Origin of the sequence: Paraburkholderia sp. SIMBA_054 (genome assembly GCF_046534875.1) — a bacterium.
GTDB lineage: Bacteria > Pseudomonadota > Gammaproteobacteria > Burkholderiales > Burkholderiaceae > Paraburkholderia > Paraburkholderia hospita.
In genome coordinates this window covers 226,750-284,420 of the sequence record NZ_JAWRXV010000008.1, presented here as the reverse complement: position 1 = coordinate 284,420, position 57,671 = coordinate 226,750, and the positions used below count along the sequence as shown (strand labels likewise).

The 57,671-nt window shown below is 62.8% G+C and carries 52 protein-coding genes and 2 pseudogenes (1 of these 54 running past the window's edge); 16 read left to right on the top strand and 38 right to left on the bottom strand.

Translation table 11 applies throughout. From position 1 onward, the window contains the following. The 3 genes in view from cbbX to SB822_RS12860 are tightly spaced (at most 50 nt apart) and all read right to left on the bottom strand, a layout consistent with a single transcriptional unit that may run on beyond the window. A protein-coding gene (gene cbbX, locus SB822_RS12870) for a CbbX protein (protein WP_410854844.1) crosses the window boundary here: on the bottom strand, positions 1 to 705 show its 5' portion. Its footprint begins 267 nt before the window's first position; only the first 705 of its 972 coding nucleotides appear in the window; its start codon is at positions 703 to 705; its stop codon lies beyond the left edge, outside the window. Between the two features lie 50 nt (positions 706 to 755). Then, a complete protein-coding gene (locus SB822_RS12865) occupies positions 756 to 1,157 on the bottom strand; it encodes a ribulose bisphosphate carboxylase small subunit (protein WP_410854843.1) in 402 nt (133 codons plus the stop codon). Between the two features lie 44 nt (positions 1,158 to 1,201). After that, complete coding sequence (locus tag SB822_RS12860) at positions 1,202 to 2,695, bottom strand: form I ribulose bisphosphate carboxylase large subunit (protein WP_091775838.1); 1,494 nt, start codon at positions 2,693 to 2,695, stop codon at positions 1,202 to 1,204. Positions 2,696 to 3,111: 416 nt separating this feature from the next. Here SB822_RS12860 and pqqA point away from each other — a divergent pair, with 416 nt between their 5' ends. The 3 genes from pqqA to SB822_RS12845 all read left to right on the top strand — a co-directional run bounded on the left by pqqA (position 3,112) and on the right by SB822_RS12845 (position 5,403). After that, a complete protein-coding gene (gene pqqA, locus SB822_RS12855) occupies positions 3,112 to 3,186 on the top strand; it encodes a pyrroloquinoline quinone precursor peptide PqqA (RefSeq protein WP_007576927.1) in 75 nt (24 codons plus the stop codon). A gap of 895 nt (positions 3,187 to 4,081) precedes the next feature. After that, complete coding sequence (locus tag SB822_RS12850) at positions 4,082 to 4,684, top strand: DUF447 domain-containing protein (protein WP_410854849.1); 603 nt, start codon at positions 4,082 to 4,084, stop codon at positions 4,682 to 4,684. Positions 4,685 to 4,695: 11 nt separating this feature from the next. Beyond that, positions 4,696 to 5,403 carry a (5-formylfuran-3-yl)methyl phosphate synthase gene (locus tag SB822_RS12845; RefSeq protein ID WP_079502990.1) on the top strand — a complete coding sequence of 236 codons (708 nt, stop codon included), beginning with the start codon at positions 4,696 to 4,698 and terminating at the stop codon, positions 5,401 to 5,403. A 19-nt stretch (positions 5,404 to 5,422) separates the two neighbouring features. On the opposite strand, the gene SB822_RS12840 is transcribed toward SB822_RS12845, so the two are convergent. From SB822_RS12840 to SB822_RS12830, 3 genes are all read right to left on the bottom strand, one after another. Further along, complete coding sequence (locus SB822_RS12840) at positions 5,423 to 6,013, bottom strand: aspartate/glutamate/uridylate kinase (RefSeq protein WP_007576919.1); 591 nt, start codon at positions 6,011 to 6,013, stop codon at positions 5,423 to 5,425. A gap of 177 nt (positions 6,014 to 6,190) precedes the next feature. Further along, complete coding sequence (locus SB822_RS12835) at positions 6,191 to 7,297, bottom strand: hydantoinase/oxoprolinase family protein (protein WP_410854842.1); 1,107 nt, start codon at positions 7,295 to 7,297, stop codon at positions 6,191 to 6,193. Beyond that, positions 7,294 to 8,352, bottom strand: coding sequence for an ATP-grasp domain-containing protein (locus SB822_RS12830; protein WP_410854841.1), 1,059 nt, complete (start codon positions 8,350 to 8,352; stop codon positions 7,294 to 7,296). The genes SB822_RS12835 and SB822_RS12830 overlap by 4 nt, the downstream gene beginning before the upstream one ends. Positions 8,353 to 8,368: 16 nt before the next feature. Here SB822_RS12830 and SB822_RS12825 point away from each other — a divergent pair, with 16 nt between their 5' ends. The 11 genes from SB822_RS12825 to SB822_RS12775 all read left to right on the top strand — a co-directional run bounded on the left by SB822_RS12825 (position 8,369) and on the right by SB822_RS12775 (position 18,915). Continuing rightward, entirely contained in the window at positions 8,369 to 9,145 is a 777-nt protein-coding gene (locus SB822_RS12825) for a HisA/HisF-related TIM barrel protein (RefSeq protein WP_114223219.1), read from the top strand. A gap of 304 nt (positions 9,146 to 9,449) precedes the next feature. Next, positions 9,450 to 10,838, top strand: coding sequence for a formylmethanofuran dehydrogenase (locus SB822_RS12820; RefSeq protein ID WP_410854840.1), 1,389 nt, complete (start codon positions 9,450 to 9,452; stop codon positions 10,836 to 10,838). Then, entirely contained in the window at positions 10,835 to 12,535 is a 1,701-nt protein-coding gene (locus tag SB822_RS12815; RefSeq protein ID WP_410854839.1) for a formylmethanofuran dehydrogenase subunit A, read from the top strand. The genes SB822_RS12820 and SB822_RS12815 overlap by 4 nt, the downstream gene beginning before the upstream one ends. Positions 12,536 to 12,548: 13 nt before the next feature. Further along, on the top strand, positions 12,549 to 13,508 hold the full coding sequence (gene fhcD, locus SB822_RS12810) for a formylmethanofuran--tetrahydromethanopterin N-formyltransferase (protein WP_410854838.1): 960 nt from the start codon (positions 12,549 to 12,551) through the stop codon (positions 13,506 to 13,508). Continuing rightward, complete coding sequence (locus tag SB822_RS12805) at positions 13,505 to 14,368, top strand: formylmethanofuran dehydrogenase subunit C (RefSeq protein ID WP_410854837.1); 864 nt, start codon at positions 13,505 to 13,507, stop codon at positions 14,366 to 14,368. Before fhcD ends, SB822_RS12805 begins: the two co-directional genes overlap by 4 nt. A 14-nt stretch (positions 14,369 to 14,382) precedes the next feature. After that, positions 14,383 to 14,949 (top strand): cytochrome b, encoded by a 567-nt coding sequence (locus SB822_RS12800; protein ID WP_039899716.1) that lies wholly within the window; start codon positions 14,383 to 14,385, stop codon positions 14,947 to 14,949. 70 nt (positions 14,950 to 15,019) lie between these two features. Continuing rightward, complete coding sequence (gene pqqB / locus SB822_RS12795) at positions 15,020 to 15,940, top strand: pyrroloquinoline quinone biosynthesis protein PqqB (protein WP_410854836.1); 921 nt, start codon at positions 15,020 to 15,022, stop codon at positions 15,938 to 15,940. Between the two features lie 51 nt (positions 15,941 to 15,991). Next, positions 15,992 to 16,699, top strand: coding sequence for a pyrroloquinoline-quinone synthase PqqC (gene pqqC, locus SB822_RS12790; protein WP_042311841.1), 708 nt, complete (start codon positions 15,992 to 15,994; stop codon positions 16,697 to 16,699). After that, the gene (pqqD, locus tag SB822_RS12785) at positions 16,696 to 16,980 is read left to right on the top strand and encodes a pyrroloquinoline quinone biosynthesis peptide chaperone PqqD (RefSeq protein WP_007576895.1); all 285 of its coding nucleotides are present in this window, start codon (positions 16,696 to 16,698) and stop codon (positions 16,978 to 16,980) included. Before pqqC ends, pqqD begins: the two co-directional genes overlap by 4 nt. Before the next feature lie 4 nt (positions 16,981 to 16,984). Then, positions 16,985 to 18,202, top strand: coding sequence for a pyrroloquinoline quinone biosynthesis protein PqqE (gene pqqE, locus SB822_RS12780; protein WP_410854835.1), 1,218 nt, complete (start codon positions 16,985 to 16,987; stop codon positions 18,200 to 18,202). Beyond that, positions 18,199 to 18,915 carry a response regulator transcription factor gene (locus tag SB822_RS12775; RefSeq protein WP_007576893.1) on the top strand — a complete coding sequence of 239 codons (717 nt, stop codon included), beginning with the start codon at positions 18,199 to 18,201 and terminating at the stop codon, positions 18,913 to 18,915. The genes pqqE and SB822_RS12775 overlap by 4 nt, the downstream gene beginning before the upstream one ends. Here SB822_RS12775 and SB822_RS12770 read toward each other — a convergent pair. Beyond that, positions 18,855 to 19,802 (bottom strand): ATP-binding protein, encoded by a 948-nt coding sequence (locus SB822_RS12770; protein ID WP_079502996.1) that lies wholly within the window; start codon positions 19,800 to 19,802, stop codon positions 18,855 to 18,857. The two genes, SB822_RS12775 and SB822_RS12770, sit on opposite strands and share 61 nt — an antisense overlap. A 415-nt stretch (positions 19,803 to 20,217) precedes the next feature. Here SB822_RS12770 and SB822_RS12765 point away from each other — a divergent pair. Next, positions 20,218 to 22,560 (top strand): annotated as a pseudogene (locus SB822_RS12765) (TonB-dependent receptor). 64 nt (positions 22,561 to 22,624) lie between these two features. Here SB822_RS12765 and SB822_RS12760 read toward each other — a convergent pair. The 8 genes from SB822_RS12760 to SB822_RS12725 all read right to left on the bottom strand — a co-directional run bounded on the left by SB822_RS12760 (position 22,625) and on the right by SB822_RS12725 (position 33,160). After that, entirely contained in the window at positions 22,625 to 23,773 is a 1,149-nt protein-coding gene (locus SB822_RS12760; RefSeq protein ID WP_410854834.1) for a cytochrome D1 domain-containing protein, read from the bottom strand. 167 nt (positions 23,774 to 23,940) lie between these two features. Then, positions 23,941 to 24,447, bottom strand: a complete 507-nt coding sequence (locus SB822_RS12755; RefSeq protein WP_410854833.1) for a DUF3280 domain-containing protein — start codon at positions 24,445 to 24,447, stop codon at positions 23,941 to 23,943. Positions 24,448 to 24,626: 179 nt separating this feature from the next. After that, positions 24,627 to 24,812 carry a hypothetical protein gene (locus SB822_RS12750; RefSeq protein ID WP_410854832.1) on the bottom strand — a complete coding sequence of 62 codons (186 nt, stop codon included), beginning with the start codon at positions 24,810 to 24,812 and terminating at the stop codon, positions 24,627 to 24,629. A gap of 133 nt (positions 24,813 to 24,945) precedes the next feature. Continuing rightward, a complete protein-coding gene (locus SB822_RS12745; protein WP_410854831.1) occupies positions 24,946 to 26,409 on the bottom strand; it encodes a heavy metal sensor histidine kinase in 1,464 nt (487 codons plus the stop codon). Continuing rightward, positions 26,406 to 27,092: a heavy metal response regulator transcription factor gene (locus SB822_RS12740; RefSeq protein WP_007576885.1), complete on the bottom strand. Its 687-nt coding sequence runs from the start codon at positions 27,090 to 27,092 to the stop codon at positions 26,406 to 26,408. Before SB822_RS12740 ends, SB822_RS12745 begins: the two co-directional genes overlap by 4 nt. A 77-nt stretch (positions 27,093 to 27,169) precedes the next feature. Then, positions 27,170 to 28,681: an efflux transporter outer membrane subunit gene (locus tag SB822_RS12735; RefSeq protein ID WP_410854830.1), complete on the bottom strand. Its 1,512-nt coding sequence runs from the start codon at positions 28,679 to 28,681 to the stop codon at positions 27,170 to 27,172. After that, on the bottom strand, positions 28,678 to 29,916 hold the full coding sequence (locus SB822_RS12730) for an efflux RND transporter periplasmic adaptor subunit (protein ID WP_079492789.1): 1,239 nt from the start codon (positions 29,914 to 29,916) through the stop codon (positions 28,678 to 28,680). The genes SB822_RS12735 and SB822_RS12730 overlap by 4 nt, the downstream gene beginning before the upstream one ends. Before the next feature lies 1 nt (position 29,917). Then, entirely contained in the window at positions 29,918 to 33,160 is a 3,243-nt protein-coding gene (locus SB822_RS12725; protein WP_410854829.1) for an efflux RND transporter permease subunit, read from the bottom strand. 286 nt (positions 33,161 to 33,446) lie between these two features. Here SB822_RS12725 and SB822_RS12720 point away from each other — a divergent pair, with 286 nt between their 5' ends. After that, a complete protein-coding gene (locus SB822_RS12720) occupies positions 33,447 to 34,055 on the top strand; it encodes a CDP-alcohol phosphatidyltransferase family protein (RefSeq protein ID WP_007576876.1) in 609 nt (202 codons plus the stop codon). Between the two features lie 23 nt (positions 34,056 to 34,078). On the opposite strand, the gene SB822_RS12715 is transcribed toward SB822_RS12720, so the two are convergent. From SB822_RS12715 to SB822_RS12605, 23 genes and pseudogenes are all read right to left on the bottom strand, one after another. Beyond that, a complete protein-coding gene (locus SB822_RS12715; protein WP_007576874.1) occupies positions 34,079 to 34,357 on the bottom strand; it encodes a hypothetical protein in 279 nt (92 codons plus the stop codon). Between the two features lie 148 nt (positions 34,358 to 34,505). After that, complete coding sequence (locus SB822_RS12710; RefSeq protein WP_410854828.1) at positions 34,506 to 35,537, bottom strand: histone deacetylase family protein; 1,032 nt, start codon at positions 35,535 to 35,537, stop codon at positions 34,506 to 34,508. Between the two features lie 63 nt (positions 35,538 to 35,600). Next, a pseudogene (locus SB822_RS12705) lies at positions 35,601 to 36,922 on the bottom strand (TIGR00366 family protein). A 203-nt stretch (positions 36,923 to 37,125) separates the two neighbouring features. Beyond that, positions 37,126 to 37,854 (bottom strand): ABC transporter ATP-binding protein, encoded by a 729-nt coding sequence (locus tag SB822_RS12700; protein ID WP_079503487.1) that lies wholly within the window; start codon positions 37,852 to 37,854, stop codon positions 37,126 to 37,128. 46 nt (positions 37,855 to 37,900) lie between these two features. After that, a complete protein-coding gene (locus tag SB822_RS12695; protein WP_410854827.1) occupies positions 37,901 to 39,829 on the bottom strand; it encodes an ABC transporter permease subunit in 1,929 nt (642 codons plus the stop codon). Positions 39,830 to 39,837: 8 nt separating this feature from the next. After that, a complete protein-coding gene (locus tag SB822_RS12690; RefSeq protein ID WP_007576864.1) occupies positions 39,838 to 40,713 on the bottom strand; it encodes a branched-chain amino acid ABC transporter permease in 876 nt (291 codons plus the stop codon). Between the two features lie 107 nt (positions 40,714 to 40,820). Next, positions 40,821 to 42,035, bottom strand: a complete 1,215-nt coding sequence (locus tag SB822_RS12685; protein ID WP_007576862.1) for an ABC transporter substrate-binding protein — start codon at positions 42,033 to 42,035, stop codon at positions 40,821 to 40,823. 318 nt (positions 42,036 to 42,353) lie between these two features. Then, complete coding sequence (locus SB822_RS12680) at positions 42,354 to 42,833, bottom strand: DUF1348 family protein (RefSeq protein WP_007733750.1); 480 nt, start codon at positions 42,831 to 42,833, stop codon at positions 42,354 to 42,356. Positions 42,834 to 42,983: 150 nt separating this feature from the next. Then, the gene (locus tag SB822_RS12675; protein WP_042311764.1) at positions 42,984 to 43,679 is read right to left on the bottom strand and encodes a GntR family transcriptional regulator; all 696 of its coding nucleotides are present in this window, start codon (positions 43,677 to 43,679) and stop codon (positions 42,984 to 42,986) included. An 8-nt stretch (positions 43,680 to 43,687) separates the two neighbouring features. Beyond that, positions 43,688 to 44,776 carry an ABC transporter ATP-binding protein gene (locus SB822_RS12670; RefSeq protein WP_079492772.1) on the bottom strand — a complete coding sequence of 363 codons (1,089 nt, stop codon included), beginning with the start codon at positions 44,774 to 44,776 and terminating at the stop codon, positions 43,688 to 43,690. 14 nt (positions 44,777 to 44,790) lie between these two features. Further along, complete coding sequence (locus SB822_RS12665; protein WP_007576855.1) at positions 44,791 to 45,585, bottom strand: ABC transporter permease; 795 nt, start codon at positions 45,583 to 45,585, stop codon at positions 44,791 to 44,793. Further along, positions 45,585 to 46,469, bottom strand: coding sequence for an ABC transporter permease (locus tag SB822_RS12660; protein WP_410854826.1), 885 nt, complete (start codon positions 46,467 to 46,469; stop codon positions 45,585 to 45,587). Before SB822_RS12660 ends, SB822_RS12665 begins: the two co-directional genes overlap by 1 nt. A gap of 51 nt (positions 46,470 to 46,520) precedes the next feature. Further along, positions 46,521 to 47,552, bottom strand: coding sequence for an ABC transporter substrate-binding protein (locus tag SB822_RS12655; RefSeq protein ID WP_007576850.1), 1,032 nt, complete (start codon positions 47,550 to 47,552; stop codon positions 46,521 to 46,523). Positions 47,553 to 47,622: 70 nt separating this feature from the next. Next, a complete protein-coding gene (locus SB822_RS12650; protein WP_079503006.1) occupies positions 47,623 to 47,937 on the bottom strand; it encodes an NIPSNAP family protein in 315 nt (104 codons plus the stop codon). 38 nt (positions 47,938 to 47,975) lie between these two features. After that, the gene (locus SB822_RS12645; protein ID WP_410854825.1) at positions 47,976 to 49,448 is read right to left on the bottom strand and encodes an aldehyde dehydrogenase; all 1,473 of its coding nucleotides are present in this window, start codon (positions 49,446 to 49,448) and stop codon (positions 47,976 to 47,978) included. A gap of 33 nt (positions 49,449 to 49,481) precedes the next feature. Continuing rightward, positions 49,482 to 50,525, bottom strand: a complete 1,044-nt coding sequence (locus SB822_RS12640; protein ID WP_410854824.1) for an LLM class flavin-dependent oxidoreductase — start codon at positions 50,523 to 50,525, stop codon at positions 49,482 to 49,484. Positions 50,526 to 50,544: 19 nt separating this feature from the next. Next, positions 50,545 to 51,501, bottom strand: a complete 957-nt coding sequence (locus SB822_RS12635) for a flavin reductase (RefSeq protein ID WP_079492757.1) — start codon at positions 51,499 to 51,501, stop codon at positions 50,545 to 50,547. Then, the gene (locus tag SB822_RS12630) at positions 51,494 to 52,402 is read right to left on the bottom strand and encodes an alpha/beta fold hydrolase (RefSeq protein ID WP_410854823.1); all 909 of its coding nucleotides are present in this window, start codon (positions 52,400 to 52,402) and stop codon (positions 51,494 to 51,496) included. Before SB822_RS12630 ends, SB822_RS12635 begins: the two co-directional genes overlap by 8 nt. Continuing rightward, entirely contained in the window at positions 52,392 to 52,979 is a 588-nt protein-coding gene (locus tag SB822_RS12625) for an amino acid synthesis family protein (RefSeq protein WP_007576843.1), read from the bottom strand. Before SB822_RS12625 ends, SB822_RS12630 begins: the two co-directional genes overlap by 11 nt. 242 nt (positions 52,980 to 53,221) lie before the next feature. Beyond that, positions 53,222 to 53,908, bottom strand: a complete 687-nt coding sequence (locus SB822_RS12620; RefSeq protein WP_410854822.1) for a GntR family transcriptional regulator — start codon at positions 53,906 to 53,908, stop codon at positions 53,222 to 53,224. 143 nt (positions 53,909 to 54,051) lie between these two features. Beyond that, a complete protein-coding gene (locus tag SB822_RS12615) occupies positions 54,052 to 55,215 on the bottom strand; it encodes a sensor domain-containing diguanylate cyclase (protein WP_007733771.1) in 1,164 nt (387 codons plus the stop codon). 91 nt (positions 55,216 to 55,306) lie between these two features. Beyond that, positions 55,307 to 56,125 carry a flagellin domain-containing protein gene (locus tag SB822_RS12610; protein ID WP_410854821.1) on the bottom strand — a complete coding sequence of 273 codons (819 nt, stop codon included), beginning with the start codon at positions 56,123 to 56,125 and terminating at the stop codon, positions 55,307 to 55,309. A 240-nt stretch (positions 56,126 to 56,365) separates the two neighbouring features. Further along, complete coding sequence (locus SB822_RS12605; protein ID WP_410854820.1) at positions 56,366 to 57,517, bottom strand: porin; 1,152 nt, start codon at positions 57,515 to 57,517, stop codon at positions 56,366 to 56,368. Positions 57,518 to 57,671 lie beyond the last annotated feature (154 nt).

The window sequence follows — 57,671 nt, the reverse complement described above, 5'->3', positions numbered from 1 at the left end:
GTCGGCGTCGAACCGGTAGTGCATCGTGTCGAGCATGCGCTCGGCGATCAGCAGCAGTTCGTCGGGTGCATAGTCGGGAAACGACAGATGATGCGCAATCCGCGAGCGAAAGCCCGGATTGCTGCGAAAGAAGGTATCCATCCGCGCGGCGTAGCCGGCCAGAATCACGACCAGATCGTTGCGCTGATTCTCCATCGTCTGGAGCAGGATTTCGATCGACTCCTGGCCGTAATCGCGCTCGTTTTCCGGGCGATACAGGTAATACGCTTCGTCTATGAACAGCACGCCGCCCATCGCGCGCTTGAGTACTTCGCGTGTTTTCGGCGCGGTGTGGCCGATGTACTGGCCGACGAGATCATCGCGCGTCACAGAAACCAGATGATTGCGCCGGATATAGCCGAGCCGGAACAGCACGTCCGCCATGCGCAGCGCGACGGTCGTCTTGCCCGTGCCGGGATTGCCGCTGAAGCACATGTGCAGCGTCGGCGCACCACTTTCGATGCCGAGCGCCTCACGCGCGCGGCCCACCAGCAGTTGCGCGGCGACTTCGCGGATGCGCGTCTTCACGGGCGCGAGGCCAACCAGATCGCGGTCGAGTTCGTCGAGCACATCGGCGATGCCCGACGCGCGAAAGAGCGCGAGCAGATCGACGCGCGGCGCGTGCGTTTCGTTTTGCGCCAGTGGCTCCGTTACGACGGCATTCATGACGATGTCTCCCTGTTCGTGTTCTGGTTCGCTCTACCGGCGTGCCGCCGCTAGCGTGGCGCGGCGCGCACGGTCGTGAGCGAATAGCGCTGCACACGTGAGCGGTCTTCCTGACGTCCCAGCACGAAGGTCGGTTCCACATCCGGCCGGTTCACGATGAACGACAACCGCATCGTCTCGAAGCCGCGCACCGAATCGAACGCATTCACCTTGATGTAGTGCTGCGGATACGCTTCGCGGCACTTCGTCACTTCCATCATCACGCCCGCTGCGTCGCGCAGATCGAACATCGGCAGGCCCCACATTTCCCAGTACGTATTGCGCGGATGCGGGTCGTCGGTGAATTCGACCGAGCACGACCAGCCCTGGCTCAGTGCGTACTGGATCTGCATGCGGATTTCGTCGTCGGTCAGGTCGGGCAGGAAAGAAAACGTTCCTTGGGTGATACGCATTGCTGGCTCCTTGTTCGGATTCGGCGTGTATCGCACTCGATTGATCAGGCGACGCTCGGCGTGACGGCGAAATCGGGTGTATCGGTCGGCGTGTAGTTAAACGTGATATCGCCCCATGTATCGAGCGCCTGCTTGAGCGGCGTGCAATGACGCGCTGCCGCTTCGAGCAGATCGGGGCCTTCGTTGGCAATGTCGCGGCCTTCGTTGCGCGCCTTGACCATCGTTTCGAGCGCGACGCGGTTTGCCGTCGCGCCCGCCTGAATCCCGGAAGGATGGCCGATCGTGCCGCCGCCGAACTGCAGGATCGCGTCATCGCCGAACAGATCGAGCAACTGATGCATCTGCCCCGCGTGAATGCCACCCGACGCGACGGGCATGACCTTGCGCAAGCCCGCCCACGGCTGATCGAAATAGAGACCGCGTGTGAGATCGACGGGGTTGTGCGATTCGCGCAGCACGTTGTAATACCCCTGCACCGACAGCGGATCGCCATCGAGCTTGCCGACGGCCGTGCCCGCATGCGCATGATCGACGCCCGCCATGCGCAGCCACTTCGCAATCACGCGAAACGAGATGCCGTGATTGCGCTGCCGCGTGTACGTGCCATGCCCTGCGCGATGCAGATGCAGGATCATGTCGTTCTTGCGCGCCCAGCGCCCCATCGACGTAATCGCCGTCCAGCCGATCACCAGATCGATCATGACGATGCACGAGCCGAGTTCCTTCGCGAATTCGGCGCGCTCGTACATGTCCTCCATCGTGCCGGCCGTCACGTTCAGATAATGGCCCTTCAGTTCGCCCGTCTCGGCTTGCGCACGGGCCACCGCTTCCATCGCGAACAGATAGCGGTCGCGCCAGTGCATGAAGGGTTGCGAGTTGATGTTTTCGTCATCCTTCAGAAAATCGAGGCCGCCCTTGAGGCCTTCGTAGACGACGCGTCCGTAGTTCTTGCCCGACAGCCCGAGCTTCGGCTTGACGGTCGCACCGAGCAGCGGACGGCCGTATTTGTCGAGCCGTTCGCGTTCGACGACGATGCCTGTCGGCGGGCCCTGAAAGGTCTTCAGATACGCGACGGGGATGCGCATGTCTTCGAGCCGCAGCGCTTTCAAGGGTTTGAAGCCGAACACATTGCCGATGATCGAGGCAGTCAGGTTCGCGACCGATCCTTCCTCGAACAGATCGAGGTCATAGGCGATGAACGCGAAGTACTGCGGTTCGCTCTCGCTGGCGTTGGGCACGGGGTCGACGCGAAACGCTTTTGCGCGGTACATGTCGCACGCGGTCAGGCGGTCGGTCCAGACTACGGTCCAGGTGGCCGTCGACGATTCGCCCGCCACGGCGGCGGCGGCTTCTTCGGGCTCGACGCCTGGCTGCGGCGTGATGCGGAACAGCGCGATGATGTCGGTGTCTTTTGGCGTGTAGTCCGGCTGCCAGTAGCCCATCTCGCGATACTTGAGGACACCCGCCGAATAGCGCGAGCGTTGTTGGGTGCTTTCGCTGCCTGCGGGCTTCACGGCTTCCTTGCTGAAATCGTTCATCGCGCTGCCTCGATGTGGATCACGGCGCGGCTCTGGTGCTGCGCACGCCTTGGGGGGTGGAAGCTGGCGTGCATCGAAAGTCGCCGGCCTTGGAAGTCAATGTAGGCTTCGGGCCGGATGAAGTGAATTCACGATTTTTTTCAGCAGGCTTAAGTGATCCGTTAACACGCGTGCATGGAGCACAAAATGCGTCCACAATGGGTTATCGGCTCGTGGAACACTTTGCTGCGGTTCCGCTACAGTAAGGCGCGTAAACGGCGCGCCCTTCCCCGTAGGGCTGTAACTGGTACGACAGTTGCATCAGCAACATGGGCCGAGGCGATTGGTGTGCTGCGGGTGTGCTGCGTGCGCGCACGCGGGCGTCTTTCGCAATGGGACCGCCGTTTTGTTTTCTTCATTTCTAAAGGAGGACGAACATGCAGTGGACTACCCCTGGATATACCGACATGCGTTTCGGGTTTGAAATTACGATGTATATCGCCACTAGGTGATAGCCCGTGCGGGGCCGGTTTTGGCGTTTGTTGCCGGGCCGGCCCCGTTTGTTTTTGTGGTTTTGTGCGATGCCGCAAGCCGTTTTGGTTTTGGTTTTTGCTTTCGCGGCGTAAGTGTCGCTGGTCGGTGTGTTTGTCTTTTCGCTGGCATCCGCGTTATGACTTACCCCTTCAAGCGTTGCCCCTGTGCGGGGCGGCACCTACTTTTCTTTGCCGCCGCAAAGAAAAGTAGGCAAAAGAAAGCGGCTAACACCGCCAACTCTTCTTCCTGCCTGAGGGCCCCCAACCGGTCCTACGCTTCACACGGCAACATTTCTGTTCGCGTTCGTTGCCAACGCTTCGAACAGAAGCCTCACCCACTTCAGATACCCGCACAAAAGCTGGCGGCAGCGAATGGTTTGTGCCGCCCAGGTGGCAAACTGTGTGTAGGTTGTCATACCGTACAGGTCGGTGCTCTTACCAGAAACACCAACCTTGCTACTCCGTCCGGAGTGATGCGCGTAAGGCGCGAAAGCCGACTCACAGTTTGCCACCTGGGCGGCGGCGGACTATCTGGCGCGGCGGGGTGCGACGCGGGTGCGTGAAGCGGGTGATGCGTAGAGAGAGAGCGTTGGCAACGAACGTGAACAGGTGCGTTACCGTGTGAAGTGTGGGACCAGTTGGGGGCCCTCAGGCAGGAACTAGAATTAGCGGTGTTAGCCGCTTTCTTTTGCCTACTTTTCTTTGCGGCGGCAAAGAAAAGTAGGTGCCGCCCCGCACAGGGGCGACGCGTGAAGCACGCTAACAAATCGCGGATGCCAGCGCAAAACCAAAAGAACCAGACCGGAACACGAGTACCACCACAAGAAAGAGCAAACCACGAAACCGCCTGCCGCCAAAGGCAAAAAACCAAATGATGATCCACGAAACCATCATCACAACATGCACGAGCGACGGTGTCGCCCACACCGCCCCGATGGGCATTCGTCACGACGAAAACGGCCTGACGATCCTGGCCCCGTTCAGGCCATCGAAAACGTTGGACAACGTGTTAGCCACCCGCGCAGCGGTAATCAACTTCACAACAGATGTCCGCATCTTCGCCGGCTGCGTAACCGGCACCCAACGCGACTGGCCGACAAGCCCGGCGACCAAAGTCCCCAGCCTCAGGCTAAAAGAATCCCTAGCCCACACCGAACTAACCCTCGATCACATCACAGAAGACGACCCTCAGCGTCCAGTCCTCCACATGCGCTGCGTGCACACGGAAACCCACGCCCCATTCGCGGGCTTCAACCGCGCCCAGGCGGCCGTCGTCGAAGGCGCAATCCTCGTGAGCCGGCTTTTCATGCTGCCCGCCGACAAGATCGACCGCGAAATGGCCTACCTTCAAATCGCCATCGACAAAACCGCCGGCCGCGACGAACTCATCGCATGGCAATGGATCACAGCAGCAGTAGAACGCTTCCGCACAACCGGCGACGCAGCCGACAAAAGAACCGCACCGCACTCGTCCTGACGGAGACCTCGATGACCGCATTGCTCGCAAGCGTCCGCTCCGCGGAAGAAGCGTTCGACGCAGCCGGCGCCGGCGCCGATCTCATCGATCTGAAGGAACCCCTCGAAGGCGCGCTCGGCGGCGTGTCGATCGATAACATCTGGCGCATCGCGCGCACACTGCGCTCGCGCTATCCGGTGAAACCCATCAGCGCGACAATCGGCGACCTGCCGCCCGATGCGCTCGACGCCATCGCAGCACGCGTCGATGAAGTCGGCGAGACAGGCGTGGATTTCGTCAAAGTCGGCGTCGTTCCGGGACCGTATGCGCACGACTGCCTGACGCGCATCGCTGGCCTGCACGCCAACGTGTTGCCCGTGCTGTTGTGCGACGACGGTGTCGATGCAGAACTCGTCGAACATGCCGTCTCGCTCGGCTTCGAAGGCATCGTGTTCGATACGGCAGGCAAAACGGGCCGCACGCTCCTCGACTGCATCGACCGCGCAACGCTCGCGCGCTACATCGCGACGATTCGCGCTTCCGGCGCGATGGCCTGCATCGCCGGTTCGCTCGGCTGGACGCAACTCGACGCGATCCGCGCGCTCGCGCCCGATGTCGCTGGCTTTCGCACTGCGCTATGCGAGAACGGCCGCACCTCGCGCCTCGATCCGCGCCGCGTCGCGCAATGGGCCGACGCGCTACATCACGCTGCCCCCGTCGCGTCGACGGCCACCGCGTAAAAAGCGCGCCATCGAGCGCTCACACAGCCGATGCATTCAATAGCCGCTCGCGCACCAGCGCGACATCCGTCTTGCTGAACAGTTCGACTTCGTAATTCGCCTCTTTCACGTAGTGGACGAAGCTCGCGTCGATCACGCCATTCGACGCGAGCGTCCCGAGCGGCACGTTCGCGCCCACCGGACACGACTTCACGACCATCAGACGCTCGGCGTTCAGCGACGTCGACAGCCACGCGGCAAGGCTGTCGGAGGTCGTGTCCCAGTTGGTCATCGAGTTGGGCGTGACGCGCATCAGGCTCACAGGCATCCACACGGCAACCTTGCCCTTGCGCAGCGCACGCCGGATCAGCTCCTCGTTGGTCGCAAGCACGAGGTCGGGCAGCACGGCCTGCATCATCAGCGCGTACTGCGTCATCGCGAGCAGGCACATGTTGTGGGCGGCGAGATCGTCGAATTGCCATTCCTGCTGATACACGCGCACGCTGTCCGCAAAATCCCCGCCGCCCGGCACGATCACCACGCGCCCGCCGCCAACCTCCCACAACTGCGTGAGCCAGTCCCGCAGCGACGGGTCGTGACTCAGGCTGCCCCCGATCTTCACCACCCACATGTCCGTTACCTCGCTCTCGTTCGACCTCACGACGGCATGCCCGACGGCCCGACCCGACGGTCCGGCCCGTCCGCGTCCGCCCTGCGCTCGCCGCGCCATCGCGAGTCTGCGCTGCCCGCACCGCGCATGCATCGATGGTGCTGCGCCTCGCGGGTCACAGGCCCGTTGTCAGCCGCTTCACGCGGCGCGCTGTTCCCGCCTCCTCGCCGTCATCAGCCATGCGACGGCCACGCTCGGCGCGCACGTCGCGATCCATTCGGCGGCATCCGCTGGCGCGTTGCCCGCTATCTGCGTAAACGTGCCGAAATCCACGTAATCGCGCGCGTGAGCCTTCGCCAGCGCCGCCGCCAGAAAGCGCCCACAGCCCGCGCCGACGACGGGCGCACGCGCCAGCGAAGGATGCGCCGCGCACACCTGCTCGAAGCTCATGCCGATCGCGCGCAATTGCGCGTCGCGCCATGTTTGCGCGAACTCGCGCCATTCGTCTTCCGTGGCGTCACCCGCATCGCGGCCGATCGTTCTCGCGAGCCGCGCGCAGCTTGCCGCGACCGTCTTCGGCCCGTTGTCGGCGCTCGCATGCTGGTCGTGCGGCGGCCACAGTTCGCCCGTCAGCCGGTAAATGTCGGCGCTCGTCGCGAACCATTCGTTCATCACGCCCGCTGTCTCGCCGCGAAACGCGATCCGATGCGCGATTCCGCACAACGGCGTGCGCACGACGCCGTGATACGCGAGTTCGCCCGTCACGAGCCGCGTTGCGTCGCTGACGCCGCGCGCCGCGACACGCGCGTCGGCAACGGGCACGATGTCCGTTGTCGTGCTGCCGATATCGATCAGCACGCAATCACGCATGCGGGTCGCGACATGCTGCGCGGTCGCAAGCCAGTTCGCCGATGCGACGGCCCGCCATTGCGCGATGCTCTGTGCGGCATCCAGCCAGCCGGAAGCGCCTGCGAAAAACGCCGTATCGGCGCCGAGCCGCGTGGCCAGCGCATCGACGAGCGCGTGCACGCCATGCTCGCGGTCGGCGAACAGATCGACCATTTCGCCCGTCATCGTGACCGCGTGGCGCGCGGGCGCGTGAGTGAGATCGGGCCAGCGTTCAGCCGCCGAATCGATCGCGCGATGCAGATGGTCGAGCCCTTGCCACAGCGGACACGCCCATTGCGCGATATCCGTGACGACACCGTCCGCGTCGACGCGCGACACCTTCACATGCGCGCCGCCGACGTCCCAGCCGAACACGGCAGGCCCAGCGATCGAAGACATGGACACGGACGCGCTCATGATTCCGCTCCGAATGCGGACAGCTTCGCGCCCGCTGCGCTGCCGGACGCCGAATCACGCGCGCGCGGCGCGACTTGCAGGCCGTGCGCCGCAAGCACGTCGGCAGCAAGATTGCGTCCGAGCCGCGCCGACAAGCCGGCATACGCGACGGTCGCGCGCGGATTCACCTCGATCACGACCGGGCCGCGCGCCGGATGCCACACGACATCGATACCGGCAAAACCGCGCAAGCCGGGCAGCGACGCCGCGACCTGCTGCGCGAGCGCATCGAGCGTGTGGCCTTGCGCGCTGTCGCGATCAATGCGGTCGATATCCACGCCGTCGAAGCCGACCACCTGCCCCGCATGACCCGCCACGGGCGCCGCCACGTCGATCCGCTGCCGGTTGATGCTGACGAGCGTCGCGCCCGCTTGATCGCAGATCAGCGACAGGCTCAGCGCGTCGCCGTCCACCCACGCCTGCAGCACCGTTTCACGGTCCGCCGCGCACCGCGCCGCGTATTCGGCGCGTGCCGCGTCGGCGTCGTCGAACACGAGCGTGTCGAGCCCGCCCGCGCCGTCATCGGGCTTGACGACCCAGCGGTGCTGCGTGCGCGGATCGACCTGCGCCGGTTCGAGCGCAGGCGTCACGGCGATGCCGCGCGACGCGAGCCGCGCCGCCGTCGCGCGCTTGCTCGACGCGAGCGCGATCGCTTCCTTCGTGCAACCGATCCAGCGCGCGGGACCGACGGCGTCGGCGAGATCGAGCATCAGTCCATCGCATTCGGGCGCGACGATCCACGCGTAGTCGTGCTCGCGCGCGGCCCGCGAGACAAACTCCAGCATCGATTCGCCCGGCTTCGCGCGGCAATGCGCAACGCCTTCAGCGACATGCTCGAAGCGCGAACTGGCAAAGCTGACCTGCACACCGTCGAGCTGCCGCAGATCGCCGACAATCGCATCGCGCATCACGCGCCCTTCGACGACCAGCGCGCTCAGATCCGCGAGACTGCTGCTGCCCGCGAGTTGCGCGTCGATGCCGCCGCCAGTGAGATACTCATAAACCCAGAGCTTCATCAAGGAACGTCTCCGCATGCAGGTGATCCCGGTTCTCGATCTGCTCGACGGCCACGCAGTCCGCGCCATACGCGGCGACCGCGCGAACTATCGGCCCATCCAGTCATCGCTGTGCGCAACGAGCGAGCCGCTAGCCGTCGCGCGCGCGCTCGTCGCCGTGACAGCCGCGCCTGCGCTGTACGTCGCGGATCTCGGCGCGATCATGTCGCGTGAAGCCGATCCGTCGGCGCTGGCCGCGCTCGCCGCGAGCCTCGCGCATCCGCATGCGCGTTTCGAGCCACACGGCGGCCCGTTCGAAATCTGGCTCGACGCGGGCTTCGCCGATTTCCCGTCGATGCTTGCCCATCTGTCGCGCATCGCCGCTGCGACCGGCTCCGCACACGCGCGCATCGTGCCCGTGTTCGGCTCCGAATCCCTGCACTCGCTCGACGCGCTGCGCGAAGCCGAAGCGGCCGGCTACACGCCCATCCTGTCGCTCGACCATCGCGGCCGTCAGCTCATTGCGGCCCCCGAACTCGCGCAGGCGCTGCGTGCTCCCGCGTCATGGCCGTCGCGCGTGATCGTGATGACGCTCGATCAGGTTGGCGCCGACGCCGGCCCTGACCTCGATACGTTCAACCTGATCCACGCGCAGGCGGGCCAGCGTTCGATCATTGGCGCAGGCGGCATCCGCCATCGCGACGATCTCGATGCAGCGGCACGCAGCGGCGCGCACTCATGGCTCATCGCATCGGCGCTTCACGACGGCAGGCTTCGCACCACGGACGCGACGCGCTCAGACGCTGCGACCTGATCCGCGAATCAATATCCATGCCACGCGATCCGCGCTGCAGCAACGGCGCGGATCGCATGCGCACTGGACAGCGGACTGTCCTCAAGTGACACACTGTTGCAGCGCGAAGCACATACTGTTCTGCGCGTGGCCTGTCGCGCGGCGGGACGTATTGGGCCGCTCATGAGGTGTTCACGTTCGACGCAGCGAGTCGTTTCCCCGCGGTTTGCCCGCGCGGTCACGTCGAAATGCCGGCAGCCGTGCTGGCGCAAGGCCTCCACGCGGCAACAGCGAAATCGGCACGGACCTTGCTGGTCGGGGTCTTATGCACGAGTCCACGTCCCCCGTCACGCATGTCAACGCGACATCGGCCGCCGATGGGCCATTGCCATCCGTATCGACAACCCACGACTGGACCTGCCCCTTCTGCCCGCTGTTGTGCGACGACATCGAAGCCCATCTCTCCGGCGCTCAGACGCTCGCCGCGCCCGACACGCAATGCGCGCGGCTCGCCGATGCATTGACCCGCTATGACGCCAGCGACAACGTCTGCTCGCCTGCCGTCAACGGCTCCCCTGTCTCACTCGATATCGCACTCGACGCAGCCGCCGCCGTGCTCGCGCAGGCGCGCCGGCCGCTCTTCGGGGGCTGTGCAACGGACATCGCCGGCGCGCGCGCACTCTATGCGCTCGCTGCCGGCTGCGGCGCGATTCTCGATTCGCTGCATGGCGACGCGCTGAGCGCCTCGACGCTCGCGCTGCAGGGTCGCGGCGCATTCTTCACGACCTTGTCCGAAGTGCGCTCGCGCGCCGATCTGCTGGTGGTTTTCTCATGCGAACCTGCCGCCCGGCATCCGCGCTTTTACGAGCGCATTGCGAGCGGCACGTCGATGCAGCGCGAAATCCGCTTCGTCTGTTGCGAAACCGATCCGTCCGCCAGCCAGGCTAACGACACGCGTAGTACTTCGCTACTCGCCGACGCTTCGCCGCACGACGTGCTCGCGCTCTGGTCGGCACTTGCCGAAGGCCGCAAACCCGAATCACTCAATGACGCCACGAGCATCGCGACCGCGCTCGCTTCGTTGATGGCGCGCATCGCCGAAGCGCGTTACACGGCGTTCGTGATCGAGCCGGCGGCATTGCCTCACCCGCATACAGCGCTGCTGATCGAAGCGTTGCACCGGATCGTGAAGGCGATCAACCGCACGAGCCGCGCGGGCGTCCTGACGCTCGGCGGTGCGGACGGCGTGCTGAGCGTCAACCAGACGATCACATGGCTGTCGGGCTTTCCGTTGCGCACGCGCGTGTCGAAGCCCGACCGGTCACCGGGCACGCCACCGCTAGACCACGATCCTTACCGCTATCGCACCGAACGTCTGCTCGCTGCGGGCGAAGCTGATGCGTTGCTGTGGACGGCGAGCTTCGACCCGCATCCGCTGCCGTCTACGCTCGACGCAAACACGCCTTTGATCGTGCTCGGCACGCCCGCACTCGGCTCTGCGCTCGATCCGCAAACGCGCAGCGCGAAGACGATCTTCATTCCCGTCGCAACGCCCGGCATCGACAGCGACGGTCATCTGTTTCGCGTCGATACGTCCGTCGTCGTGCCGCTGCATGCGGCGCGGCACGTTGCGCTGCCAACCGTTGCGTTCATCGCGACGCATCTTGCCGACGCGCTCGCGGCGCGCGCCGCGCAGACACGGAGCCCGGCATGAGCATCGCGCGACTCAGAGGCGGCCGCGTCTACGATCCCGCGAACGGCGTCGACGGCGAGCAACGCGACGTCTATATCCGCGATGGCCGCATCGTCGATGCGCCCGCGGACGGCGCCGTCGATCGCGACTACGACGCGCAAGGCATGATCGTGATGGCGGGCGGCATAGACCTGCACTCGCACATCGGCGGCGGCAAGACGAACCTGTCGCGGCTGCTGTTGCCCGAAGATCATCGCGACGACGCGCCGCGCGATGCATCGTACGAAGCCGTGCAGGACGAACGGGGCCGTTATCTGCGCATGCCGTCGTGCGGCGTCTGCACGCCGGGCACGCTCGCCACTGGTTACCGTTACGCGGAAATGGGCTACACGGCGGCCTTCGAGCCGGCGATGATCGCGTCGAACGCGCGCCACGCGCATCTGGAAATGGGCGACACGCCGATCATCGATCACGGCGCCTACGTGATGCTCGGCAACGACGAACTGCTGTTGCAGATGCTCGCCGCGAAAGACGACTTCGAGCGCGTGCGCGATTACGTCGGCTGGACGATGCACGCGAGCCGCGCGCTCGGCGTGAAGGTGGTCAATCCGGGCGGCATCTCAGCGTTCAAGTTCAACCAGCGTTCGCTCGATGTCGACGAAGCGCACACGCATTACGGCATCACGCCGCGAGACGTGTTGCGCACGCTGACGCGCGCGTTGACCGAGTTGCGCGTGCCGCATCCGCTGCACGTTCACGCAAGCAACCTCGGCGTGCCGGGCAATATCGATTCGACGATCGCGACAATGGACGCCGCCGACGGCCTGCCCATCCACATCACGCACATCCAGTTTCACAGTTACGGCACGGAAGGCCCGCGCAAATTTTCGTCGGGCGCGCGCGCAATTGCCGAGGCTGTCAACGCACGGCCCAATGTGTCGATCGATGTTGGGCAGATCATCTTCGGGCAGACCGTGACCGCTTCCGGCGACACGATGATGCAGTTCAAGAACGCGCCGCTCGCACGGCCGCACAAGTGGATCGTCGGCGATATCGAATGCGATGCGGGGTGCGGCATCGTGCCGTTCCGCTATCGCGAGCAAAGCTATGTGAATGCGTTGCAATGGATCATCGGCCTCGAAATCTTCCTGCTGGTGGACGACCCGTGGCGCGTGTCGATGACGACCGATCATCCGAACGGCGGACCGTTCACGAGCTATCCGCATCTGATCCGCCTGCTGATGGACAAGCCGTTCCGCGACGCGCAGATCGACCGGTTACATCCGGAAGCGAAGGTCGCGAGCGCGCTGCCGGAACTGAAGCGCGAGTTCTCGCTATACGACATCGCGATCATCACGCGCGCCGGCCCGGCGCGCCTGCTCGGACTTAAGGATCGCGGCCATCTCGCGCCGGGCGCCGCCGCCGACATCGCCGTGTATCGCGACGACGCGGACCGCGAGCGGATGTTCACGTCACCCGCTTATGTGTTCAAGGACGGTGAACTGGTCGCGCGCGACGGCAACCTGGTGTCGACGCCGACGGGCGGCATCCACTTCGTATCGCCCGACTACGACAGGAGCATCGAAAAGACCTTGCGCCAGTACAGCGAAGCAAACCTGGCGACGAACTTCGCGCACGCCGCGATCAGCGACGACGAAATCTGCGCATGCTGCCGCGGCGGACGGCTGTTGCCCGTCGCGTGCCTCGCGCGAGCATGAAGGCGGACGCGCGATGCAGATCAACGACACCCTGATCGACGACACCTTCGCGGAAGCCTTCCCGATGAAGGCAACACGCCTCGTCATCACCGCTCACACGCCGCGCTGGGCGCGCGCGGCGGCCGATTCGCTGACGGGTTTTGCGACGTCGGTGATCGACTGCGGATGCGAAGCGGGCATCGAGCACGAGATCGCCGCCGACGCGACGCCCGATGGACGGCCCGGCATTTCGGTGCTGATGTTTGCGGTGTCATCGAAGGAACTGGTGAAGCAGATTGCGCGGCGCGTCGGCCAATGCGTGCTGACCTGCCCGACCACGGCCGTCTACAACGGCATTGATCCGGCAACGACGCGCGCGCCGCTATCGGATGTCGCACCGCTTGGCGGATCGCTCCGGTTCTTTGGCGATGGCTGGCAGATATCGAAAGTACTCGGCGGCGTACGCTACTGGCGCGTGCCCGTGATGGACGGCGAATTCGTCTGCGAAGAATCGGTGCAAACGGTCAAGGCCGTCGGTGGCGGCAACCTGCTGCTGCTCGCGCGCGATCTGGATAGCGCACTCGCGGGCGCCGAGGCCGCCGTCGCCGCGATGCACCGGCTCGCGAACGTGATTACGCCGTTTCCGGGCGGCGTCGTGCGCTCGGGATCGAAGATCGGCTCGAAGTACAAAGGCGCCGTCGCATCGACCAACGATGCGTTCTGCCCGACGCTTACCGGTTTGTCGCAGCGCAGCGAACTCGATGCGCAGACGGGCTGCGTGCTGGAGATCGTGATCGACGGTTTGACGGATGCAGACGTTGGCGCGGCGATGACGGCGGGCATCGAGGCGGCCTCCGCTGCCGGCAAGGGTGTGGTGCGTATTTCCGCCGGGAACTATGGCGGCAAGCTCGGGCCCTACCATTTCAAGCTGCGCGAACTGGCCGCGGGCATTGTGCAGCGCCCAAACAACAGCACCACGGACGGTGCGACATGAGCACGATCACGTTGCGCGTGAAAACCGCGCCCGGTTTTCGTGTGGATGGCTCGCCGCTGTTGCCGTCTGCATTGTCGACATTGTCGGGCGCGGAGATTGCGCATCGGATGCTGCCTGCGGGCAACGAAGCTTGCGCAATCGGCGATCTGTTCGACGTCGCAGTCGAAACAAGCGGCGACGATGCGTGTCTCGTGATCGAAGGCGACGCGAGCTGGCTGGATCGGCTTGGCGCGCAACTTGACGCAGGCAGTCTACGCATCAGCGGCACGGTGGGCGATTACACGGGCTTGCGCATGATGGGCGGCACGCTCGAAATAGGTGAGGACGCAGGCCATTTCGCAGGCTGTGAAATGCGCGGCGGAACGCTCCTCGTTGCGGGCGATTGCGGCGACTTCGCGGCAGGCGCACTGCCCGGTGACATGGAAGGCATGACGGGCGGCACGCTGATCGTAGCGGGCAACGCAGGCGCACGCCTTGGCGACCGGATGCGACGCGGCACGTTACTGATAGGCGGTGACGCGGGCGATTACGCAGCGTCGCGAATCGTTGCCGGGACGATCGGCATTGCGGGCCGCGTCGGCGCGCACTATGGTTACGGCATGCGGCGCGGCACGCTGTTGATGTTGCAACGGCCTGAACGCATCCCGCCCACGTTCACGACGGGGGGACGCGGCTTCGACGTGTTCTGGTCGCTGTTCGCGCGAGCGCTCAAGGCCGAATGCGATGCGGCGTCTGCCGCGAGCACTGCCACAGCGCAGCGCCTCACGCCGTTTGCAGCACTCGACGCCCGCACGCCGCCGCGGCGCTACGCGGGCGATCTTGCAGTCGATGGACGCGGCGAACTGCTGGTCGTCGAATGATCGAGGGAACCGACATGAACGCGACACGCTCGACCGATATCGCGCGCAGCGCCAGAGAGAGGCCCGAGCGCTTCCCGATGGTGCTGATCGTGCTGCATTGGCTGATCGCGATCTGCATCATCGCAATGCTCGGCATCGGCCTCTATATGGTCGGACTGCCGCGCGGCCTGCCGTTCAAGGCCGTGCTGATCAATTTTCACAAGTCGCTTGGCTTGACGATTTTCCTGCTGGTGCTGATGCGCATCGGAGTTGTCATGGTATCCGGCAGGCCGCCATTGCCACCGATGCGAGCGTGGCAACGCGCCGCCGCGAGCGCTACGCAGGTTCTTTTATACGCTGCAATGATCGCGATGCCGGTGACAGGCTATCTGGGCTCGTCGTTCAACACCTACGGCACGCGCTTCTGGGGACTGCTGCTGCCGAAGTGGGGCTGGGACGACAAAGGCTTGCGTCATTTCTGGTTCACCATTCATGAGATCACCGCATGGATCTTCATTGCGTTGATTGCGTTGCATGTGGCGGGCGCGCTCAAGCATCAGTTGATCGACCGCGACGGGCTGTTGCGCAGGATGTTGCCGTGATGCGCGGCGCTCATCAATTGAGGCCTGTTTCAAGGGCGTTTTTGCGAGTTCTTTCGGGAGCAAGGGGACAATGAAGGTCAAGGTGCTCGGTTCGTCGGCGGGCGGCGGCTTTCCGCAATGGAACTGCAACTGCCGCAATTGCGATGGTGTGCGCAAAGGCACGATCACGGCGCGGCGCCGCACGCAGTCGTCGATTGCGGTGAGCGTCGATGGTGTGGCGTGGCTGCTCGTGAACGCATCACCCGATATCCTCGCGCAGATCGCCGCGAACCCTGAAATGCAGCCTGCGCGCCACGCTCGCGACACAGGCATCGCGGCCGTGCTGCTGATGGACGCGCAGATCGACCACGTAACAGGCCTGCTGATGCTGCGCGAAAACAGCGCGCCGCTGCCGCTGCATGCAACGGATGCCGTCTGGCAAGACCTGTCGACGGGTTTTCCCGTCGTATCGATCCTGTCGCACTACTGCGGCGTCGAACGTCACACCATTGCGCTCGATGCGGGCCCGTTCGAGATCGCCGCGTTGCCAGGCGTGCGCATCGAGGCGCTGCCGCTGTCGAGCAAGGCGCCGCCCTACTCGCCGCATCGCGCGGCGCCGCAGCGCGGCGACAACATCGGCCTGCTGATCACGGCGCCCGGTTCCGGCAAACGCGTGTTCTATGCGCCCGGCCTCGGCGTGCTCGAACCGCACATCCGCGATGCGATGCGCAGCGCCGACCTGCTGCTCGTCGACGGCACGCTGTGGACGAGCGACGAAATGATCGAACTCGGCCTGTCGAAAAAGACGGCCGCCGACATGGGCCATCTCGCGCAAACGGGTCCGGGCGGCATGATCGAAGTGCTGGATTCGCTCGATAGGCCGAACGCGCGAAAGGTGCTAATACATATCAACAACACGAACCCGATCCTGATCGACGACGGCCCCGAGCGGCGCACGCTGGCGCAGCACGGTATCGAAGTCGCGCACGACGGGATGCTGTTCGAACTGTGAGCCGCGCACATGCAAACGCAAAAGCAGACCACTGATACGGAGACGCGATCGATGAGTTTCAAAGGCGACATCGGCCCGGCATGGACCCGAGAAGAATTCGAAGCGCAGTTGCGCGCGAAGGGACAGGCGTATCACATCCATCACCCGTTCAACGTGAAGATGAACAGCGGCGGATGCTCGCGCGAGCAGATTCGCGGCTGGGTCGCGAACCGCTTCTATTACCAGATCAACATTCCACTGAAGGATGCCGCCGTCCTGTCGAACTGCCCTGATCGCGAAACGCGCCGCCGCTGGGTGCTGCGCATTCTCGATCACGACGGCTATGGCGAGGATGAAGGCGGGATCGAAACGTGGGCGCGGCTGGGCGATGCCGTCGGGCTCTCGCGCGATGAATTGTGGTCGCTGGAACATGTGGTGCCTGGCGTGCGCTTCGCCGTCGACGCCTATGTGAACTTCGCGCGACGCGCGCCGTGGCAGGAAGCCGTGTGCTCGTCGCTCACGGAGATCTTCGCGCCGCAGATCCACAAAGACCGGCTTTCGACGTGGCCCGAGCATTACCCGTGGATCAAGCCCGAGGGGCTTGCGTATTTCCGTTCGCGCATCTCGCTCGCGCAACGCGATGTCGAGCATGGCCTCGCTGTCACGCTCGATCATTTCCGCACGCGCGAGCAACAGGAACGCGCGCTCGACATTCTGCAATTCAAGCTCGACATTCTCTGGACAATGCTCGACGCGATAGAAAAGGCGTTCCCGGCATGAACACTCATGACAACGCGCAAGACACGGAAAAACGCGGCCCGAAACTGAACAGCCTGTTTCGCCTGCAATGGGAACCGGCACAGGACGCGCATGTGCTGCTGTATCCCGAAGGCATGGTGAAGCTGAACCAGAGCGCTGCGCAAATCCTGTTGCGTTGCGACGGCACGCGCGACATCCCGACGCTCGTCGCGGAGCTGGAAGCGGCGTTCAATGCGACGGGACTGACGCCCGAAGTCGAAGCCTTCGTCGACCACGCGCGCTCGCGTGGCTGGCTGGAGTAACAGCATGACCGACCTCTCGACACCCGCACAGGAGCACGCGCAACAAGCCGCGCGCAGCAGCGTCGGGCCGCCGTTATGGCTGCTTGCGGAACTGACGTATCGTTGCCCGCTGCATTGCGCGTTCTGCTACAACCCCGTCGACTACACGAGCCATCGCGACGAGCTGAGCACCGCGCAATGGATCGACGTCTTGCGGCAGGGCCGCAAACTCGGTTCGGCGCAACTGGGCTTCTCCGGTGGCGAGCCGCTGATGCGCGACGACCTCGAAGAACTCGTCGCCGAAGCACACAGCCTCGGCTTCTATACGAACCTCATCACGTCGGGTGTCGGGCTCACGGATGCGCGGCTCGATAAGCTGAAGGCCAACGGACTCGATCACATTCAACTGTCGTTTCAGGACTCGACCCAGGAACTCAACGACTTCCTCAGCAGCACGCGCACCTTCGACCTGAAGAACCGCGTCGCACGCTCGATCAAGGCGCATGGCTTTCCGATGGTGCTCAACTGCGTCCTGCATCGCTACAACCTGCCGCATGTCGACAAGATCATCGACATGGCGCTGGCAATGGGCGCTGAATATCTGGAGCTTGCGAACACGCAGTACTACGGCTGGGCGCACGCGAACCGCGCGCAACTGATGCCGACCGCGGAGCAATTGCAAGAAGCGGAAGCCGTGGTCGAGCGTTACCGGAAGGAGATCGGCAACCGCTGCAAGATTTTCTTCGTCGTGCCCGACTACTTCGAGACGCGGCCCAAGCGCTGCATGAACGGCTGGGGCTCGGTGTTTCTCGGCGTCGCGCCAGATGGCGCCGCATTGCCCTGCCATTCGGCGCGCTCGCTGCCGGGCCTCACGTTTCCGAACGTGAAGGACACGCCGCTCGAGCACATCTGGTATGACAGCGACGCGTTCAACCGCTTTCGCGGCTTCGAATGGATGAAGGAGCCTTGCCGGAGCTGCGACGAAAAGACCAACGATCTCGGCGGCTGCCGGTGCCAGGCGTATCTGTTGACGCTCGACGCCGCCAATGCCGATCCCGTCTGCGACAAGTCTCCGCATCACGAGCAGGTTGTGCGCGTCGTGCGCGATGCGGCCCAACGTCCGGCGACGCTGGCGCCGAACGAACAGCCCGTCACGTTCCGCAACGACGCGAACTCGAAACGCCTCAGCGCCGACACGCGCGAGATGACAGCGCCCCCTCACACCGAGAGAACGCGACCATGACGACGCCCGCTATTTCCGTGCTTCTCGTCGACGATCACGCCGTCGTGCGCGAGGGCTACCGAAGGCTGCTAGAACTGAGCCCCGATGTGCGCGTCGCGGGCGAAGCCGCGGATGCGACGCAGGCTTATCAGCGCTTCTGCGCGTTGCAGCCGGATGTCGTCGTGATGGATCTCGCGTTGCCTGGCGCGAGCGGGATCGAAGCGATGCGGCGCATGCTCGCGAGAGAGCCGGAAGCGCGCGTGCTGATTTTCAGCGTGCACGAAGAGACGCTTTTCGTGCGGCGCGCTTTCGATGCCGGCGCCTGCGGTTATGTGACGAAAGCGAGTGCGCCTGATGTGCTCGTCGAAGCGGTGCGCGCAGTCGCGCGGCGCGTGCGCTATCTCAGCGCCGATGTGTCGCATGCGCTCGCGCTACGAACGATGTTCAGCGAAGGGCCGCCCGGAAGGCAACTGTCCGCGCGCGAGTTCGAAGTACTGCGCCTGCTCGTGCAAGGCTTTACGCTGCCCGTGATCGCCGAAAGGCTCGGGCTGAGCCAGAAGACGATTGCCAATCATCAGTCCGCCATCCGGCAGAAGTTCGGCGCGAACAACGGCGTGCAACTCGTGCAGATCGCGCAGCGCCTCGGTTTGCAGTTCTCCGAGCTTGCCGCGCCTCATGAGTTTTTCGGTTCGGCGGGATCGATGGAAGCGTTCGGCTCAGGCAGCCCGAGCTGAGTTGGCACACGCGCGCACAGCAGAAAACCGCGCGCCGGCTCGCTCGCAACATGAAACTCGCCGCCCAACGCTTCCACGCGCTCACGCATGCCGATCAACCCTAGCCCGATGCGCGGCTTCGACAGATCGACGCCGGGGCCATCGTCGGCGACCGTGACGACGATCTCTTCAACCCGCTCGCGGCTGGCAGGCGCTCTCACCAGATAGATTTCGACATTTGATTCGCGCGCGAACTTCGACACGTTCGTCAGCGCTTCCTGCACGAGCCGGTAGAGCGTGATGTTGAGCGCGTCGGTGAAGCCGTCGAAGTCGCCGTCGATGGTCAGCTTGAACGATGCATCGGGGAGCCGCTCGCGCCAGCCTTCCACACAATGTTCGAGCGCGCTCGGCAGGCCCAGTTCGTCGAGGCCGATGGGCCGCAGCTTGCGGATCATCCCGCCAATCTGCCGATACACGAAGCCCGCGCTTTGCATCACGGCAAGCGCCGCGCGATGCACCTCGTCGTTTTGCGCCGACAGGTCGCGAATCCGTGCGGCATCGAGTGCAATCGCGTTCAGGTATTGCCCCAGTTCGTCGTGCAGTTCGCGCGCGAGATGACGGCGCTCGGCTTCCTGCGCCTCGATGCCCTGGCTCGCGAGCCGCCGGTTCTCGGCGAGAAGCCGCGCGGCTTCCTCTTCCGCCGCGCGGCGGCGCTGCAATTCCTTCTGCGAATCCCGATAGCGCCGCCATGAGAACCACGCCAGCCCCGCCGCGAGCACGAACAGCGTGACGGGCAGCTCATCGAGCTGATAGCGCTCGGCGCGGCGGCTCCAGCGGTACGCGAGTTCGGTGACGTCGAAGGTCGAGCACAGCGCGCCGACGATCACCGTCAACACCACGACGCACATGAAGTCGCGCCACGCGACCGAGCGCGACTCCGTGGCACGGGTGGCCGCGCTTTTACCCGCTGGGGGCCGCTGCGGCGCGCGCGAGGGCTCCGCAGCGCCCGATGCATCCGCGCGACTGTCTGCTGCTTGCCGCTGGTCCGGCCTGGGGTCTGCCGGTCTGGCTGAGGAGAGAGCTTCGGGCATGAGCGTATCGATGGAAGCGGTCACTCATTCTACTCACCGAACGGGTGCATTTCGTGTTGCTTTTTGCAGGTTTAGGAAGGCCTCCCGAAAGAATCGGGAAAGCTTCCCGGGCATGACGCGCCTTTGATATGCGACGCTTCAATCAACGGCGAATCGACACAGAGACAGGCATGCGCGGCTCGCGAAAGCGCCATCGAAACAAGGCTAAAACAAACTGCTGGAGACGACAACGATGAAACCCTCACGGCGCAAATCACGACGCGCCCGTCTGCATCCTCGCAAGCGCGCTTTCCAACTGATGTTCAGCAGCGCGCTGGCCAGTCTGTGCGCGGCAGCCTGGTCGCAGGAGGCCGCGCCGCCGCCCGCCGATACACCGCCCGCCGACGTGCAGCAGACCGCGCAGAATACGACACAGGAAGCCGAGATGCCGTCGATTCTCGTGATCGGCACCACGCCGCTAATCGGCATCGGCACCGCGATCGAACTGGTGCCCGCCAACGTGCAGACTATCCGCGGCCGCGAGATTGACCAGCAGCATCCGAACACGCTCACCGACTACTTCGCGACCAATCTGACGAGCGTCGACATCAACGACGCACAGGGCAACCCGTCGCAGATGGACATCAACTATCGTGGGTTCACGGCTTCGCCGTTGCTCGGCACGCCGCAGGGACTATCCGTGTTCATGGACGGCGTGCGCATCAACGAGCCGTTCGGCGACGTCGTCAACTGGGATCTGATCCCGCAGGCCGCGATCGATACGATCCAGCTGATTCCCGGCTCCAATCCGACCTTCGGCCTCAACACGCTCGGCGGCGCAATCGCGATCACGACGAAGAACGGCAGTAATTCGCCCGGGGGCGAAGCGGAGATCAGCGGCGGATCGTTTGGACGCAAGAGCGCGCAGATCCAGTAAGGCGGCGTGATCGGCAGCAACCTCGACTACTACTTCACCGCGAACGCCACCAACGACGATGGCTGGGCCGATCACAACGGCAGCCGCTTGCGGCAGGCTTTCGGCAAGCTGCGCTATCACGATGCCGACACGACGCTGTCGATCTCCGGTGGCGGCGCGGACAACACACTCGACGGCTCACAGACGATTCCGCGCTCGTTTCTCGACAACCGCAAGCAAGCGTATACGTTTCCCGATCAGAACAACAACACGGTCGGCTATCTGACGATTGCGGGCGAGCACTATTTTACGCCCAATGTGCAGTTGAGCGGCACGCTCTACTATCGCCACTATCGCAACAAGAACGTCAGCAGCAACGTGAACGACGACTTCGATCCCGATGACCCCGACGATGCACCGCCTGCCACCAACGTGCAGTCGACGGTATTCACCCAAAGCTATGGCGGGAGTCTGCAACTGGCGCTGTTGCAGAACCTGTTCGGCAAGCGCAATGAACTGACGCTCGGTGTCGCCGCCGATCTTGCGAACACGCACTTCACGCAGGCAACGCAAGACGCAACGTTCACCGACACACGCGCGACGATCGGCACCGGTCCGTTCGTATCGACGACGGATGCGAAGACGCGCAATGAAACCTACGGCGTCTATTTCACCGACACGTTCTCGTTCACCGAACAATGGGCGTTGACGTTTGCGGGCCGCTACAACTGGTCCCGCACGACGATCGGCGACGAGAGCGGCGTGCAGCCGCTGCTCGATGGACGTCATGTGTTTTCGCGCTTCAATCCTGCTGTCGGCATCACTTACAATCCGACCGATACGCTCACCGCGTACTTCACGTACAACGAGGGCATGCGCTCGCCGACATCGATCGAACTGGCGTGCGCGGACCCGGATGCGCCCTGCTCGCTGCCGAACGATTTCATTGCAGACCCGTCGCTGCAGCCCGTCATTTCGAAGACGTTCGAAATCGGCGCGCGCGGGCGCATCGGCAGCAACACGACGTGGAGCGCCGCGCTGTATCGCACGACGCTCGACGACGATATCCAGTTCATCAGCAGCAATGGCGCGGCGAGTTCGCTCGGGTTCTTTCAGAACGTCGGCAAGACGCGCCGGCAAGGCTTCGAAGTCGCGGGCCGCACGAAGTACGGCCCGGTTGGCGTGAGCGCGAGCTATAGCTATATCGACGCGACTTATCAGTCGACGTGGACCGAGAGCAGCGCGAGCAATTCGAGCGCGGACGCGAACGGCAACATCACGGTGAAGCCCGGCGACCACATCCCCGGCATCCCGCAAAATACGGTGAAGCTGCGCGTCGACTACACGCCGTTCGCGGCGTGGAATATCGGCACCAGCCTCACGTATCGCGGCAGCATTTTCGCGCGCGGCGACGAGAACAATCAGGATGTGAATGGCACGGTTGCCGGTTATTTCCTGATCGATCTCGACACCACGTACAACGTGACGAAGCAGCTTCAGGTATTTGCGACCGTCAAGAATCTGCTGAACAAGCACTATGCGAATTTTGCGATTCTCGGCGAGAACTTCTTCAATGGACCGAACCATACGTTCGATCCGGGCGGCGTCACCAATGAGCAGTTTCTTGGGATCGGCGCGCCGCGTGGGGTGTGGGTTGGGTTGAGGTATGCGTGGAAGTGAGTTGCAATTTCATAGGTCTGCGACGGCTTCCCTGTTCTTGTTGGACCGTCGCAGACAATAGCGTTCACCGCGACTCAATCGACCCCTGACTCGGCGGCGACGTCACGATACCCCACGCCAGCGGCAAATCGCCAATCTGCCCGACCGTCTGATAGGTCTTTGCATCGAGCACGAACACGGCATTCGAGCGCCCGCACGCCATCAGCAATTTCGACCCATCCGGCGTGAAGCTGAAATGCCAGCAGCGCTGCCCGACAGGCGCGTCGGCCACGTGCTCGTACGTCTTTGCATCGAACACCTGCAAGGTCTTGTCGCGCGCGGCGGCGATGAGCAGATGCTTGCCCTCGGGATCGAAGGCGACGCCGTACGGACCCGTCTTCGTATCGACCGTCTTCAGTGTCTTCAACGTCGCCGCGTCGAGCACGACGAACTTGTTGGTGTTCTCCAGCGTCACCACATACTGCTTGTGGTCCGGCGACGCCTTGATGCCGCGCGGCCGCGAGCCCTTGTCCATCTTCACCGTGCGCACGAGCTTGCCCGTGCCGGTGCGATACACCGACACCGTATCGTCGCCTTCGTTGGTGACGAGCAGCTCGCGCCCATCCGGCGAAAACTCGACGCCCTCTGTCTCGTGTCCGCTCTTTACCGAGCGCACCACCTTCATCGTCTTCAGATCGACGATCGCCACTTCGGCGGGCGGGCCGTTCGCGTCGTCATCGTCGTCGTGGCCGCCTCCCTTCCCCGGCGCGCCGCCCGCCTCCGTTTCGGGCTTGCCTTCCGGTTTGCCTGCGCCCTGAGCACCCTGAGCGCCCTGATTCGCCGCCAGCGCCTGCGGCGGCGGTCCGCTCTCGCCAGGCTCGTACGTCACATACGCAAACCCGCGATGCACGCGCACGAACTCCGGGTTCTTGCCGATCTTCACGCGCGTGATCACCTTGTCCGTCGACGTATCGATGACCGACAGGTCTCCCGTCTTGTTCGCCACCAGCAGCTTGCTGCCGTCCGCCGTCAGGCTCAGCCCGCGCGGGCCGTCCTTGCCGAGCGCGATGGTCTTCTTCAGCGTCATCTGGTCGAGGTCGATCACGCCGACGCCGTTCGTCTCGCTCGTCACGTACGCGACGGCCGCTGCCGATGCCTGGCCGATACCCGCGCCAAGCAGCACGGCGAGCGCAACGGATACCGCCATGCGTGTATGTCTGGTCGTGCACTGCATCGATGTCTCCTGCGGAGTGTTGTTCGACGGGCCCGCGTCGGATCGCGCGAGCCATATTCGTTGTGCCGCAAGGGCAGATTCACCCACGCTCAAGTTAGCGCATCGCGCGTCGGGATGACAGCATGGAAGGCCGGGAGTTTTTCCCGAAATCGATAGGAGCGCGCGGCTCAATGCGCGGCGTCCGGTTCCGACGCGAGCAGGCCGACGAGTGCGTCGACGCCGCGACGCCACGATTGGTCCGTATTGCCGCGGATATCGACGGAACGCTGGAACACGACCTGTCCGTTCGCCGTGTCTTCGATGCGCAGGTTGATGTTGAGGATCAGGTTGCTGATTTTCTGCACCCAGCACACGCCGACGCGTTGCACGCCGAGCTTTCGGCCGATTTCCAGCTCGCAGCCGTTGCAGGCGCTCAGGTCCTGGGTCTTCGTGAAGCCGTCGATCAGCGCCGCAGCGGGACGATTGTCCGCGACTTTGTACAGGCCGCGCTGGTCGATGCGCGCGCGCAACTCGGTGCTTGCCATCGCGGCGCGCGCCTGTTGCGACTGGGTGACGGAGGCATCGTTGTACGCCGCGTTGTCGTCGATCACGACGCAGTCAAGCAGCGCGATGGCGGCCGGCGCGGCGGCGACTGTCACCGAAACGGTACACAGTGCGGCGGCAGCGACGAGCACACGACACAGCGCGCGAGCGCGCCGCAGTCCACACATGTCAGCGTTGGAACGGCAGGCGGTCAACGCGATAAGCCCTCCACGATCGATAACCACACGGAGCGGGCACACCGACGCGCCCGCCCTCGTGGCGATCGTGAAGCAGATAACGCGCCTGAACGCTGCAGCGCGCTTGCGGCAGGTCAGGTCTCGGAAACCGAATCGGCAGTCTGCGCCGCCGCTTCCGCAGCCAGCGCCTTACCAACCTCATCCGCAAATCGCTGCAACGCTGAAAGTGGCCCGCAGACGCTGTGATACATCTGACTGCCGATCTGCGCGTCCGGCAACACCTGCATGCCGGACTTCTTAGCCATTTCGATCAGATCCACCTCGTTCTCCTTGCCGGATACGCTCTATAGCGACAACACCAGCGTACCCAGTCAATTTGACCGTCATTCCCCTGAACAGAGGCCATGAAGCGGATCAATTTACCTGTTTCGACGCCTAACCTTACCAACAGCCTCACGGCGATTTGAGCGGTGCCGACACCACAGGCCGTGACGCAAGCTGCTGCGCATCCTTCGCGGACGGCTCCGTTTTCGGCGAACGCGCCGTATCGGCGCTCATGATCGAGAACCCGAACGTGTTCACGCCGTCCTGGCTGCGCGCGAACACCACGCCGCCGTGCATGTCGGCGACCGCCTTGACGATCGCCAGCCCCAAGCCGTGATTCTCGCGGCTGTTCGTGCGCGACTGTTCCGCGCGATAGAAGCGGTCGAACGCGTGATCGAGCACGTCCCGCATGATCGGCTCGCCGGGATTCGCCACGGCGATCCACACGCGGCCCGCTTCGCGCGACACCGTCACCCGGATCATCGCGCCGGGCGTCGTATGGTGGATTGCGTTGATCAGCAGGTTCGCGAAAGCCCGGCCGAACAGCGAACGATTGACGCGCGCCACCGCATCGCCGTGCAATTTCGCCTGCACCTGCGCTTCTTCCATCGGCATTTCGAGGAACTCGATGGTGCGCGCAATTTCCGTTGCAAGCGACACTTCGACCAGTTCCGTCGCCCGCTCGCCCTGATCGGCGCGCGCCAGAAACAGCATGTCGTTGATGATGCCGCGCATCCGCTCGAACTCTTCGAGATTCGATTGCAGCGTACGGCGCAGGTCGTCGACCGAACGGTTGCGCGTCAACGCCACCTGCGTCTGCCCAATCAGGATCGTCACAGGCGTGCGCAACTCGTGCGCGACGTCGGCATTGAACGACTCGAGGCGCACGTACGCCTGATCGAGCCGCTCCAGCGCACCGTTGAACGAATGCGCGAGATCGTTCAGCTCGAATGGAAGCTCGGTGGTGCGCAGCCGCTGCGAGCGGTTATCGGCGCTCACTTCGGATGCGTCGACGGTCAATCTGCGCAAGGGCGCGAGGCCGATGCGCGTGACCCAGTAGCTCAGTAGCGACGCGCCAAGCGCGCCGAGCGCCGACAATGCCGCCAACGCAAGGCCGAACTCGCGCAATGCCTGCTCGGTCGGCGCGTAACTGGTCGCCACCTGCAACTGCACCTGAGGACGCTCGCCATTCGGCGGAATGGTCAGCGTGCGCGTCAGCAAGTCATGGTCGGTGCCGTTGTTCGTGACGCGCGCATAGTCGCCGCGCCATTGCTGCGCAATCGTGCCCGTCACAGCGTGGCCGTAATTGAACAGCGGATTCGTGCTCGAAATCGAATAGGCACTCGTGCCGTCGCGCGGCGTCATGTCCGCGAGCTTCTCTTGCGCGATGCGCCACTTGTCGCGGTTGATCGCGTGATGCACGATGATCCGCGCGACTTCCGTGCGGCTATCGAGCGAATCGCGCAGGCGCTGCTCCAGTTGCGAGCGCAGCACGAGAAACAGCCCCGTGTCCACCAGCGTAAAAACAGACAGCGCGACGAGCGCGAACAGCAGCGCGAGACGTCGTGCGATGGAACGGGTCGAGCGCGTCATGATGCCTCCGCTTCCTCGCGGACTTCGAGCACGTAGCCCATGCCGCGCATGGTGTGCAGCAGCTTGGTCTGGAACGGGCCGTCGAGCTTCGCGCGCAGCCGCTTGATCGCCGTCTCGACGACGTTCGTGTGGCTGTCGAAGTTCACGTCCCAGACGAGTTCCGTGATGATCGCCTTCGACAGGATATCCCCCTGCCGGCGCGCGAGCACACTGAGCAACTGGAACTCTTTCGCAGTCAGATCGAGCCGCACGCCGCTGCGTGTCGCGCGCCTGCCGATCAGATCGACATACAGGTCGCCGACGCAGATCAGCGTCGATTCCTGCACGCGCGTGCGCCGTGCGAGTGCGTGCAGCCGCTCGACCAGCTCGAGAAACGAAAAGGGCTTGGTCAGATAGTCGTCCGCGCCTTCGCGCAGGCCGCGTACGCGGTCGTTCACGTGATCGCGAGCGGTCAGCATGATGACGGGCGTGGACTTGCGCATGCGCAGCGCCTTGAGCACGCTGAGCCCGTCACGCTTGGGCAGCATCACGTCGAGCACGATGATGTCGTAGTCGAACTCGGACGCGAGATGCAGGCCCTCTTCGCCGTCCAGCGCGACGTCGACAACCCAGCCCTGCTCCGTCAGGCCACGGCGCAGATAATCGACGACCTTGAATTCATCCTCCACGATGAGCAGCTTCATGGGCGCTCCTTTTGTATTGTCCTCTTCATTATAAGTAGGCTTTTCAAAGTGTTCAGCCCGTCCTTTACAGTCTGTTTTCAGTTCGGCGCGTGCGGACTCGATGCACCTGCATCATTCGATGCATCTTTTGCCGCATCGCCCGGCATGCGCTGCGCATCCGTTTGTTGCACGTCCCAACCACCGCCGAGCGCCTTCACGAGCGCGACGGATGTCGTCATCTGCTGGCCGTGAATCTGCACGTCCGTACGCTGGCTCGTCAGCAATGATTGCTGCGCGGTGATCACATCCAGATAGGCGACGAGTCCGCCCGAATAGCGGTCGTTAGCGAGCGACAGCAGCCGCTGCGCATCGGCCACGGCATCGCGCGACTGGGACGCGGCGCTATCCAGAACGGAAAGCCCCGTGATGCCGTCCTGCACCTGCTGGAACGCCGTCAGCACAGTCTGGCGGTAATTGGCCTGCGCAGCCTTGTAGCCCTCGCTAGCGAAATCGACATTGGCCGCGCGCCGCCCACCGTCGAACACGACCTGGCTCACCGCTGTGCCTAGTGTCCACACCAGGCTCGGCGCGCTAAACAGGCTCGCGAGGTCCGTGCTTTGCCAGCCGATGCCCGGCGTCAGCGTCAGGCTCGGAAAGAATGCTGCCTTCGCGACGCCGATCTGCGCATTCGCCGCCGCCATCGCGCGTTCCGCCGATGCAATATCCGGGCGGCGCTGCAGTACATCGCTCGGCAGGCCAAGCGGGATCGCAGGCACGGAATACTCGACCACTTTCGGCTCGATCGAAAACTGCGGCGCGGGCACCGCGACGAGCGCGGCGATCGCATGCGCGAACGCCTCGCGCTGTGTGACGAGAAGCTGCGCCTGAACGCGCGTCTGATCGAGCAGCGACTTCTGCTGCAACACGTCGAGTCCGGAAACGGAGCCGAGATCGTGCTCGGTCGTCACGTAGTCGAGCGCTTTCTGTTGTAACTGCACCGAGCGGTTCAATACGTCGATTTCCGCATCGAGCTCGCGCAGTGAGAAATAGTCGGTGGCGAGATCGGTGGTGAGCACGAGCCGCGCATTCGCGAGGTCGTCGCGCGACTGTTCCGCCGACGCCCGCGCGCCCTCCACTTCACGGCGGATGCGGCCGAACAGATCGACGTCGTAGTTGATCGTCGGGCCGATCTGCAAGTCGTTTTGCACCATCGACTGGTTCGGCACCGTGAAGCTCGTGGCGGGCCGGTTCTTCGAAATGCGCTGGCGTGCCGCCGAGGCCGACAGATCAACTTCGGGAATCAGTTGCGCGCGCGTATTGGCGAGCGTGGCGCGCGCCTGCGCGTAATGCGCGCTGGCGGCGGCGAGCGTCTGGTTTTCCGCAAGCGCCTGCGTTTCGAGCGTATCGAGCGTCGCGTCGCCGAACGCCTTCCACCAATCCGGCGCGAGCGGCGCATGCGAGGGCTGCGCAAGACGCCAGTAGGAATCCGTACGCCACGTGGGCGGCGCGTCCGTCATCGGCGCCTTGTAGTCGGGGCCGACTGTACACGCGCACAGCGTGGCCGCAAGGGCCAGCGTACTCGTTCGCGCGGCAAGGATAAGGGTATTCACGACGCCGCCTTGTTCTTCGCCTGCGGCTGCGATTGCGGACGCGTCACTACGACATGATCGCCGTCCTCGATCGAATCGCTCGGGTTGATGATCACGCGGTCGCTCGGCTCGACGCCGCTTTCGATTTCGAGCGTCTGCCCGAGATCCTGCGCAATCGTTATCTTGTGCAGATGCACGACGCCATCGTTATCGACCACGGCAACGCGCGGCCCTTCCGCGCGGAACAGCAACGCGTTGCCCGGGATCGACAACTGCGCGCGTGTGCCCGAAGGCAGCGCGACCTGCACGTAGGCGCCCGGCCTCAGCTTGCCGTCGGGATTGCGCAGTGTCACTTCGACCTGCAATGAACGTGTGGGCACGTCGATCGCGCCGGAAATGTGCGTGATGCGTCCATGGAACTGCTGGCCCGGCAGCTCCGCCTGCGTGACGACAACATCCTCGCCAACCTTGATGTTCTGCGCGTAGGCCTGCGGCAATTGCACGAAGACGCGCAGCGGGTCCGACTGCGCGAGCGCGAAGAGCGCGCGGCTCGTGCCGCTGCCCGCGTCGATCAGATCGCCGACATCGACATTGCGTTGCGTGACCACGCCCGCGAACGGCGCCACGATGCGCTTGAAGCTTTCGAGCTGGCGCAGCCGCTTCACGTTGGCCTCGGCGGCGGCGAGATTGGCGACATCCTGCGAGTAGGTGCTTTGCCGCTCGTCGAGTTCCTGTTGCGAGACGGCGTCGCGCTGACGCAGTTGCTGCCAGCGCTCGTACGAGCTCTTTGCGAGGCCGAGGCTCGACTGGATCTGGTCGCGCTGCGCAACGGCTTGCGCGAGTTCCTGATCGATCTCAGGCGTATCGAGTTCGGCGAGCAACTGCCCTTCTTGCACGCGTGCGCCGATATCGGCATACCAGTGCAGCAGATAACCCGTTGCGCGCGCGAAGATAGGCGACTCGACGTAGCCGCGCAATGTTCCCGGCAGGACCGTGACGCCCGCGCTGCCATCCGTCTGCTTCGGCGTCACCACATCGACGTATTGCTTCGCGTTTTGCTGCGTGGTTTGCGCGACCGAGCGGCTTTGCATGATGTTCGCCACGACGGTGCGCAACGCGCCGATCGCCAGCAGAATCAGCACGATCACGACCGCGATCTTCGCGCGCCGCCATTCACGATGGCGCGGCGGCAGCGCGTGCCCGTCCTGGGTCTCCCGTGCGGGGATCGCTAGCGAAGAATGCGTTTTTTCAGTCATCTCAATCGTCCGTGTTCGGGCTGTTTCCGTGCTCGTCGTCTCGGCCATGTCGTCCATGAGCGTCACCGTGCTGTTGCTCGCCGTGCTCGCCCCGCTCGCGTATTGCCTTGCGATGCACGAGCCGGCTGTGAATGCCCGCGAACAGCAAGGGCACGAAGAAAAGCGTCGATACCGTCGCGAACAGCAGGCCGCCGATCACCGCACGCCCGAGCGGCGCATTCTGCTCGGCGCCTTCGCCGAGCCCGAGCGCCATCGGGATCATGCCGATGATCATCGCGAACGCAGTCATCAACACCGGCCTGATCCGGCTCGCGCCCGCTTCGAGCGCGGCCGTGAGCGGCGGCGCTCCCGCCGTCAGGCGTTGACGCGCGAACGAGACCATCAGAATACTGTTCGCGGTCGCGACGCCCATCGTCATGATTGCGCCCGTCAGCGCGGGTACGCTCAGATGCGTGCCCGTCAGGAACAGCATCCACACGATGCCCGCCAGCGCGGCCGGCAATGCGCTGACGATGATCAGCGGATCGATCCACGACTGGAAGTTCACGACGATCAGCAGATAGACGAGCACGATCGCCATCGCCACGCCGATGCCGAGGCCGAAGTACGACGTGCGCATGGTCTGGACCTGACCACGTATCGCGATCTGGCTGCCGCGAGGCAGCGTCGCGCGTGCCTGATCGACGATCTTTTCGACCTGCTTGTCGACGCTGCCGAGATCGCTCCCCTCGACGCTCACGAACACATCGATCACGGGGCGGATGTTGTAATGCGTGACCATCGCGAACTGGGTCTGCGGCGAGACCTGCACGAGATTACCGAGCAATTGCGTCGGCCCGGTCGACGATGCCGATACGGGCGTGCGCAACAGTTGATCCACCGACGAGATCTGATATTGCGGCGTCTGCACGGCGAGGTTGTATTCGACGCCGTTGCGCGGATTGAACCAGAATCCCGGCGACGTCTGCGTACTGCCCGACAGCGAGATCAACACGTTCTGCGCAACATTGTTCGCGTTGAGATTCAGTTGCTGCAAACGCGTGCGGTCCATCTGCAGATTGATGACCGGCTCGTCGAGCTTCTGCTGGATGTGCGCATCGACGGCGCCTGGAATCGTGCGGATCTGCTTGAGCAGTTTGCGCGCGATGTCCAGATTGCCTTCCTGATTCGCGCCGACGATCTGCACATCGACAGCGGCGGGCAAGCCGAAGTTGAGGATCTGCGTGACGATATCGGCTGGTTGAAAGAAAAACTCGGTGCCCGGAAAACGCTGCGGCAATATCGCGCGCAAACGGTCGACATAGCCGAGGCTCGGCTTGTGGTCTTCGTTGAGCGCAAGCAGGATGTCGCCGTCGAGCGTGCCGATCGTTCCGGCGTTGCTGTATGAGAGATTGATGCCGCTATAGGGCAAACCGAGGTTGTCGAGCACAGTCCCGAGTTCGTCGGGCGGAATCACCTCGCGCACCACCTTCTCGACCTGATCGGCGAGCCGGGCCGTTTCTTCGATCCGCGTGCCTGTCGGCGCGCGCATATGCAGGCGTATCTCGCCGGCGTCGACGCGTGGGAAAAAGTCTTCGCCCAACACGAATGTGAGGCCCAAGGACACCACACAGAAGCCAAGAAACAACGTGCCGAACATCCGACGCCGCACCAGCAGGCTGCTGAGCACCACAATGTACGCGGCCCGCATCGTCTCGAAGCCGCGGTCGAAACGGTGATACATACGCATGAACAGATCGGGCCGTGCATTCGCGTCGCGCTTGTGCGCGTGACCCATCAGCAGCATCGCGAGCGTCGGCACCAGGGTTCGCGACAGCACGTACGACGCGAGCATCGCGAACACCACGGCTTCCGCGAGCGGCACGAACAGATAGCGCGCGACACCCGTCAGAAAGAACATCGGCACGAACACGATACAGATGCACAGCGTCGACACGAGCGCGGGAATGGCAATCTCGCCCGCGCCGTCGAGAATCGCGTCGTGCAGATTCGTGCCCATGTGCAAATGCCGCTCGATGTTCTCGATGGTGACGGTTGCATCGTCGACCAGGATCCCCACCGCGAGCGCGAGGCCGCCTAGCGTCATGATGTTGATAGTCTGGCCGAGCGCATGCAGCGCGATCAGCGACGTCAGAATGGACAGCGGAATCGAAATGGCGATGATGCAGGTGCTGCGCCAGTTGCCGAGAAACAGCAGGATCATCGCGGCCGTCAGCGCGGCGGCGATCAAGGCTTCGCGAACCACGCCTTGAATGGCGGCTTTCACGAACACCGATTGATCGAATAGCGGCGTGACCTTGAGATCGGGCGGCAGCGCGGCCTCTGCGCTCGGCAAGAGCCCGCGCAGCGTGTTGACGATCGAGAGCGTCGACGCGCTGCCCGTCTTCAGAATCGAAATCAGCACGCCGCGCCGGCCGTTTTCGCGCACGATGTTCGTCTGCGGAGAAAAGCCGTCGCGCACATGCGCCACTTCGCGCAGATAGGTCGTCGCGCCGTTGACCGTGCGCACGGGAATGTCGTTCAGACCCGCGATGGTGGTCGGCGAGCCGTTCATGTTGACCGTGTATTCCTTCGGTCCAATTTTCGCGGTGCCTGTCGGCAGAATCAGGTTTTGCGCGTTGACGGCGTTGACGACGTCGAGCGGCGTCAGTCCCTTGGCAAGCAGCGCGCGCGTGTCGAGATCGACGGAAATCAGACGGCTCTTGCCGCCATACGGATACGGCACGGCTGCGCCCGGAATCGTCACCAGTTGCGGACGCAGGAAGTTGAGCGCCGTGTCGTTCAGATCCTGCTCGGACAGACGCGGGCTCGACAGGCCCAGCTGAATCACGGGAATGCTCGACGCCGAATAGCTGATGACGAGCGGCGGCGTCGCGCCGGGCGGCATCTGTTTCAGTTGCGCCTGCTCGACGGCGACGGTTTGCGCGATGGCTGTCTGGATGTTCGCGTTCGGTTGCAGAAACAGCTTGATGATCGCGATGCCTGCGAGCGATTGCGATTCGATGTGCTCGATGTCGTTGACGGTCGTCGTCAGGCTGCGTTCATTGACGGACGTGATGCGGTTCGCCACATCCTGGGCGGACAGGCCCGTGTAGTTCCAGATGATGCTGACGACGGGAATGTTGATTTCCGGCAGCACATCGACGGGCGTCGTGAACAGCACGAATGGCGTCGCCAGCACGATCAATATGGCCATCACGATGAACGTGTACGGCCGCTTCAATGCGAGATTGACGATCCACATACAGGTGTTGGTATCCGAAAGAAGCGCGCAAGTGTGACGTGAGGCAGCGGCGTCAGTGTCTTGCTGCGCGTCCGCGGCAACCAGGTGTAAATGCTAGTGCGCGAGGCCCAACGAACTGATGACGCCAAAATGGCAGTTTTGCCATTTTCGGCTTTGAATGCTATTTGTCGTGCATGCACGTATTACCGTCTGTTTCGGCGTGGGCGTTTTTGCGGCACGTGTCTTGCAGGCATCGCATGTAATCGGGACCGCTATACTCGTTCCACTGCCCGACCAAAAGGCCAATATGAAGCGTTTTTCGATGATTCGCGAGTTTCATCTCGCCGACTGGTTTACGCTCGGCAATGCCGTGTGCGGCACGGGTGCACTGTTTTCGATGATGAGTTATATCGGCAGCGCGAACGTCATGCACGTTTACTTCGCCTGTGCACTTGTATTTGCGGCGCTCGTATTCGACGTGCTGGATGGACGCATCGCGCGCTGGCGGCAGAAGGCTTCGCTGCTCGGGAAGGAACTGGATTCGCTAGCCGACGTGATCTCGTTCGGCGTGGCGCCCGCCATCATCGGCTATGGATGTGGCATGCGCGGCCTGTATGACCGCGTTCTGCTTGCGTATTTTGTGGCGTGCGGCGTGTCACGACTCGCGCGCTACAACGTGACGGCAGAGACGATGTCGGGCGGGACGGGGAAAGTGACGCACTTCGAAGGCACGCCTATTCCGACATCGTTCGCAATCGTGCTGCTGCTCGCCATCGCCGCGTGGCAGGGGGCTCTCGGTCCGCAATTATGGTTCGGCGAATGGCGGATTGCAGGTCATGTGCTGCATCCGTTGACGCTGGTCTATGGCATTTCCGGATCGCTGATGATCAGCCGCATCCGTATTCCAAAGCCCTGATTGTCAGGCATGCAGTGCGCCGATCAATTGCCTTTGTAAACGGTTTGATCGAGCGTTTGCAGTTGTCCATCACGCTCGGACTGTATCAATTGCTGGCGTACGTCCTGGCGCGTCTCCGCGACGTTGCGGCCGCCTTGCGCCGCGCTGCCCCAATTGACGCCGCCCTGACCCGTGTCCGCTGGCGCGGCCGATTGCGCCTGGGTCTGGTCCATCGGTTGATCGGTCGGCATTTGCTGCGCGTATGCGCTCGACATGGCTGCTACGCCCGCCGTTACCACGAGACTGAGAAGAAGTTGCTTCATTTCAAGGCTCCTTGATCGCGAGAGACTTTGCAGCGAATACAGTCGTCGCAGACGGCTCTCGGTGTCTGCAACGGCTGTATTAACTCTACGCTTCAAGAGTGGCGCAATGCTGGCATAAGTATGACGAAGCTGCCAGATTCGCGGCGGTTTATGCCCGGCCTTCGAAACCTAACAGTACATTGACGGCATTGATGCCGATCTCGTCGACCATGTACCCCCCTTCCATCACGAAGAGCGTCGGCAAACCAAAGCCCGCGAGCATTGCGCCGACGCGCAGATAGTCCGGCGTGCGCAAACGGAAATGGCTGATGGGATCGCCCTCGAATGTATCGACACCGAGCGAAACTACGAGCGCGTCGGGCGCATGATTCGCGATCGCCGAACCCGCGTGCTGTAACGCAGGCTCGTACTGTTCCATTGCCGTTCCCTTCGGCAGAGGCAGATTCAGGTTGAAGCCCTCGCCTTCGCCAATGCCGCGCTCGTCGGCAAAGCCCGAGAAATAGGGAAACGATACGGCCGGATCGCCGTGTATCGATACGAACAGCACGTCATTGCGGTCGTAGAAGATATCTTGTGTGCCGTTTCCGTGATGGAAATCGATATCGAGCACCGCAACGCGCTTCGCGCCTTGCGCGATGCAACGTTGCGCGGCGATTGCGGCATTGTTCAGATAGCAATAGCCGCCCATGTACTCACTGCCTGCGTGATGGCCCGGCGGACGGCACAACGCAAAGACCGCCTTGTCGCCGCGTGCGAGCGCATCGATTCCTGTCAGCGCCGAGTTCGCGCTCGACGAGACCGCGCTCCACGTCCCTGCGTTGACGGGCGAACCGGCATCCATCGAAAAGAAGCCGAGCTTGCCGTCGATGAATTGCGGCATCGCCGTGGAGGGCAAGCCACGTACCGGCCAAACGAGTGGCAACGCCTGGCATGTGCGGCCCGTTGCGGCCCAGTCGTCCCATGCCGATGCGAGAAACTCAACGTAGCGCTCGCTATGCGCGCCGACATAGCACGCCCGCTCATAGACGTTCGGCGCCAGAACATCGCCCAAACCCGCAGCTTTGACCTGCTTCAGCACGGTCTCTGCGCGGATGGGCTTTTCGAAGGAATCGGAGACGGCGCCGTCCTTGAGTTCGACGCCTTGATGCAAGCGGTGATCGCTACTGTAGATAGTTTGCATGGTTCTGTACGCCGCAGAAAGGAACGCACAGTCTACCGTTGCGACACCGCGTTGCGAACGACGTCAGAAAAGATACAGTCCCGCGACGAAAATCACGCCCGAGAACAGCAGCGCCGTCACGCAATAGCCCATGATGTCGCGCACGCCGAGCCCGGCAATCGCCAAGGCAGGCAGCGCCCAGAACGGTTGCGCCATGTTGGTCCACGCTTCGCCGTAGGCTATCGCCATGGCCGACTTGCCGAGGTCCGCGCCGATCGCTTTCGCAGCGGGCATCACGAACGGGCCCTGTACGACCCAGTGGCCGCCGCCGCTCGGCACCGCGAAGTTGATCACGGCCGAACTCAGGAACGTCAGCAGCGGGAACGTGTGGACGTTCGCAATTTCGATGAACCAGTTCGTGATCACGCCCGCCAGACCCGAGTGGTCCACGTGGCCTGAATGCCCGCATAGAACGGAAACTGGATCATGATCCCCGCTGTGCCGCGCGCCGCATTGCCGATTGCGCGTGCATACGCCATCGGCGTCTTGTGCAGCAGAATGCCCGCTGCAAGGAAAACGATATTGACTGTATCGATGTCGAGGCTGAAGCCTTTCTTCGTGAAGCGGATCACCAGATACGCGGCGATCAGCAGCGCGACCAGAATAGACAGAATGCGGCTCTCTTCGATACGTTCCGCCGGCGTGGATTGCGCCGTGATCTTGCGTTCCATCACGGGCTCGTCGACGAGCAGCGCAGGATCGACGGAGACGACATCTTCGGCTCGCGGCATCATCGCGCGCACCAGCAGCGGCAACGCGACGATCAGCGCGGCAGTGATGAAGAGGTTGTATCCCGTGAAGAGCGTCTGCGACACGGGAATCAGGCCAATCACCTTTTCCATCGGATTGCCCTTGGTTGCCGCGACCAGCGGCACCGAACCGGACAAGCCGCCATGCCAGGTGAGGAAGCCCATGTACGCGGCCGCAACCAGCAGCCGGTAATCGACGCCGCGCACACGCCTCGCCACTTCTCGCGCGAACATGGCGCCGAGCACGAGACCGAAGCCCCAGTTGATCGCGCATGCCACGCCGCTCACGAACGCGACCAGCATCGTGCCTTGCGCCGGCGTCTTCGCCAGGCCGCCGAGAGCCGACAGCACCCGCTTGACGGGACCCGACGTCGCCAATGCATGCCCTGTTACGAGGATCATCGCCATCTGCATCGTGAATGCGAGCAGATTCCAGAAACCGCTGCCCCACATGAAGACGAGATCGCCGGGTGACTGTGGCGTGAGGCCCAATGCCAAGGCAAAGGTAATCGCTGTCAGAAGCAGCGCGAAAATAAGAGGATCAGGCAGAAAGCGATGAACCACCTGCGTAAAGAAGCGGGCAATACCTTGAATCACGACGTCTCCGGCACTTGTTCAATTGTTCGTTGGATGCGCGCGAGATTCTGCCACAGCTATGCGTAACGAGTCGGCGAACTGCACAAGCAGCCGCCGAACGTTCGAATGGAGAGGAATAAGTGCAGACGTGTCGCTGAATTAAAGCTTTCAACGACCTTAAAGAAATGAATGGAATGTGCGTCACCGTTAACGGCGCGTCCGGTTCAATGACCCAGATAAGCGGCCTTGACCATCGGATCATTACGCAACTGCATCGCCGTTCCATGCGTCGCGATACGGCCGTTTTCCAGCACGTAGCCGTAATCGGCGACGTTCAACGCGGCGGCCGCGAACTGCTCGACGAGCAGCATCGTCACGCCCTGCTCTTTCAGACGCTCGATAATTCGAAACACCTCATCGACGAGAATCGGCGCAAGTCCCATCGACGGTTCGTCGAGCAACACGAGATCCGGGTTCAGCATGATCGCGCGCGCCATCGCGAGCATCTGCTGCTCGCCGCCCGACAGCGTGCCCGCCAGTTGATTGCGGCGCTCCTTGAGGCGCGGAAACAGGTCGATCGCGCGTTCGAGATCCGCGTTGACGTCGCCGCGCGGACGCGCCCACGTCAGGCGCGGAAATGCGCCTAGCAACAGATTGTCGGTGACGGTCATCGTCGAGAACACGCGTCGGCCCTCGGGAGAATGCGCGAGACCCAGACGCGCGATACGGTGCGAATCGAGCGAATCGATGCGTTTGGCCGATGCGCCTTCGCCCATCGTGATCTCGCCTCCGCTCGGACGGATCATGCCGGAGACGGCGCGCATCGTCGTGGTCTTGCCCGCGCCGTTCGAGCCGATCAGCGTGACGACGGAAGCCTTCGGCACGTCCATCGAAATGCCGTGCAGCACCTGAACCTTGCCGTAGCCCGCATGCAGATTGCGGATCGATAACATCGCGTGTTCCCCATTCATGCCGTTGTCGTGCAATCGAAACGTGTGCTCAAGCGGCCACGCCGCCCAGATACGCCTCGATGACTTTTTCGTTTTCCTGGATCTCGGACGGCTTGCCCTCGGCGATCTTCTGCCCGAAATCGAGCACCGATACCGTGTCGCAGACCGACATCACGACGTCCATGTGATGTTCGATCAGCACCACCGTAATGCCGTGATCGCGGACCTTACGAATGATGCGCACCAGTTCCTTGATATCCGGCGCGGTGAGCCCCGCGGCGGGTTCGTCGAGCAACAGCACTTGTGGATCGAGTGCCAGCGCGCGGGCGATTTCGAGCAGACGCTGCTTGCCGTACGGCAGATTGCGCGCCTCTTCCGCCGCGACGTTCTCCAGACCGACAAAGCGCAGCATGCCGAATGCGCGCTCGCGTGCCGCGCGTTCTTCCTGACGATAGCGCGTCGTCATCAGGCCGATATCGGCGAAGTTCGAGCGGAACGTATGATGCAGACCGACCAGCACGTTTTCGAGCGCGGTCATTTCGCCGAACAGCTGCACGTTCTGGAACGTGCGCGCAATGCCCGACAACGCGATCGCAGAAGACGTGCGCCCTGCGATCGATTCGCCGCGATACTCGATCGCGCCCGCCGTCGGTATATAGATGCCCGTCAGAACGTTCATCATCGTGCTCTTGCCCGAGCCGTTCGGTCCGATCAGACCATGTATCGTGCCGCGCCGCACCTTCAGGTTTACGTTGTTCAGCGCCTTCAGCCCGCTGAACTGCATCAGCACGCCGCGCACGTCGAGAATGGTTTCGTCGCCCTTGACTTGCACATCGAGCACGGCATCGGCGGTGATTTCCGCGGGCTTTTCGGTGTCGACGGTCACGGTGCGCACGCGGCCATGCATGAAGAACTTGCGCACGAAACCGACCACGCCGTCCTGCAGGTAGTAGACGACCAGCAGAATCATCAAACCGAAAATCGTCAAGCGCCAGTCGGTCAGCGCATCGATCCAGTACGAGAACACCGCGAGGCCAACCGTGCCCACAATCGGAATCGCGACCTTGCGCGGCGTCACGCTCTTGCGCGCAATCGAAAACAGCGCGCCTGCGACCACGACGACGGCGAGCGCCGTCGCGACCATGCGGAACATCGAGATGTCGTCGAGCAGCTTGGGCAGCAGCACGATGATCGTCGAGCCGATCAGCGCGCCCGTGCGCGTCTTGCGGCCGCCCATGATGATCGCGAGCAGGAACAGGATGGTCAGCTCGAAGTTGTACGTATTCGGCGAGATGTACTGCTCCGAGTATGAATACAGACAGCCCGCGAGCCCGGCAAAGCCCGCGCTGATCACGAACGCGTAGACCTTGTGCCGGTACACCGAGACGCCCATGCAGTCGGATGCGATCGGGCTGTCGCGCAACGCCTCGAATGCACGGCCCAGGTGCGACTTCAGCACGCGATGCACGACCACGAGCGACACGACGAGCAACGCGGCCACCACCCAATAGTATTGAGTCTCATCGAGCATATGGCCCGCGATCACGGGCTTCGTGATCTTGATGCCCATTGGCCCGTTGGTGAGGAAATCCATTTCGTTGATCAGGATCTGGATGATCGTGCCGAACGCGAGCGTGACCATCGCGAGATACGGACCCGACACGCGCAGTGCGGGCAGCGCGAGAATCGCGCCGAACGCGGCCGTCACGACGATCGCCATCGGCACGGTCACATAGAACGGCATGCCAAGCTTGATGAACAGCACACCCGCCGTGTAAGCGCCGACGCCGAACAGCCCCGCGTGTCCAAGCGACACTTGCCCTGTGTAACCGACCACGATGTCGAGACCGAAGAGCAGGATCGCGTAGATCATGATCGTCTCGACGAGGTGGATGTAGTACGGATTGCCCGACAGCACCGGGAAGACCGCTAGCGCGACGAGACCAAGCAGCGCGCCGATGAGGTTTTTCTTTTTCACGGCGGACCTCAAACTTTCTTGATCGCAGTTTTACCGAACAGACCTGCCGGACGCAAGGCGAGCACGATCAGCAGCAGCACGAGTCCGGGCACGTCCTTGTAGCCCGTCGAGATGTAGAAGCCGGTCGTGGTTTCGGCGATGCCGAGTATCACGCCGCCGACCACAATGCCGAGCCCGCTCGACAATCCGCCGATGATCGCCACCGCGAACGCCTTGAGGCCGAGCACCGCGCCCATCGTCGCGCCCGTCAGCGTGAGCGGCGCGATCAGCACGCCGGCGAAAGCCGCCGTCAGCGACGACAGCGCATACGAGAACGTGATGACGAGGCCCGTGTTGATGCCCATCAGCGCGGCGGCATCGCGATCGTTCGAGGTGGCGACGACCGCCTTGCCGAAGATGCTGCGCCGGTTGAAGAACTCGACGGCAAGCATCAGCACCAATGCGCCGCCTACGACGAGCAGTTCCATCGGCAGTACGTTTGCGCCGAACACCCTGATGGGCGCTTCGGGCAGCGGCGACGGAAAGCGCAGATCGTCGCGGCCCCAGACGTTTTCCGCGACGTTCTTGAAGATGATGCCGAGCGCAATGGTCGACATGATCCAGCCGAACTCGGACTTGATCTTGATCGCGGGCCGCACGCCGATCCGTTCGACGAACGCGCCCTGCAACAGCCCGAACACGCACACGAGGGGAATCATCAGCCAGTAGTTGACGCCCAGCGTGACGAGCGTGAGACCCACCAGCGCACCGAGCATCAGCGCATCGCCCTGCCCGAAGTTCAGTGTGCCGGATGTCGCGAACGTGAGTTGGTAGCCGAACGCGATCACGGCGTAGATCATGCCGAGCGCAATGCCGCTATAGATGAGCTGAAGAAGAATGGCCATAGTCCAATTGCCTCGATCGCAACGCCCCGTAGGTGATGCCGTGAGCCACGCAGCACAAAGCCGCCCCCGCCGGTCGGGCGGGCGCGGCTTCGCTTTTCATGCTGTGCTCAGTTTGCGGATGCCTGCTTGGTGCGCAGTTGCCCGCCGCCTTTCTTGTCGTTGTCGTACGCGTAGATCACGCGGCCGCCCTTCACTTCGCCGACAACCGGCACGTTCGGGCTGATCGCCTCGTGGTCGTCGTGCGAGAACGGCTTGTCGTACACCATCACGACACCTTCGACCTTCGTGTTGAGGCTTTCGAGCGCGGCGCGCACCTTCGGGCCGTCCGTCGTGCCTGCCTGCGTGATCGCGGCGGCGAGCAGATAGACCGAGTCATAGCCTTGCGCCGCCGACACAGGCGAATCGATCCGGTTGTTCTTCGGCTTGAATTCCTTCATATAGGCTTCGATGAAGGTCTTGCGCTTCGGCGTGTTGGGTTCCTGGATGAAGGTCTGCGGCATACGCGCGCCTTCGCCGTTCGAGCCGGCGTTGTCGATGTAGTTCGCCATCGACAGTGTCCAGCTGCCGATCAGCGGCACCTTCCAGCCAAGCTTGGCCATGCCGTTGGCAATCTGCGCGAGTTCGGGTCCGATGCCATAGGTCAGCACGGCTTCCGCGCCCGCGTCTTTCGCCTTCAGCAACTGGGCCGTCATGTCGACGTCCTTGATGTTGAATTTCTCGACGGCGACCGCCTTCACGCCTTTAGCAGCGAGCGCCTTTTCCAGATCCTCGCGGCCGAGTTGTCCGTAGTTGGTCGAATCGGCGAGAATCGCGACCTTCTTGAAGCCGCGTTTGGTCACGGCTTCTTCCACGATCATCGGCGCCTGAATGCGGTCGGCGGCTGCATTGCGGAACACGTAGTTATCCGGCTGATCCGCGAACTGCTTCGTGACGATACTGCCCGTCGCGACGTTGTTGAACACGGGGATTTTCGCTTCCTGGAAGAAGCGTTGCGACGCGAGTGCGACACCCGTATTGATGTAGCCGACCACGGCGACTACCTTTTCCTTGTTGATGAGTTCCTGCGCGATCTGCACGCCGCGTTCGTTCTTCGCTTCGTCGTCCCGTTCGACGAGTTCGATCTGCCGGCCCAGCACACCGCCCGATTTGTTGATCTCAGCCGCCGCAAGCCGCACGCCGTCGCGCATGCTGACGCCCATCGACGACGAACCGCCTGTGAAAGGACCATCGACACCGATCTTGATCGGATCGGCCGCATAGCTACCCGTTGCGACCACACACAATGCGAGAGCAGCAACAACGCTCTTCAAGCGAAGTACCATGTTCGTCTCCGTAGCATGTTTCTTTATTTTCGACGGGCGCGGGCTGTCTCCCGACACCGCCTGATTCGTAAAACGGCGTGCTTTATATCGCCTTCATACGAAACGGCAGCCTAGTATAGAAATCGTAAGCTTTTTGCCACTATGCGGAGTTACCCGTAAGGAACAACAAGTTCAGTGTGCTTACGCACGTACGCACTGTATCGGTGCAGATGCAACGAGTGTTGGTTGTACGTGCAACGGGGAATGGAAGCGCGCTTAGCCGACGGCGAACGGTCGGCTAAGAGGATCTGATGAAGGATTACGGGTCAGAGCAACGGGTCAGAGTCCCAGTGCGCTCAACCCCGGATGATCGTCGGGGCGACGGCCGAGCGGCCAGTGGAACTTGCGCTCGCTTTCCTTGATCGGCAGGTCGTTGATGCTCGCGTGACGATGGTGCATCAGGCCATCGGGGCCGAATTCCCAGTTTTCGTTGCCGTATGAGCGGAACCAGTTGCCAGCATCATCGCGCCATTCATAGGCGAATCGGACCGCGATGCGGTTGTCCGTAAAGGCCCACAGTTCCTTTATCAGACGGTACTCGAATTCCTTGCTCCATTTGCGTTCGAGGAATGTGCGCGCTTCTTCGCGGCCCTGAACGAATTCGGCTCTGTTTCGCCACCATGTGTCGGTGGAATAGACCAGCGCGACTTTTGCGGCATCGCGTGAGTTCCAGCCGTCTTCGGCTTGGCGCACTTTCTGAGTAGCGGTTTCGCGCGTGAACGGCGGCAGCGGCGGACGGACTTCGGTAGTGCTGGACATCGACTTCTCTCTTTGTGAATGGTGACGGTGTAGGTCATTATTCGCAAATACGAGTCTTCGTCATGTCGGGAAGTGCGGGGTTTTTGGGATTTGCACGGCGGCTATTTCGAGGTTCGGTATGTGTGTTGCGGTGTGAGGCGTTGAATGCGCTCAAGCCGACGCTTCCCCCACCGTTTGACGCAACAACTCCGCTGCGATGTCCGCGACGCGCGCCACATGCGCGGTCGCTGCGTCGCGGGCGCGTTGCGCGTCGCGGGCGCGAAGCGCATCGAGTATGCGGTTCATTTCCTGCACCGCCTGCCGCCCGCGATCGTCGGAAGCAATCGTCATCGCACGCAGGCGATTGATGCGCGCATTCAGTGTCTGCACGATCTCCCATGCGACCTTCTTGCCGCCGCCATGAAACATCTGTTCGTAGAACATCGTCGTCAGTTCGCGCACGGTCTGATGCTCGTGCCGCTCGAACGCCTGCTGAATGCTCGCGATGCAATCGGCAAGCCGCGCGAACACGGCTTCATCGGCGCGCAGTGCGCATGCCATTGCGGCATCGCCTTCCAGCAACGCGCGAATCTCGTAGATTTCGGCGGCCGTATCCGAATCGAGCAGCGCGACGATCGGCCCCTGGTTGGGAATCGAATCGACGAGTCCTTCCGTCTCCAGGTGCCGCAACACTTCGCGCACCACGGTCCGGCTCACACCCAGTTCCTCGCACAACGAACGCTCGACGAGCCGCTCGCCCGGATGAAAATGCGCCTCGAGTATGGCCGTGCGCATTTTCTCCAGCGCGAGTTCGCGCAACGTCGTCGTGCGACGTTCGACTTTCAGCGAAGGCAGCGCGTCACTCATGGCAGCGCTCACGCCTGAGCAAAGAGACGCACATCGCGCGTGTCCCAATCGACGAGCGCTTGCGTGCCGATCGACAACCCGCTGTCATGCCGATGCCCCGCCGGCATGCGAATCGAAATCTCCTGCTGCCACGGCGTCGCGACCGCGTAGTGCATTGCATCGCCCAGATACGTGATGTCGCGCACGGTGACGGGCAAGCCTGTCGCGCCGCTCGCGTCGCGCAGTGACTGAATGCGCATTTGCTCGGGGCGAACCATCAGCGTGCCGTCGTCGCCTGCCGTGAGCGCCGGATTGAAACTGCCGGACGCCACTTCATGCCCATTCGGAAACACACCGTTCATGCGACCATCGCTGTGCGACGTCACGCGCACCGGCAGGAAATTCGAATTGCCGATAAAGCTCGCGACGAAACGCGACGCCGGGTTCGAATAGAGTTCCTCGCCCGTGCCGACCTGTTCGATACGCCCCTTGTTGAACACGGCAATCCGGTCCGACAGGCGCAGTGCCTCTTCCTGATCGTGCGTCACATAGAGAATCGTGACGCCCGTCTCCTGATGGATACGGCGCAATTCGAGCTGGATTTCCTCGCGGAGCTTCTTGTCGAGCGCCGACAGCGGCTCATCCATCAACAGCACTGGCGGATCATAGGCCAGCGCGCGTGCAATCGCGACACGCTGCTGCTGTCCGCCCGACAACTGCGCGGGCATCCGGTCGCGGCACTCGGACAGATGCACGAGCTTGAGCATCTGCTCGACCTTCGCCTTCACTTCCGCGTCGGGAAGGCGGCGCACGCGCAGCGGAAACGCAATGTTCTCGCCCACCGTCAGATGCGGGAACAGCGTATAGCGCTGGAACACCATGCCGATATTGCGCTTGTTCGGCGCGACGGACAGCAGCGGCTTGCCGTCGAGCAGCACGCGCCCTTCGCTCGGCTCCTGAAAGCCCGCGACAATATACAGCGTCGTGCTCTTACCCGAGCCCGACGGCCCGAGAAACGTCATGAACTCGCCCTTGCGCACGTCGAGGGAAACCTGGTCGATAGCGACGACGTCGTCGTAAGTCTTGCGCAGGCGCTGGATTTGCAGGAATGCAGTCATGTCGTTCACCTCGGTTATCGCGCGCGGCGCAGCACGGCGCCCGCGAGCATCAATACAGCCGTCAAGCCGACCAGCAGCGAAGACGCCGCCGCGACGACGGGCGTCAAATCCTGCCGCAGCGTCGCCCAGATACGTACGGGCAGTGTCTGCAACGTGGGGCTCGCCATGAAGATCGACACCACCACTTCGTCCCACGATGCGAGGAACGAGAAGATCGCCGCAGCGAAAATGCCGAGCCGGATTGCAGGCAATGTGACGCGCAGTTTCACTTCGAGCGGCGACGCGCCGCAGATCAACGCGGCATCTTCAAGCGCCGTGTCGAAGCTCGCGAGCGAGTTGCTGATCGAAATGATCGAGAACGGCAACGCGATGATCAGGTGGCCGATCACGAAACCCGTGATCGTGCCATTCAGGCCGATGCGCAGGAAGAACGCATACAACGCGACGGCGAGCACGACGACGGGCAGCACCATCGGCGTCAAGAAGAACGCCTGCACGGCATTGCGTCCGCGAAACTTGCCGCGCACCAGCGCAAGCGACGCGAGAAAGCCGATCAATACCGAGAGCACCGTTACGATCACCGCGAGCTTCGCGCTCGTCAGCAACGAGTCGATCCAGCCGGCGTCGGTGAAGAGCTGGCGATACCATTCCAGCGTCCAGCCTGGCGGCGGAAAGATCAGCCATTGCGAGTCGCCGAACGACAGCGCGACGATGAATACGATCGGCAGCAAGAGAAAGAGCGCGACGGCAGCGCCGATAGAGAGCAATGCCCAGCGCAGCGCGCCCAGGCGATCGAAATCGAGCAACATTATCGGCCTCCCAGACTTGCGCGCGCACTGCCCGTGAAGCGCAGTTGCAGCGCATACAGCGCGAGCGTCACGGCGAGCAGCACGAAAGCGGCGGCGCCAGCGAGACCCCAGTTCAACAGTTGCTGCACGAGCTGCGCGATGAGTTCCGCGAGCATCATGTACGACGCGCCGCCGAGCAACGCAGGCGTGACGAAGTAGCCGAGCGCCATCACGAACACCATCAACGCACCCGACGCGACACCGGGCATTGCAAGCGGCACCAGCACGCGCCAGAACGCCTGCCACCGGCTCGCGCCGCAGATCGCCGCCGCTCGCAGCGTCGACGGATCGATGCCGCGCAATGTTGCATGCAGCGGCATCACGAGAAACGGCAACATGATGTACGTCATGCCGATGGTCACGCCGATCAGGTTGTTCACGAGCGTCAGCGGCTCGCTGATGATGCCGAGCGCCATCAGCATCCGGTTGATCGGCCCCGTCTGTTGCAGCAGCACCATCCACGCGAAGGTGCGCGCCAGCAGGTTGGTCCACATCGACAGCAGCAGGATCGCGAAGAACACCGAACTCAGCTTGCGCGGCGCAATGGCGAGCAGCCACGCAGTCGGAAAGCCGATCGCGAGCGTCGCTAGCGTCACGACCGTCGCGACCAGAAACGTGTTGCCGAACACACGCAGGTAGTCCGTCGAGCCGACCAGTTGCGCATAGTTATGCAGCCCCGGCGACGGCTCCAGCACGCTGCGCAACAGCAGCGACAGCACGGGCAGCAGAAAGAAGATCACGAGCAGCAGCAGCGCGGGTATCAGCAGGCGAACGCTGCGCCAGTCGCGCCGCCGGCGCGCGGCCGTCGCGGGCGGATGCGCGACGGTACTCAGGACATTAGGCATGGTGTCTCCCATCCACTCCGATAACGATTCCGACGCTGTCGTGCAGCACGCTTACTTGGACTGCCACGCGTACCAGCGCTTCGCAATCGCGTCGCGATTCTCGGCCCAGTACTTCATGTCGAGATTGATCTGCGAGTTCTTGTACTGGTCGGGCAGCGTCTTCGCGATTGCGGGCGACATCAGCGCGGCCGACTTCACGTTGATAGGCGCATAACCCGTATCCGTTGCGAACTTCGCCTGCGCTTGCGGGCTCGTTGCGGCAGCGAGGTACTTCATCGCTTCCGCCTTGTGCTTCGCGCCCTTCGGGATCACGAGCATGTCGGCCGCCGTCAGGTTCTGGTTCCATGAAATGCCGACAGGCACGCCCGTCTGTTCGAGCGCATGCAGTCGCCCGTTCCAGAACATGCCGATAGGCGCTTCGCCTGATGCGAGCAATTGCTGCGATTGCGCGCCGCCGCTCCACCAGACGATGTCGCCCTTGATCGTGTCGAGCTTCTTGAACGCGCGGTCGAGGTCGAGCGGATAGAGCTTGTTCGGCGGCACGCCATCGGCGAGCAGCGCGATTTCGAGCACGCCTGGCGCCGACCATTTGTAGAGCGTGCGCTTGCCGGGGAATTTCTTCGTATCGAACAGATCGGCCCAGGTGGACGGCTGCGCGTCCTTGTACTTCGCCTTGTTGTAGCCGAGCACGAACGAATAGTAGAAGCTACCCACGGCCGCCGGCGTCGCGAAGCGCGGGTCCAGTTCATCCTTCTTTACGACGGAGTAATCGATTGGTTCGATCAGGCCGGCCTGTTGCGCCGCATACGCGAAATCGCCTTCGACATCGACGACATCCCAGTTCACGTTGCCGCTATCGACCATCGCCTTGAGCTTGCCGTAGTCGGTCGGACCGTCCATCAGCACGTTGATGCCCGTCGCCTGCGTGAACGGCGCCGCCCAGTTCTTCTGCTGCGACGATTGCGTGGTGCCGCCCCAGCTCGTGAACACGATCGGGTCCGCGGCGAGTGCCGGCGTTGCCGCGAGCGTCGCCGCGCAAAGCGCGATCAGCGGCGCGAAATACGTGGTGCTTCTGCTGCTCATGTCTGTCTCCAGGGAATATGTTTTGTGTCGATGCGATGCGTACAGCGGGCGGCCCGTCGAATGCGTTCTCTCAGGCTAGCGGCGAAAAACGCGCTGGCTTCATGATCTTGTTTTCCATCTCCTCCATCAGCGCCTGAATCTTCGGCGCGAAGGCCTGCCATGCCGGGTCTTCAGCGAGCGCCGCGCGGCGGCGTTCGCGTTCGTCGAGGCTCGGATAGGCCCAGATATGCACGATCTGATTCAGCGGACCGACCTCCGAGAAGAAATAGCCGATCAGTTGGCCCAGATAGCGCTTCTGCAACGCAATGCCTTCTTCTTCGACCAGCTTCAGATAGGCAGGCACGGCACCCGTTCTGATGCGGTACGTGCGGATTTCGTAGAACATGCGGGCTCCTGGTATCGACGCCTTTATCAGTGCATTGATCAGCGCATCACGAACGGATCGGCGATCGGCTCATCCGATGTGCGAATCCAGACCGATTTCGTGCGCGTGTATTCGAGCACCGCTTCGAGCCCGCCCTCCCGTCCGAGACCGCTCAAACCATAGCCGCCGAACGGCACGATGGGCGACACCGCGCGATACGTGTTGACCCACACGATGCCCGCGCGCAACGCACGCGTGAGCCGATGCGCACGCGTCAGATCGCGCGTGAACACACCGGATGCGAGGCCATAGCGTGTGTCGTTCGCAAGGGCGATCGCGTCGGCTTCCGTGTCGAATGTAACGACGCTCAGCACCGGCCCGAACAGTTCCTCCATCACACTCGGCACCTGAGCATTCGGGCAATCGACGATGGTCGGCAAGAAGTAATTGCCCTTGCCGATGCCATCCGGCTGCTTGCCTCCCGTGACGATGCGCCCGCCAGCTTCGACACTCGCGCGCAGCACGTGCTGGATGTGGTCGAGTTGACGGCGCGTCGCCAGCGGTCCCATTTCGGTTGCCATGTCTTGCGGGTTGCCGATGCGGATCGTTTGCGCTTTAGCAATGAGACGTTCGAGAAGCGCATCGTGAATACCGCGCTGCACGACGAGCCGCGAGCCGGCCACGCAGCTTTGCCCCGTCGCCGCAAAGATGCCCGCGATCACGGCGTTGCATGCGCTGTCGAGATCGGCGTCGTCGAATACGAGCACGGGCGACTTGCCGCCCAGTTCCAGCGACATCGCCGCGAGGTTCTCCGCCGAATTGCGCACCACGTGACGCGCCGTTTCAGGTCCGCCCGTGAAGGCGATGCGCGAGACGAGCGGATGACTCGTCAGCGTGCGTCCGCAATCGTTGCCAAAGCCCGTCACGATATTGACGACGCCCTTCGGAAAGCCTGCTTCCTGCACGAGTCGCGCAAATTCGAGCAAAGGCGCAGGACCGTCTTCCGATGCCTTGAGGACAATCGTGCAGCCCGCCGCGAGTGCAGGCCCCACTTTGACGGCCGACAGAAACAGCTGCGAATTCCACGGCACGATGCCCGCGACGACGCCGACAGGTTCACGCCGCAGCGTCACTTCCATATCGGCTTTATCGACGGGCAGCCACGCGCCCTGGATCTTGTCGGCGACGCCCGCGTAGTAGCGGTAATACTCGGCGACGTATCCAATCTGGCTGCGCGTCTCGCGGATGATCTTGCCCGTGTCCTGCGTCTCGAGTTCGGCAAGACGCGGCGCATGTTGCGCGACGAGATCGGCGAGCTTGTACAGCAGCTTGCCGCGCGCGCTCGCCGTGAGGTTTGCCCACGCTGGATCGTTCAATGCGCGATGCGCGGCGCGCACCGCACGGTCGACATCTTCCGCGCTCGCGGCGGGCATCTGCGCCCAGACGTCGCCCGTCGATGGATCGATGCTGTCGAAATGCTCGCGCGCCTCTTCGAATGCACCGTCGATGTATTGCTGGAACCGCTGGACCATGTCAGCCACTCCGTTGTCTGTTAGCGCGTGACGTCAGCGGGTTGAAAATGCCGGCATCACGTCGGAAATGAACAGTTCCAGCGACTTGCGCTTGCGCTCGAAGCTCATATGGCTGTCGAGCCAGAAGCTGTACTGGTCATAGCCGAGTTCCTCATAGCCCTTGAGCCGCGCGATCACCTGTTTCGGTTCGCCGATCACGAGGTTCTTGCGAATCGACTCGGACGAGTATTGCGGGAACATGGCGACGTCCGCATCCGTCAACGGCTCGATAAAGCCTTGTTCGATGGGACGTTCGTTCTTGAACCACTTGCTGAAGTAGCGATAAAACGTCGCGAGATCTTCCACGCCTGCATCCACTTCCGCCGCATTCGCGCCGACGAACGTATGCATCAGCATCATCACCTGCGGCCGCGGCACCTCGGGATGCGCCGCGCACGCAGCGTTGAAACGCTCCATCAGGCTCACGACTTCGGCATCGCCCGAAGCCAGCGACGTCACCTGCACATTGCAGCCGTTCGCCACCGCGAACGCATGCGAGTTTGGATCGCGCGCGGCGAGCCACATGGGAGGATGCGGTTGTTGAATCGGGCGCGGCACGGGCGTCGTTTTGGGCCACGACCAGAATTCGCCCTGATGCTCGTAATCGCCGTTGAAGAGCTTGCGCAACGCCGGCACCAGTTCGCGCATTCGTGCGCCGGCGCTCATTGCATCGAGGCCGGGCAACAGGCGCTCGTATTCGAACGAATACGCGCCGCGCGCGATGCCGAGGTCGAGCCGTCCGTTGCTCGCTACGTCGACCATGCCTGCTTCGCCTGCGAGACGAATCGGATGCCAGAACGGCGCGATCACCGTGCCCGTGCCCAGACGAATACGCTCGGTCTTTGCAGCGAGATACGACAGATTGACGAACGGGTTAGGCGCGATCGTGAATTCCATCGCGTGATGCTCGCCGATCCACGCGGTCTCGAAACCGCCGCGCTCGGCCATCTGCACAAGTTCGGTCATCTGATCGAACAGTTCGCGATGCGACGTTGTGTCGTCGTATCGCTCCATGTGCAGGAACAGTGAAAATTTCATGATGTTGGGTCTCCTATCTTCAGTGAGCCAGCGCGAGCGTCTGCACAGTGCCCGCTTCCGTGTCGCCAACATAGATACCGAAGGCGTCCTCGCTGCGCTCACGCACATAGCGTTCGAGCATCGACCGCACGGCGTCGTCGTGCAATTCATCCCACGGAATCTGCGCTAACGGCACGATGCGGATCGCGCTGTCCATCCACGCTGCGCCGCTGTCGATCACGCGGCCGCGATAATAGACTTGCACACTCGGTGCCTGGCCGCTGCCCGATTCGAATACGGCGAAAAGAAAGTCGAGATGCGCGTCGAGGCCGAGTTTCGCCAGCACGCCGCGCAGACTGGCAGCATCGCTTGCGGGTTCGAGTTTGTTGCCTGTCGGCAGTTGCAAACCTTTAGGCGTATCGAGCAGCACGATGCCATCGCGATGTTCGAGAATCGCGCCGACCTGCGCGCGCGGCCCGGCCGCTGCGAGTGCGTCCTGCGACAGACTGAAGTTCACATACGCGCCCCGGCAATAGCCGAGCGGCGATGAGCTGGTATGAAGAAAATCGACGACCCGTCCGATCAATATGATGTGATCGCCCGCATCGACGACATCGTGCGTCGTGCAGTCAAAACACGCGGCTGCATTGTCGACAACGGGCGCACCCGTTGCGCGCGCACTCCACGCGACCTGTGCGAACTTGTCGGCGGCCTTCGATGCGAACACGCCCGACACCGCTTTCTGGTCTTCGGCCAGCACGCTCACGGCAAACTGAGGCGCTTGCGAAAACACCTGATAACTCGATGCCGTCTTCGCGATGCAGACGAGGATCAGCGGCGGATCGAGCGACACCGACGTGAACGAATTCGCCGTGAAGCCGCGCGGCGAGCCGTCGGGCTGGATCGTCGTGACGACCGTCACGCCCGTCACGAACGCGCCGAGCGCGCGGCGAAAGTCGGCGATGTCGAAAGGCAGTTCGTTGACGGCATCAGTCATGGCGTTCTCCAGAGATCGATCCGTGCAGTGCATTCGCTGCTGTCGCGGCGCGCTGCGCCGATGCTTCCGTCAGAAACGCGAGCAGCCGTTCATTGACGCGCGCCGGATCGGTGACGTTCATCATGTGACGTTCGTTGGCGATGATTTCCGCGCGGCCGAATGGCGCGGCCTCCGCCATCGCGCTCGACATCGACGGGCTCGAGTTCGGATCGAACTCGCCTGTGAGAAACAGCGCGGGCACGGCAAGTTCTGCAAGGCGGCCAACGTGCGCATCGTCCGAACTGGCGAAGAGCCGGTACGTGCGCGCATAGCCGACGGGATCAACCGACAACAACAGATCTCGCACGGCCTGCGCCGATTGCGTCAGATGCACGGGAATCGGATCGCCGAACCAGCGTGACAACGTGGCGTCCACGCCGGCAGCGGCGGGATTCTCCGTGGGCGCATCGCCGAGCATCGCGGCACGCGTCATCACGGCCTCACGCTGTGCGGGCGTGCGGTCGTACACGGCGTTCAGCGCGACAACGCTCAGCGTGCGTTGCGGATGCGCAAGCGCGAATTCGAGTGCGACGAGCGCGCCCATCGAATGCCCGATCACATGCGCCTGCTCGATCTGCATCGCATCGAGCAGCGTCTCGAGTTGCGACGCGTATTCGTCGAGCGCCGGCGCGGGCGTCGGCAGTGGGCTATTGCCGTGGCCGAGCATGTCGTACACGACGACCTGATACGCCGCGCTCAACGCATCGATCTGCGGCGCCCACACGCTCTGGTTCATACCGACGCCGTGGACGAGGACCACCGTCTCGGGTGTATCCACCGACTGCGGCGCGTAGACGCTGTAGCTCGTGCCCGCGGCCTCGCCACGCGACACGGCGCGCCCGGAGACGTGCTCACGCTTCATTGGACTCGAGCTCCTTCAGGTCCTGATAGCGGTCGCCGATCCGATGATGCGGACGGCCGCCAATCGATGCGCCGAGCGCGATCACCAGTTCATCGGGCGCTGGGGCATCGACGATCGAAAACTGCACCGTCAGATAGTGCGAACGCATGCCTTCGTCGTGCTTGTGCATCAACGGAATGGCGATCGGGCAGTTCGGACCGCCGCGCAGATTCGTGAAGCTCAGATAACTCTTCGCGCCGACCGCTTTCCGATAGTAGTTACCGAAGCGCAGCGTATGGATCAGCGCGGAGGCATGCTCGATCTCGCCCGACGTACCAACGATGGCCGCCTTGCCATACCCTTCGATCGCATCGCCCGAACCGGCGACACGCAGCATTTCCGCCGTCAGCATTTCGCCGAGTTGCGGCGCGAGCCCGTGAATTTCCGGCTTCAGATCTTCGACGAAGCCGCGTCCCGCCCACGGGTTGCGCAGCACGGCCGCCGCGCCGATCAGCTTCAGCGGCCGGGCCGCAGCCTTGCCCCCTTCGATAAAGGTCTCTTCGACGTACGTGACCAGTTTGCGCACTTCCAGCTTCATATCGTTTCTCCTGACGGGGCCGAGGCCATGAATGTCGTTGATTGAGATTATGGTATTCCATCTTATGGTCCACACCAAGGACCAAAGTATTATGGAATACCATGATACGAACGAAGCGGTTTCAGGCACGCTTTCGGCGTGGCACTAAGTTTGTGCGACGCAGCAAATGGATGGAAAGGCGTAAAAAGAAAGGCCGCCGGGGATGCCGGCGGCCTTGGATGCAGCGGAGGCAACGAAGCGAATCAGGCGTTGTCGGTCGACTCGGCCTGCTGCGCGAGCGCGTTCAGCGCGAGCTCCGCAGTGCGCCTGATATGCGCGAACGACGCCGCCGACGCCGCGTCGCCATCGCGCCGCTCGATGGCGTCGAGCAGCTTGTTCATCTCGCGATTCGACTCGCCGCCGCGCCCCGGCACCGCGATCGTCAGCGCCCGCAGACGGTTGATGCGCGCGTTCAGCGTCTTCACGACAGTCAGCGACACATGTTTCTGCGCGCCCTCGAACATCGCCTCGTAGAAGCGTTCGGTGTAGTCGAGCACGCGCGGCAGATCCTCTTGCTCGAAGGCGTCCTCGATGGTCTTGCGGATGTCGCGCAGTTGCTGCACGAGTTCGGGCGTCGACTGTTCGGCGCAGGCGCGCGCCGCGTTGGCTTCGAGCAAACCGCGCAGTTCGTAGATTTCGCCGACCTGCGCCGGGTCCAGCCGCGCAACGATCGGTCCCTGCCGCGCGACGATCTCGACGAGCCCTTCCGTCTCCAGGTGCCGCAGCACTTCGCGCACCACCGTCCGGCTCACGCCCAGTTCATCGCACAACGTCCGTTCGACGAGGCGCGCGCCCGGCCGGAAATACCCTTGCACGATTGCGCCACGCAGCTTGTCGAGCGTAAGTTCGCGCAGCGTCTTCGCATTGCGGTCGATTCTGAGGTCTGACATAGGCAGCAGTAAGGAAATGGACGAAGGCCCAACTTGCCTCGCGAAAAGCGAATGCTCAAGCTGGAATGCCATATTATCGTCCATCTTGCCGCGCTGACGGCTGGATGAAAGGCGCCGGCGATCCGCCCAAGCGCCTGGAACCCCTAGATCAGGATCACGTGGTCGCTGAGTTGGACGCAATTGCGCCCGCCGCGTTTCGCGCTGTACAGCGCTTCGTCGGCATCTCTCGCCAGTTGCTCGATGGTCGCGTCGCTCGCGGCCATGCACGCGACACCGATACTGCATGTGTAGCCAGGCAGCGTCGCATCGTCTTTTTGCGCGACGCGCTGGCGGATACGCTCCGCGTGGTCCCTCGCCTCGTCGGGGCGCACGCGCGGCAACAGTACGGCGAACTCCTCGCCGCCCCAGCGCGCGACATGCCCCGGCGCCGGCAACAGATCGGCGACGCGTTTCGCGAAGTCGATCAGGATGCGATCGCCCGTGGCGTGCCCATATGTATCGTTGACCTGCTTGAAGTGATCGAGATCGATCAGCATCAGCGACAGCAGTCCGCCCGTGCGCATCGTCTTCTCGCGTTCCTGCTGATGCGCGCTCAGAAACGCGCGACGATTCAGCAGCCCAGTCAGCGGGTCCATGAACGACTGCCGTTCGAGCTGGTTACGCAATCTGTCCATCGCGACGAACAACAAGCCGACCGTCACCGTCAGCGACATCAACGCGCTCGTGATCAGATAGATCTTCTGGATGAAGTCGGGAGCAAACAGCCCGGCGCTCGCCCAGGCCGGCACGAACATCGAGATGCCGCGCGCCGCCGTAGCGACCGTCTGCACCAGTTGCATCGAGCCGACGTAGAGCGCCGTATTGCTGCTTTTGCCGAACCGCAGCATGGTCAGGCTGTTCATGCCGAACGTCGCCGTGAGGATCGCGGACATGCACAGCGTGCGTCCCGCCACGGAAGGATGCACCCATGTCATCCAGCTCATCGCGATCACGCCGATTACGAGCAGCAGCGCGACAAAGCGGCGCGAAGGACGCAGCCCATAAAACAACTGACTGCCGATAAGCCACAGCCCTGTGCCGAGAATCAGGCCGACGTTGGCGACGACAATGGAAAGCCAGTCGCCGATGCCGCCGCGCAACGCCAGCAGGATCGCCGACATCGACACGATCAGCGCACCCGAAGCCCAATGCCCGACACCGCGAATATTTGCCGGAAAACCGCGCCCCAGAGAGAACATGACGAGCGCCATCAAGCCTGGCATGACTGACGACATCAGAATGACGGTGCGAAGATCGAAGGCTGGCATACGGCTCCGGGGCGGGCTCGCGACATGAAAATCATCCGTTTCATGTGCGCTTGCGGGACAGCCTCGCAATATACCTCAGCCCGTGCCGCCGTCACTCGAGCAGCTTCAGCACGGTCTGCGGCATCGAATTGGCCTGCGCCAGCACCGAGATGCCCGCCTGCTGCAGCACTTGTGCCTTCGACAGATTCGCCGTTTCGGTCGCGAAGTCCGCGTCGGTGATCTGCGAACGCGCGGAGCTCATGTTTGTTGCTTGCGTGTTCGTCGTCGAGATGGCAGCCTGGAACGTGTTCTGCGTTGCGCCGAGCGTTGCCTGGAAGGTGTTGACGCTCGTGAGAACGCTATCGATCGTGCTCATTGCGGCCTGAGCACCCGATGCGTTCGAAACCGACAGCCCGCTGACGCCGAGGCTGCCTGCATCCCATTTCTGCGAGCCGAAGTCGGCCGTGATCTGTTGGTTGTCGAATGCGCCGATCTGGAAGTTGATCGTACCGATGCCGCTCAGAACGGACTGGCCGTTGAACGTGGTCTGTTGCGCGACGCGCGTGATTTCCGTCAAGCGGGTCGACACTTCCGACTGCAGGTTCGCCAGCGCGTTCGAATCGAGCGAGCCGTCGCCCGCTTCCACTGCGAGCTGGCGAATACGCTGCAGGTTACTGACGATCGATTGCAGCGCGCCGTTCGTCGTCTGCACCATCGAAATGCCGTTGTTCGCATTCGCAGCCCCTTGCGTAAGTGCATTGATCGACGCCGTTTGCGTCGTCGAAATCGCGAGACCGGCCGCATCGTCGGCGGCGGTATTTACGCGCTTGCCCGACGACAGACGGCCGATCGCCTGCGAGAGCGCGCTTTGCGAGCCCGACAGGTTGTTCTGCGCCGTCAGCGACATGATGTTGGTGTTGATGTTCAGCATTCGCTTCCTCGTTCCTCAATAACTGCCATTAAAGACCTTTTGCTTCGCCTGCGTGTAAAAGCATTCATTCACGGCGTTGCTTCTTTTCTAACGGTTCGATAACGGCAAAATTAAGAGCGGAAAACCTTTCATTCATACCATTTACGCTTACTTCAACTTTCTTACCGGATATTTTTAAAGAGCATAAAAAAACCCGCATGCACGAATTGCGCATGCGGGTTTTGCATCAGATGCAATGCATCAGAACTTGTGGCGAATCCCCACAATCGCGATCTCTTGCGTGCTCGTGCCGTTATAGCCGTACGAGCCGATCGATGCCTGCGCTGCCTGCGTCGTGCCATCGGACAGACGCTGCGTGCCGTTGGCATGCTGATACGCTGCGACGGCGTAGAAGTCGGTGCGCTTGGACAGGTTGTAGTCCGCGCCCAGGCTGACCTGGTGATAATGCGCCGACGTATCGCCCGATGCCGCCGTGTACGCATAGCCCACGCCAGCGATCAAAGCGGGCGTTGCCTGGTACGCGACGAATGCCTTGCCGCTGTTGTACTTCTCGGTCGTCGAGAAGCTCGAGCTTGCATCGGCCTTCAGTTGCGTGTTGCTGTACGACGCGCCCAGCGTCACGGAGCCGAGTACGTACTGGCCGCCCAGTTGAGCGATGCTGACCGATTTCGCGCTCACGTAACCGTCGTTGATGTGGCTGTCGAAGATCGAGTCCGTCGTGCTGCTCGCCCAACTCGTGCGCCCGCCCGTTGCGGAGTTGTTGGTTGCGCGCAGATAGCCTGCCGCCAGCGACAGATTGCCGACCGAGTACGTCGCCGCGCCGCTATACGTGTAGCCTTGGCCCGTCTGGCCAGCCACGCCGCTGAATGCATACAGGCCTTCGAACTGGAAGCCCGCGTAGTTCGGCGACACATACTTGACGGCGTTCGACACGCGCGCGCTGTTGTCGTTGTTGTCGACGTCGCCCGGCGTCGCGAACGTGGAGCCGAAGTAGTTGTCGGCGGTGACGCCTTGAACGGTATCCGTGATCGGGTCGTACTGACGGCCCAGCGTGACGGTGCCCCACTTGTCGCCCTGGAAGCCCACGTAAGCCTGGCGGCCGAACAGACGCGAACCCTGGCCCATCTTGCCCGTGCCGACATCGAAGCCGCTTTCCAGCGCGAAGATCGTCTTCAGGCCGCCGCCAAGATCTTCACTGCCCTTCAGGCCCCAGCGGTCGCCGCTGAGGTTGCCGTTGATCATGCCCGTCAGGTTGCTGTTCGAGTCGGCGTTGTGAACGTAGCCGATACCTGCATCGATAAGCCCGTAGAGCGTGACGCTGTTCTGTGCATGAGCCGCGATCGTCATCGAGCTCAACGTGAATGCAACAGCCGCAATTGCAGTTCTTTTCATCTGTTCCTCTATCACTCGTTTAAAAATGTATTGCGATCGCGAGAATACAGGCGCTTAAAAGTCGATAAATTACTTGTTGGTTATATGCAACTGATTAGCTTTCCTGCCTTTTATAAAGCAAAAAAGGCTATGTGAATACACATAGCCGAAGCCC

Coding starts and splice junctions, on each gene's coding strand:
- SB822_RS12605 (WP_410854820.1), bottom strand. CDS start 57,517: ATGAAAAGAACTGCAATTGCGGCTGTTGCATTCACGTTGAGCTCGATG.
- SB822_RS12835 (WP_410854842.1), bottom strand. CDS start 7,297: ATGAGCGCGTCCGTGTCCATGTCTTCGATCGCTGGGCCTGCCGTGTTC.
- SB822_RS12615 (WP_007733771.1), bottom strand. CDS start 55,215: ATGCCAGCCTTCGATCTTCGCACCGTCATTCTGATGTCGTCAGTCATG.
- pqqD (WP_007576895.1), top strand. CDS start 16,696: ATGAACACTCATGACAACGCGCAAGACACGGAAAAACGCGGCCCGAAA.
- SB822_RS12690 (WP_007576864.1), bottom strand. CDS start 40,713: ATGGCCATTCTTCTTCAGCTCATCTATAGCGGCATTGCGCTCGGCATG.
- SB822_RS12710 (WP_410854828.1), bottom strand. CDS start 35,537: ATGCAAACTATCTACAGTAGCGATCACCGCTTGCATCAAGGCGTCGAA.
- SB822_RS12665 (WP_007576855.1), bottom strand. CDS start 45,585: ATGTTGCTCGATTTCGATCGCCTGGGCGCGCTGCGCTGGGCATTGCTC.
- SB822_RS12635 (WP_079492757.1), bottom strand. CDS start 51,501: ATGACTGATGCCGTCAACGAACTGCCTTTCGACATCGCCGACTTTCGC.
- fhcD (WP_410854838.1), top strand. CDS start 12,549: ATGCAGATCAACGACACCCTGATCGACGACACCTTCGCGGAAGCCTTC.
- pqqC (WP_042311841.1), top strand. CDS start 15,992: ATGAGTTTCAAAGGCGACATCGGCCCGGCATGGACCCGAGAAGAATTC.
- SB822_RS12670 (WP_079492772.1), bottom strand. CDS start 44,776: ATGACTGCATTCCTGCAAATCCAGCGCCTGCGCAAGACTTACGACGAC.
- SB822_RS12850 (WP_410854849.1), top strand. CDS start 4,082: ATGATCCACGAAACCATCATCACAACATGCACGAGCGACGGTGTCGCC.
- SB822_RS12800 (WP_039899716.1), top strand. CDS start 14,383: ATGAACGCGACACGCTCGACCGATATCGCGCGCAGCGCCAGAGAGAGG.
- SB822_RS12720 (WP_007576876.1), top strand. CDS start 33,447: ATGAAGCGTTTTTCGATGATTCGCGAGTTTCATCTCGCCGACTGGTTT.
- SB822_RS12865 (WP_410854843.1), bottom strand. CDS start 1,157: ATGCGTATCACCCAAGGAACGTTTTCTTTCCTGCCCGACCTGACCGAC.
- SB822_RS12725 (WP_410854829.1), bottom strand. CDS start 33,160: ATGTGGATCGTCAATCTCGCATTGAAGCGGCCGTACACGTTCATCGTG.
- SB822_RS12630 (WP_410854823.1), bottom strand. CDS start 52,402: ATGAAGCGTGAGCACGTCTCCGGGCGCGCCGTGTCGCGTGGCGAGGCC.
- SB822_RS12650 (WP_079503006.1), bottom strand. CDS start 47,937: ATGTTCTACGAAATCCGCACGTACCGCATCAGAACGGGTGCCGTGCCT.
- SB822_RS12845 (WP_079502990.1), top strand. CDS start 4,696: ATGACCGCATTGCTCGCAAGCGTCCGCTCCGCGGAAGAAGCGTTCGAC.
- SB822_RS12775 (WP_007576893.1), top strand. CDS start 18,199: ATGACGACGCCCGCTATTTCCGTGCTTCTCGTCGACGATCACGCCGTC.
- SB822_RS12680 (WP_007733750.1), bottom strand. CDS start 42,833: ATGTCCAGCACTACCGAAGTCCGTCCGCCGCTGCCGCCGTTCACGCGC.
- SB822_RS12660 (WP_410854826.1), bottom strand. CDS start 46,469: ATGCCTAATGTCCTGAGTACCGTCGCGCATCCGCCCGCGACGGCCGCG.
- SB822_RS12830 (WP_410854841.1), bottom strand. CDS start 8,352: ATGAAGCTCTGGGTTTATGAGTATCTCACTGGCGGCGGCATCGACGCG.
- SB822_RS12685 (WP_007576862.1), bottom strand. CDS start 42,035: ATGGTACTTCGCTTGAAGAGCGTTGTTGCTGCTCTCGCATTGTGTGTG.
- pqqE (WP_410854835.1), top strand. CDS start 16,985: ATGACCGACCTCTCGACACCCGCACAGGAGCACGCGCAACAAGCCGCG.
- SB822_RS12820 (WP_410854840.1), top strand. CDS start 9,450: ATGCACGAGTCCACGTCCCCCGTCACGCATGTCAACGCGACATCGGCC.
- SB822_RS12770 (WP_079502996.1), bottom strand. CDS start 19,802: ATGTGCGTCGTGGTGTTGACGGTGATCGTCGGCGCGCTGTGCTCGACC.
- SB822_RS12610 (WP_410854821.1), bottom strand. CDS start 56,125: ATGCTGAACATCAACACCAACATCATGTCGCTGACGGCGCAGAACAAC.
- SB822_RS12640 (WP_410854824.1), bottom strand. CDS start 50,525: ATGAAATTTTCACTGTTCCTGCACATGGAGCGATACGACGACACAACG.
- SB822_RS12675 (WP_042311764.1), bottom strand. CDS start 43,679: ATGAGTGACGCGCTGCCTTCGCTGAAAGTCGAACGTCGCACGACGACG.
- SB822_RS12740 (WP_007576885.1), bottom strand. CDS start 27,092: ATGAAGCTGCTCATCGTGGAGGATGAATTCAAGGTCGTCGATTATCTG.
- pqqB (WP_410854836.1), top strand. CDS start 15,020: ATGAAGGTCAAGGTGCTCGGTTCGTCGGCGGGCGGCGGCTTTCCGCAA.
- SB822_RS12700 (WP_079503487.1), bottom strand. CDS start 37,854: ATGTTATCGATCCGCAATCTGCATGCGGGCTACGGCAAGGTTCAGGTG.
- SB822_RS12860 (WP_091775838.1), bottom strand. CDS start 2,695: ATGAACGATTTCAGCAAGGAAGCCGTGAAGCCCGCAGGCAGCGAAAGC.
- SB822_RS12745 (WP_410854831.1), bottom strand. CDS start 26,409: ATGACGCGCTCGACCCGTTCCATCGCACGACGTCTCGCGCTGCTGTTC.
- SB822_RS12760 (WP_410854834.1), bottom strand. CDS start 23,773: ATGCAGTGCACGACCAGACATACACGCATGGCGGTATCCGTTGCGCTC.
- SB822_RS12815 (WP_410854839.1), top strand. CDS start 10,835: ATGAGCATCGCGCGACTCAGAGGCGGCCGCGTCTACGATCCCGCGAAC.
- SB822_RS12715 (WP_007576874.1), bottom strand. CDS start 34,357: ATGAAGCAACTTCTTCTCAGTCTCGTGGTAACGGCGGGCGTAGCAGCC.
- SB822_RS12805 (WP_410854837.1), top strand. CDS start 13,505: ATGAGCACGATCACGTTGCGCGTGAAAACCGCGCCCGGTTTTCGTGTG.
- SB822_RS12645 (WP_410854825.1), bottom strand. CDS start 49,448: ATGGTCCAGCGGTTCCAGCAATACATCGACGGTGCATTCGAAGAGGCG.
- SB822_RS12625 (WP_007576843.1), bottom strand. CDS start 52,979: ATGAAGCTGGAAGTGCGCAAACTGGTCACGTACGTCGAAGAGACCTTT.
- SB822_RS12655 (WP_007576850.1), bottom strand. CDS start 47,552: ATGAGCAGCAGAAGCACCACGTATTTCGCGCCGCTGATCGCGCTTTGC.
- SB822_RS12840 (WP_007576919.1), bottom strand. CDS start 6,013: ATGTGGGTGGTGAAGATCGGGGGCAGCCTGAGTCACGACCCGTCGCTG.
- SB822_RS12620 (WP_410854822.1), bottom strand. CDS start 53,908: ATGTCAGACCTCAGAATCGACCGCAATGCGAAGACGCTGCGCGAACTT.
- SB822_RS12730 (WP_079492789.1), bottom strand. CDS start 29,916: ATGACTGAAAAAACGCATTCTTCGCTAGCGATCCCCGCACGGGAGACC.
- SB822_RS12825 (WP_114223219.1), top strand. CDS start 8,369: ATGCAGGTGATCCCGGTTCTCGATCTGCTCGACGGCCACGCAGTCCGC.